Raw genomic sequence first — 55,228 nt, 5'->3', positions numbered from 1 at the left:
CCAATCAGCGACCACCCCTAAAAAGGTGGCGTGGTGAGGAATCCCCCGCGCTCTTTAGCCGGGGGAGGATGTCAAACAGATTGAATCGTACAAACATACGAACCTAAAAAAAGAGGGGAGAGTGTCTTTTTCTCTTCCCCCTGGCTTATTCTGTTGTTCGGCTTTTCCGCTTTCTTTCAACTTCTTGAGCAACATTTGCCGCTGCTTCTTCAGTTGTCTGGCTCTGGCGGAACCACCTTTGCCTTTATCATTTCGCCCTTGACGGCGAGGAGACTCCCAACTCTTGAGTCGTTGTGTCATCTGTACCACCTCTGAATCTGAATGGGCGGAGAGAGACTCGAACTCTCACGACCAGAGGTCGCCACATTTTGAGTGTGGTGCGTCTACCAATTTCGCCATCCGCCCTTGGATGCAACCTTTTCATTATACCTGATAGATGTCGGTTGTAGCAAGGACTGATAAGCTTGAGAACTTGCCCATTTATCAATTTCCCGCGCCCGTAACACGGGGACGGGGTGACTCAACTGGGCAGTTTGAGCGGATTTGAGCAGTTCTCCCAATTCCGAATTGCTGATATCATCATAGGCTCTGGCTTGGGCGATAAAGGCATCGAGGTTCAGTTGGGGCGCCAGGGTGGGTGAACCGCCAGCGAGTTTCATCAGCACCGACATCACCACTCTGGGATTCTGAGTTGCCAGCAGCGCCGCGCGATCGCAGGAAAACTCAGCACACCTTAACCACTCCAGCATCTGTTCCTGAAGGCTTTGGGCAATCACAGCCCCCCAATTCGGCAGTAAAGACGCCGCTAAAATCATAATGTTGAGCGGTGTCAGATAAACCCCATGCTCGCACTTGAGATGTCCCAGTTCGTGAGCTATCACCGCCTGAATTTCTTCTGGGGTCAGCATATCGATTAAAGCGGTGTGCAGGACGATAAATGGCTGCTTACCCCGCATGGCAAAGGTATAAGCATTTGGCACGGGATGTTGCTGCACGTATAGTTGAGGGGGTTCTAAGTCCAGGGTTTTGCAGGCGTCTAGCAGCAACTGATGCAGGTGCGGTAGCTGATTTTCTCCCACCAAAACACTGGCAGCAATATTATTTAGGTAAAAGAATTGTTCCGCCAACGGTCCAAGGAGATTTCGCACCATCAAGTCGAGTCCGGGGAACTGCTTCAAGGCTTGGGTGGCTTGGAAATCAAGAGGATGACGGAACTGGTCTGCCTTTAGACCAACTAACGGCGTTTGGGTCATGGGTTATTGGTCGTGGGTCATGGATCTTATGTCTGAAGTCATTGGTTGCTCCAATGACTTCTAATCTCTAGTGTATCGAGAAGCTGAGCCTAAAACATCGGTTCAGTTGTCAAATCATCTTCGGAAATTACGACAAAACGGTCATCTAAGATACAAAACTCCCTCTGGTTTGACCAAATAAGTGATCGCTCCCCCAGCTTCCCTGATCTCAAGGTATCAGCCTTCAGATAGCCATTGTTTAACCCGCTTTAAACTGTCCCAGTCTGGCTTTCTATTCAATCCATCCTCAATACTCTCAAAGACATCCTGACGAACTTGAGAATCCGTCACCATCATCTGTTTAACGATGTCGATGTGTTGACGCACTCCCTTTTGACCCGTTTCCAACATCGCCACCGCTAGGTTTACTCGGGCTTGGGGTGCATTGGCATCAATTTTAGTCCCCTTGAGTGCTACTTTATATGCCCGTTCCCCTTGGTCATCCAGCAAATACAACCAAGCCAAACAACTCCAAGCGGCGGCGTTTTTCGGGAAGCGATCGCACAGTTGTTTAAATACAGGAATCAGGGAATCAGGTCCTTCACCCGCGTTGTAGCGTTCTAAGCCACTCTCAAACAGAGAATTAACAGTTTCGGTCATAGATTCAATTTCAGGTTTAGACCAACTTACGTTCTAACATTTGACAATCTCCGCCCTATAAGGACGGAGATTCTTCTTTCATAGACCCGACTTGCTTTGACAGGATTTCTCCAATCAAAGTAGAGGTCCAGTCTCCAGAAGCGTTCGGATTTAACATCACTGTTCCGACATGCCCTGCCGTACACCATCCTAATTTCAGAATATTAATGGCGGCGTTCCAATCTCGATCTAAAATACATCCACACCGACAAACATGAGTTCTAGTGGACAAAGACTTTTTAACTGTTGTGCCACAATCGGAACATTCCTGGGAAGTGTAGGCAGGATTAACCGCGATGGTTATCTTGCCAAATTTAATCCCAAAATATTCCAGCCATTTTCTGAATTGATACCAACCTGCATCATTGATCGATTTGGCTAAACAATGATTTTTAACTAAATTTTTAATCCTCAAATCTTCATAAGCGACCAAATCATTAGATTGGATTACGCAACGCGCCATTCTCTTGGCATGTTCTTCACGCTGCCTACTTATTTTGAGGTGCTTTCGCCCTAATCGATTGATGGCTTTCTTTCGGTTGGCGGAGCCAATTTCAGTGCGCGAAACTCGTCTTTGAAGGAAGCTCAGACATTTCTCGCCTTCTCGATAAAATCGGGGATTTGGCTCTTTGTGACCATTGCTATCAGTATAAAAATCTTTGAGTCCCACATCTAAGCCAATGGCTTTTCCTGTCGGCTGACTTTCTGCCTTGTTCTCGGCGTTGACTAAGAATTGAACATAGTAGCCATCTGCGCGACGGACTAACCGCACCCGTTTTATTGACCCAAGTTGATAGAAGTTTAAGTCCCACGTCCCTTTGAGCTTGAGCTTGCCAATTCCCTTTTTGTCCGTAAAGGTTATTTGTTTTCGAGTTTCAGAAAGCTTCCATCCGCTAGTTTTGTATTCAACTGAACGGCAGTTTTTCTTAAACTTTGGATAACCCTTCTTTCCCGGAATAGCTTTTTTGCAATTACTGTAAAACCGAGCAATTGACGAATACGCTTTTTCTACAGCCGTTTGACAAGCATGGGAATTTAAGTCCTTGACAAAGGAAAACTCAGCTCTTAGCGCCGTGTTATAGCGATACAAATCTTTTTGTCCAACATTTTCGTTATCTATCCAGTAACGAATGCATTTGTTGCGGACAAATTGAGCGGTTTGAATCGCTTCATCGATCGCTAAATATTGAGTTGTCTTTCCTTTAGCCTTGAACTCAAAGACCAACATTTGACGTGGAACAACTCGGCATCAACATGATAACACAGAAAAAGTCGTCCTGGAAGGACGAGGAGCCTGAACCCCTTATTTCCGGTCATTTTAAATGCAGTAGGGGTTTGGTTACCAAACCCCTACTCCCTTCCCTATTGCGCCGTTTTTAATTAAACGCCAAAGGATTTGCCACAGCCACAGGTTTGATTGGCGTTGGGGTTGGTGAATTGGAAACCGCCCCCAATCATGGCATTGCTGTAATCTAAGACCAGACCATACAGGTACAGGATGCTTTTGGGATCACATATTATTTTGAAGCCCTCGTAGTCAAACACTTCATCGTTATCCCGTACCTTACTAGGATCTTCAAAATCCATCATGTAAGACATCCCGGAACAGCCCCCCTGACGGACACCAACCCGCAAGTATAGGTCTTGTCCTTGTTGGTCTCGCAGCGCCACAATATGCTTGAGGGCTTGTTCGGTCAGTTGGATACCTCGTTGCGGTGTTGTTGCTTGTGTCATAAGTACGTTGTGACTCCTGGTTAGGTTAAAGTTGGATGATGAACTACTGATGTGCCACGCTTATGGACCCTTATGGATCAAGTTTATCGAGACTGACCCCAAGCGCGTGTATTTACCCGATAAAAATTTTCTTGGGAACTCCTTTGTCCAAACAATGAAGCGCAGCCTGGAAGGTATTGCGGTTTAATAGGAGTATCTATTATTAATCATGGCTGACCTGCCATGGTTTTTGCACTTATTGTCAAATACCCTATGTCTGCTCTCAATCGCAATACTCGTCGTCGGCTCAAACGGTTACCCCAAATACCCAGCGTCTGGGAAGGGGATCGCCGTTCTTTAGTGACTGTATCCGATCAGGGTGATTTTGATGCTGAGGGTAATAATGAGTGCATTCTTTGGGTGGATGGCTCAGAAGGAATTGTCCGGGCGATGGATATCATCTCGCTAGAAATGGGACCTGAAGCGATTGTTCGCACGCTATTGCGAGCCATGGAACATCCCCAAAGTCCGGCTCGACCCGCCCGCCCGTCTAAAATTGTGGTACGCGATCGCGAAGTTCAGTTTTTGTTGCGTGGGGTACTGCAAGAGTTGGAGATTGCCATTGATTATGTCCCCGATTTACCCCTGATTGATGAGTTGTTTCGCGGGTTTGAGGAAATTGCCCTCCAGCGCCAGCCCCATTTACCTCCTAAGTATGCGGATCTGTTGATTGCCAAGGCGTATGACTTATGGCAAGATGCGCCTTGGGATGTCCTGGCTGATCATCAAATCCTGAGTGTGGAATTAAATCGCTGGGATGTGGATGAGTTCTACGTCTCGGTCATGGGTATGCTGGGTGTGGAGTACGGAATTCTGCTCTATCGCTCCTTAGATTCGCTGCAACGGTTTCGGGAGTCGGTCGTCAATCAGGAATCTGTAGAGGCGATGGAAAAGGCATTTTTGGGACAAGATTGCTTGTTTATCACCTATGAAGCCGCGGATGAGGAATTTGAAGATGATGAGGATGGGGATTTAGCCGAGTTATCGGTTGAAGAGATTGTGCCGAGTTTTGGCGCGGTGCATCCATTAGAGGGAATGCGACCCTTTCTGGATGAGGAAGAAGCACTGGTTGTCTATATGGCGCTAGAAGCCCTGCATCGATTTTTCCAAGGCTCATCCGGAAAATTAGCGGCGGATGATTTTCCGGCGATGAACAAGCGCTACCGCATCCCTATCCCCGTAGATACGGAAGATACGGAGTCAAAAACAACGGTGTCTATTCAAGTGTCTACACGACCAGAGATCGCAGCTGAGTTGTGGGAGATGGCGATTGAGGATACGGATGACGAGGATTGGGATGAGGAGGAGGATGAGGAGGAACTCGAACTTCCTCTACGGGATGACTTAGTGCCAAAAGATTCCTATCTGAGTCTGGGGATGATGCCTTGGGAGAGTATAGCACTCCTACGGGAGGGTGTTGATTTCTATCAATCTCAAGACGCCCCGCCGATAGGAGAAGGGTTACCTGTGGTGTTAATTCAAACCACTCGCCCGAAAGCTAAAGTTTTAATCGAGCAAATTAAAACAGCCGGTGGACTTAAGGGGATTGGCTTTAACCCTGGAGAAGATCCCTTAGTCGGCGATCGCTACGATTTGGGCATTCTGCAAACAGGAGATAGTCATCTTTACCTATTTGGCGAGTTTCCCGAAGCTGATCCGGCTCATACGGCTAATCGTAAGCATTGGGAACAACGGTGTCTAAAAACGAAGGGCTACTGTGGGTTAATTATCGCCAGAGGACTCAAAGGTGCTTCCCGTGGTAATCCTCAACCCAAAGACATGGTGGCATTTTTTGAAGCGCGATCGCTCTCGGTCAAGGAGTTAGGATTAGGGATGTTGCAGCTTATGCCTGTGTTTGAATTCTAGATTCTGGGGAACAGGAAACAGGAAGTCTTGGTATGAAACACCTGTAGGGGCGACCCGCTTGCACCAATTAACAACTGTATCCACTCAATTTACCGGAAAAGCGATGGGTGAAGGCTCCCACGCTCTTTAGCTGGGAGATGAAACCGAGCGAACCGTCTAGGTAGCGAATAAATTCGCCAGTCAAATAATTCGGATAACGTTCTACTATTGTGGTAATGTAAATACAAGTCGCGGGAGGGCATTCCGAGACTATAAACGGACGTGGAGAGGGTGTAAGACCTCATTTGGAGGCAACCTTCAGCGAAGCGTCAACCCCAATCAGCGACCACCCCTAAAAAGGTGGCGTGGTGAGGAATCCCCCGCGCTCTTTAGCCGGGGGAGGATGTCAATCGGGTCGCCCTTTACTCAATCGCTTTTGGCTTATTCTAAATCATTGGTAGAAGCATCTAGCGTATCGCCTTGGGTTCCATTCGCTGTATTCTCGCTTGAAGTAATTTCTGACGTCACATCTGTTTCAGACAGATCTTCCGCGGGAACAGTTGTGGATTCATTCCGATAAATGCGAATTCGGTTCAGGCGAGGTCCTTCGGCTGAGATAACTTTTAACTCCAGATTCTCATAGTTTAAGATTTCCCCTTGAAGCGGAATTTTTTGGAACTGATATAATAAAAAACCTGCCAAGGTTTGATATTCATCGGTTACAGGTAAATTTAAATCCAAAAGTTCGTTAACTTCTTCTAAATCTATTTGGGCTTGAACTAAAAAGGTTTGTTCATCCACAATTCGGATCGGCACCTCTTCGGGACTTTCTGGTTCTGGGTTATCACCAATAATTTCCGCCACTAAATCCTTCAGCGTCACCAAGCCAGCCGTACCGCCAAACTCATCTACAACCATTACCATCGCCAAGTGCGATCGCTGCATTAAGGGTAGGAGTTCGCTCAAGGGAGTTAATTCCGGGACAAATCGAGCCGGACGAATCCAGGATTCAATGGGTGTATCTAAGGTTAATTTTCTCTCCGATAAGGGTTTAGCTAACTCTTTAAAATGGATAATCCCGCGAATATCATCCAGAGATTCCCCCGTTACCGGATAGCGAGAATGGTCAGTATTAGCAATTTCTTCTAACACCATTTGCACCGTTGCTGTACTGGGAATTGCGTCAATGCTGGTGCGTGGAACCATCACCTCCGTTGCCAAAACTTCGCCAAATTCAAAGACATTATTCAATAATTCTCGTTCTTCGGCTTCTAAACCTGTCGATTCCCGCTCGGTGGTAATAATTAACTGTAACTCTTCGGGGGTCACCTGATTATTCCACCATCCCCCCGTATATTGCACCCCTACCAGCCGCAATAAACAGCGTGTTGATTGGTTCAAAATCCAAATAAACGGATTGAAAAATCGGGCAATTACCAGACTCGGAGGACCCAAAAGCCGAGCCAACTGTTCAGAATACAGCAACGCCACAGATTTAGGACAGAGTTCGCCGAGAACAATTTGCAGATAAGCAATCAGGAAAAATCCCACCGGAATCGCCAGAGAATGAGCCATTCCTTGAAGCATCTCTGGGGGTAGGGGTAATTGAGTCAGCACCGCTGCGACGAAAACGGCGACGGTATTTTCTCCAATCCAACCCAAGGCTAAACTGGATAGAGTAATGCCTAGCTGAGTCGTTGAAAGGAGACGCTCAATACTCTGTTGTAGCGATTGAACTGTCTTGGCTTGCACATCCCCCGCATCAACCAATTGGTTAATCCGCGATCGCCGCACCGAAACCATCGAAAACTCAGCCGTGACAAAAAAGGCATTGATTGCAATCAAAAGCAGGACTAATAATAATCGCAACAGCATGTCCCGGCTGGTAAGGGGCGTAGAAGCACTCGCAGTGAGGAAAACCATTAACTGTGCAACCATAAGAACGGTAGCAGGTAACCCGCAAAAGCAGTTCTACTGCTTCCTGGAGAAGAGCTACAACGGGACTCCACAGATAGCCTTTCTCTAGGGGACTGTATTGATTGACAAATACCGTCTAACATAAAGGGAGCAATAGAACCGAAGGTAAGAAAAATATTATGCGCCAAACCTGCTCCGTTTCTGTTTACCTCGCGACAGGGATTTCGGACATTTTCAGCTTGAGCTTTTGATCAGGATAATCCGTGAGGGTTAATGACAGCGCTGTGGCGTCATCCAACAACGCTGTAGGAATACTCACCGTACCCGAAAATTCCTCGCCATTTGACGGCAATTCTCCCGGTAACCCTTCAGTAATCGCACTCAACGCTCGACCTTTGTCATCGGTAACATTTAAAAAACTATAAAGGAATCGAACCGGATTAGCGCCCTCATTCTTTAAGCTGACATCTAGCAACAATGAGCCTCCCTGAAGATTGGCGGAACGAACCTCCAAAGTGACCCCCCGATCCTGGCTTTTGAGGGGTAAATTTTGATTCGAGCCACTACTGGTAAACGACGTCTGTGTGTTGAATACATCCGATTCAGACGATGCTTCTTCAACTTCAGATTGCTGATTCTCTGCGGCTGACTCGTCTGGCTTCTGTGTATCACTCTGGCTCTTTGACTCAGAGTCGTTATTATCGGTATTGGAGTCTTTATCCTTGTCTTGGTCTTGGATATAGGCGTGAACGTTGACCAGGATATCCCGTTCATTCAAAAGCGTAACCTCTTTACCTCCAGGCTCAACCTCCTGGTTATTTGCCAGCTTCTTCGTCGGGCGAACATCGGGCTGAGTCACACCTTTGAGAGCTTCATGACCCAGGGAAAATCCCCACATCGCACTCACAAAGCCAGCACCTAACATCATTGCCAGCAGAATCAGAGTGAGTGCTACAGTCGAGTTGAATTTCATTAGTGATTCAAGTTATAGAAGAAAATTGACATCCTCACCGCCCTACAAGGGACGGTGATTCCCTACCAGTCGAACAGTGATAGCTGCACGTACTCAAGGGTGGGTTGACAGATCATCATGCACTGCCTCATAAGAGGTCTTACACGCGCTCCCTGTCCGTTTATAGTCGTGGGTATGCCCTACCCCGACTCTTTCTATATTCGTGGATGCATTATCATCCCTTTCGTGTTCTACGCCGCAGTTGACACAGACAATTGTCCTGATTGAAAGGTCTAGTTTGCCCCATCTATAGCCGCATTCAGAGCATACCTGGCTGGTAGGCTCCCATCGGCTAATCACCCGAAAATCCCGGTTGTGCTTATCGGCTTTAGCCTCACACAATGAGCGGAACTCACGCCATCCAGCCTGACTGATTGCCCGTGCCAGTTTGCGATTCTTCACCATGCCACCAACATTGAGATCCTCCAAGGCGATGATTTGGTTCTCATCTACCACCTTGGTGGACAGTTTATGTAAGAAATCCTTCCGTTTGTCCCGGATTTTAGCGTTGAGCTTGGCTACCTTTAACCGCATTCGTCCGCGACGCTTACTTCCTTTTTGGCGTTTAGCTAACCGTCGCTGGGCGCGTTTAAGCTTACGGATATCCCTTGAATAATCTGGGCTATCGATTTTCTCTGCGTTGCTACAGCAAGCAAAGGTTTTTAACCCTAAATCTATCCCGATGGACGGGTTCTTCGCCGGGTGTATTTTCGGTTCCACCTCAACCACAAAACTGAGGAAGTACCTGTCAGCACAATCCTTAATTACCGTTACTGAACTGGGTTCAGATGGCAGAGGACGTGACCATTTGGTTTTAACTTCCCCAATCTTGGCTAGGTAGACTTTAGCTGCCTTGAGCTTAAATCCCCCCCTAGTGAACCGTGCAGTTTGGCGATTAGTTTTCCGCTTAAACCGTGGTGGATTCACTTTCAAGCCCTTGCGCTCCCCCTGCCGGGATGAGAAAAAGTTCTTGAATGCTACTCCTAAGTCGGCAACCGATTGTTGGAGAGGGATAGCTGATACCTCACCTAGCCATTCCCGTTCTTCAGCTTTCTTAGCCTGAGTGATACAAATTTTCTGAAGCTCACTGTTCTTAGGTAGCTTCTCCGATTGCCGACACAACCCTAAGGCATCATTCCATACCACACGGACACACCCAAACAATCGGGCTAGCGATTTCCGTTGCCCTAGCGTGGGATAGATTCGGTACGAATGTCGTGCTTTCATGTGATTATGATAGCGTCTTGATATTGTCGTGCCCAGATGAAACAGATATTGATTAGATGCTCACTATGCGAAACTTGAACGACTTAAGCGTTATTGTGCCAAGACACAAAGGACACAAAACGACGTATTGAGAGAGCTTATCCGCAACCTGGCGACTACAGATAAAAAGCCGTCCTAAAAGGACAGGGCTTTAGACCCATTAATTCCGGTAAAACCGTCTGACCTCTGCTCTGGAGCCTTTTTGTACTAAAAGCATCCTTGTGCAATAGGCGGCGAGCATCAGGAATAGCTCAACGGTTGCGGCAAGATATCCAACTCCGATTACTATAATATAGAGTAAGGATCAATTAACCAGGGTTGGCCGAGCGGTTGAGGCAGCGAACTCATAATTCGCCCAAGGCAGGTTCAACTCCTGCACCCTGGATTTTGTTTTGACATCCTCGTCCGCTCAAGTGGCTGATGTCAAGCCGCTAACGTGGCAATGGAGCTTCAAAGAAAAACTCACTTCCTTCAATTCGCGGACCCACCTGGGGTCTAAAGCGATCAGAAACAGGCAATAACCGAACCGAGGTGTCGAAGGGATTTGGTAAATCCGGTGTGCGAATCACTGGATCACTGGCAAACTGTTGGTTTAATGCATCCTCGTAGAGAATATTAATCAATTCGGCATCTCGCTCCAGTTCCAAATCTGGAAACGCCGCACCCCCGATTCCACCCGGACCAATAATATAGTCAAGCTGACGCCGGAGACTGCGGTTTTCGTAAAACGTTCTTGATTCACTGAAAAACGCTCGCTCGAAGGTGTCTGGAATCCTTTCTAGGCGGACTGGCTCAAAGTTTTCTTGTGCCATAGCTGTGCTAGCCACTATCGTGGAAGCAGTAATAAGCAAACCCCTGAGCGATATCCTCAACCCCTTATGCATAATTCTTAGCCTCACTTTTCCTCAATAATATTCTCATATTTGAATTCAGTATAGTGGTGATTGGATTTTCACCATTTGACTATCATGGCTGACAACAGTAAACCATTGCTTTCTCTGGATACCTCAACCCAATTAACACAACAGCGTCAGTTGCTGCTCGATTTATTTTGTCAACTGGCTTATCAAGAGGGAGACTTTGTTCTCTCCTCGGGACAGCGCAGTTCCTATTACATTAATGGCAAACAGGTTACGCTGCATCCTCACGGAGGACTAGCGATCGCACAATTGCTACTTTCTCACCTTCCCCAGGATACCCAAGCCGTTGCGGGTTTAACTTTGGGCGCTGATCCGATTGTCAGCGCGGTGAGTGTGGTGTCTGCGATCGCAAATCGACCTATTCCTGCTTTAATTATCCGTAAAGAAGCAAAAGGACATGGTACAAAGGCATATATCGAAGGTCCTTCTTTACCAGCAGGAGCCAAGGTTGTGGTGTTGGAAGATGTGGTAACCACGGGAAAATCGGCAATGAAAGCCGTTGAACGGTTGCGAGAGGCGGGGTATCAAGTGGATCAGGTGCTGGCTTTGGTTGACCGCCAGCAAGGCGGTGCTGAGTTTTACCAGTCGGTTGGGTTAGGGTTTCAGGCGGTGTTTACGATTCAGGATATCCAACAACGCTATCAGCAGCGCCTACATCAGTAGAGGTTGCTGAATAAGTAATGCTGTGAGGGGGAAGCGGTGTAGAGACGTGCCATGGCACGTCTGGGAGCTGGGGAAGCGAGTAGAACAAATGACCAGACTTTTCACGGTATTTGGGGCAATGTGTGTAGGGGCGGGTTTCACTACTATCTTTTCGGTTGCATCCAGATGTGACTAAACCCGCCCAGACGCTTCAAAAGCGCGTCTCTACAATAGTTTCTAGACTTCCCGTGAAAAGTCAGAACAAATGACAAATGACAATCATCAAGCCAATCCCTGAGAGACAAAACCTGCCCAATAATAGGGATGAGAAAAAGGCTGTTTCTCCTGCGCCAACGACTGCAAACGCTGCTGTTGTACCTGAATCTTATCCGCTAAATCCTGCCACTTCTGGCACTCAGCCACATCACCCTTAACGTTGGCATCATTCCGCCGAGTCATCGCCTGATCATACTGCTGTTGTAACGACTTGTCAATCTCCCCTTGATAATTCCTGGCAAACTCCTCTCCGGTTAAATTCCGCAGTTTAATCTGCCCCTGCTGTAACGCCTGAGAACGGCTCATCCCCGCCTGACGAAAATTGTAGTAAAAAATCGCTAACAGGGCGCTGGCTAAGTCCTCTACCGACCACTGGGTACTCACCACACTCCTGGCTCCAGCACAGAGAAATCCTGTGGCTAAACTGAGTAAATCATCGGTAACTTTGTTAACACTAAAATTGACCTCACAGCAGCAGGCAAATACATCAGATAAATTGGGCATTCGCCAACCGGGGCTGATGAGTTGACTCAGGGTTAGAGAACCATCCCCTAATACTAAATAAGAGTCTAGGGGTTGTGTGGGATTCGATATGGCATGATGGCTAGAGTGGAGAATTTGCACCTGTGAGGCTAAGGTTTTGTATTCGGTTACTGTCGCCTTGCGCCCTTGCAGGCGTTTGTCAGCAGAAACGCCGTAGGATTGGGCAAGGGTTTCGCATTCGTAGCGGGTGAAAAGTAGGTCTTCTGTGGCATCTTCAACAATACCCATTGTCGGCTGATTTGGGATTGGCGGGCGTTGGTGGCAATAGTAGAGAATTTGGCAGCTTGGTACAATCCGAATTCGGAATAAATCGCCTAAATAGGTGGTGGGAGTTACGGTTACTTTGGGTTGAGATTTTTTGCCAATGACTAATCCCCGTGTTTCTCCATCTACCCGTGTTTTTCCCTCATTCCCTACGCTTGTAGAGACGTTCCGGTGGAACGTCTCTATCCCATAAATCGGCAACGCGGCAAAGGGCATTTGATGTAAAGCTAAATGAGGCACAATAATTAATTCCTCAATTCCGGTGAGATACTGAAAAATCAAATCCTTTAGCTGCAAACGCTGGGCGAGTTCTTGGAGAAACGTTTCTATGTTTTCTCCCCATTCTGCCTTTGCCCCAATATAGGGAATAAACCAGTTTTCAATTATCCAATCCTGGAATGTTTCAAATCCCTGTTCTCGACAGGTATAGACTTGCGGACTCTTATCCTTAAGCAGGATAAAAACATGAGTATCATCACCCGTAGTGTAGAAACTCAGCAAGGCAGTGGTATTATTTTCGATTAACTCCTGCATCTGGTCTAAATTCAGATGTTCTACCTGAATTTGTCCCGCCAATACTGGATCATAACGGCGCAGTTGTTTCCAAACCTGTTGTTTTTTTGCCTCTAATCTCTGAATTTCTGCTAGGTTTGCTGCTAATGCTTCCCCATCCGGCAATCGACGACTTTTCGTTAATGCTGGCGTCGCTTCTGTCTGAAAACTCAATCGTAGGCTATTAATCCGCTGGTGCAATTCTTCATAGTCAATTAACAATTCTTGGACTTCTGGCTTAATTTCTCCCCCTAGGTTAAGCACATCACTCGCCATCAATTCAACTAGGCGTTGACAACGGAAGCGTTCGGTATATTCTAAAGCCTTGCCAATTTCACCAATATTTAGATAAGCTTGTACTATCTTATTGTAGACATAAATTGAATCCGCGAGTATCTCTTGGCGGCGTTCTTCATCAATCACCCAGTTACGACTTTGTTCGACAGCTTTGATGGCTAGTTGATAACTTTGAATCGCCAATTTTAAATTGTGATTATCCCAAGCAAGGTTGCCTAAATTTTTGCTCGTTTTGAAGCAATATATTGGGAAATTATCAGGGCTAAGGACAAGTAAAGCGTTGTGATAATGTGTGATCGCGGCTTCTAAATTCTCTGCCCTATCCCCGTGTATCCTATAGCTGTAAGCAGCCGCCAGATTGTTTTGAGTCATTGCCCATTTTTCAGGAAAGTCTGGCTGGGTATAGACAAATAAAGCGTTATTGCAATGTGCGATCGCGTTTTCTAAATTCTCTGCCCTATTCCCGCATATTCTATTGCTGTAGGCAAGAGCAAGATTGTTTTGAGTCATTGCCCAATCTTGGGGAAAGTCTGACTGGATATAGACAAGTAAAGCGTTATTAAAATGTGCGATCGCCGCTTCTAGATTCTGTGCCCTATTCCCGCGTATTCTCTCACGATAGGCATTCCCCAGATTGTTTTGAGTTATTGCCCATTGTTGGGGAAAGTCTGACTGGGTAAGGGCAAGTAAAGCGTTATGATAATGTGTGATCGCCGCTTCTAGATTCTGTGCCCTATTCCCGCGTATTCTCTCACGATAGGCATTCCCCAGATTGTTTTGAGTAGCTGACCAATCTTGGGGAAAGTCTGACTGGGTAAAAACGATAGCAACGGCTTGATATCCAGTAATAGCAATTTCTTTATTGCTAGCGATATTCCCTAAATAAAAATATTGAATTAAATTGCTGAAACAAAAAATATTTGCAGCTATACTTATAGCTGATTTTGTTTCAGTTTCAGTTAAAGTTTTATTTGTCCACGCTGTTAATATTTGGGCAAAGTTATTATCCAGCTTATCCAGATTTTTTTGTAGCAGAGGGTAGATTGACTGAGGACGATTATCAGTTGCCACTGCTTGCAATACAAACTTCAATAAATCTAGATAGTCTTGGGGGTTTACTGAGGTTGAGGGAATTCTCAGCCTTTCCGCTAATTTTAGTAACCAATTCGCGGCATTCTCATTTCCCGCCTCTGCCATTTGCGCCGCAACTGCTTTCATTACCTGCACAAACTCCTGATCCACTAATTCGGCGTTCGCCTGCAATAAGGAGAACTCTTCCCCATTGGGACAAGTTAACAGGGATTGAATCAGATTAATATAGGCAGTCATTCGTTGTTCGTCCATTGATATTTATCCTCGGTATTCAAAACGTTTACATAAACAAAAGATTGAACAGAAACGATTAAGTTTAGCCGTCTATCTACACCTCCACCACCTCAAACGCCTGATAAAATCCCCGCCAATTTTCCTCTGCTTCCAAATTAACCCACAATTGATGCAACCGTTCAGTATCCCAAATCGGTGCAGGTTCCTCCTCATTCGGTTTTAACCAGGGAAACTCTAACCAGCGATTCACCACAATCCCTAGAAACTCTTCTTTGCCTAGACTATCAAACTTAATTTTATCTTGTTCACATATTGCCCCAAGCTGAGGCATAAGTATTGTTTCTCCCGTGAGGCGATTCCTTGGCGCAAACGCGGCTGATGGACACATTATATACTGACTCTCACTGCCGCGATTCAGTAATAATAAATGTCCCGAATTACACTCTAAATCAATATGCATCATCGAGGGAATATTCACCCCAATCACAGGTTGTTCTCGCGTCTTACCCAGAGGAACCACTAATTTTTTATCCCCCGGATTAACCGGAGTAAATCGAATCCAATCTGCTGGAGAATCCGCCTGCTTTACCAACTCCTGCCAAATCCAATCCAATTGCCATCGAGGAAACTTATCCTCCCACAACCACTGATAAACCACCTCCCACGCGCCTTTTTTACCCCGTTGTCGCTGAATTAACGGCGCTGTATTCACGCCATCTTTTGCCATTTCTTCACCAAATACCTCCACCAGCCGCCGAATTACATTTTGTACAGTTGTATTAATTGAGGTTTGACAATTAACCCCCAGTAATGGTTCTGTCTGACTCATTTCTTCGGCGATTTCTACATGAGACGGCTGAGACTCCCGCCGCTGAAACCGCAGCGGAAAGAAGATGCGTTCTCTGAGATTTTTATCGGTAATATCTCGTGGAAATAACTGCTGGTTGATATCGTCCAGAAACTTTTGATTGTAATTCATACGGTTAACCCTAGGTTTTTGACATTTTCACCCTCATCCCCTAACCCGCTTTTATCCCCTTCCCGTTTCCCTTCAAAGCCTAACTTTTTAGGGGAAGTCTAGAAACTTGAATCGGGGCGGGTTTAGTCACATCTGGATGCAACCAAAAAGATAGTAGTGAAACCCGCCCCTACACAATCTCTCTCTCAAAACCAGATTCCCTTGAACAAAGCAAAGGATCAAAACTTACCTCCCTTCCTTGTGTCACATACCGTGAAAAGTTAGCTGCTTAATCCCTTTTTGTTCCCCTCTTTCTCCCCTCTTGCTCCCCTCTCCCACGCTTGGGAGAGGGGCTGGGGGTGAGGGCTGGCTAAGCTGGGGGTGAGGGAGATTGTGGCTTAAGTTGACCTAGATAGCAAGCCTTGCGCCCCTACATTTAACGTAGCAAAACCGATGTCAATTGTCATTAGAAATACCCTAAGAAATAAAACCTACTATTTACAGCTATTTCCAATTATTTTCCTCTATTTATAATCTGTTTCGAGCCATTTGTAGATAATTATCGTTAATTTACCACAATCCCAATCAATCGAATTACTTTTTCTAACTACCTACTTCCTGTTTTCAATCTATTTATTCCATCGCCAGACTAGACCTCATAAGCCTAAATTTAACGAGGTCAAGCCATGAAATCTCCAACATCCAAAACCTGGAAAAATAAACTCTGGCTATTAGCCGAATTCCTAATTCCTAATCTCATCGGCTGGTTGTTCAAATCCAACCTAGAACCGTGCGTCAGTCTTTGCTTCCTACTGTGGAATTGGCTAATGGATGAACAGACGCAATCCGATGAACACCAACGCCGCAAATCCTGGCTCATGTTCTTAATTCTTTCTGGTATGGCGTTAGCGATATCATTCAGTTTTCCTGCTTCCTCTGTAGATTGTGAGACATCCATTAACCCTCAAATTGGTCACGATTTATAGTAGAAGGCAGAAGGTAGAAGGGAATAGGAGTGCGAGCGGTTCGCCTACTTCTTACTGTTGCACAATTTTCGGCTTTTCACCCATTAACCAATAGGTTTTCATTTTACCCTTGCCTTTAACCCGGATAAATCCCCGTTCGACTAACTCAAACTTGTCTCGCAAGCGCTGATACGTTATCTCAGTCACCTGAATTTTGTCGGGTTGACCGCGAGATTCCATGCGACTAGCGATATTCACTGCGTCACCCCAAATGTCATAGCTAAACTTAGTCGTACCAATAACGCCAGCAATAACGACTCCGGTGTTAATCCCAATCCGCAAACGAAAATTCTTACCCGTTGAGGTATTGATTTGTTCAAGGCTCTGTTGCATATCCAGTGCCATTTGCGCGATCGCATCGACATGGTTGCTCTGAGGGGTAGGTAGTCCGCCAACTACCATATAAGCATCACCAATGGTCTTAATTTTTTCCAAACCATGCTTTTGGGCTAATCGATCAAATGTAGAAACGATCATGTTGAGCAAGCTAACCAGTTCTTGGGGAGAAATCTGCCCCGCTAGTTGAGTGAATTTCACTAAGTCGGCAAATAAAATGGTCACATCTTCATGTTTCTGGGCGATTAATCCTGGCTCATGTTGCAACTGCTTGGCAATAGTTTGGGGCAAAATATTGAGTAACAAGTTCTCAACTTTTTGCTTTTCCCGTTTTAAAGCCGCATCGGTTTGCTTGCGTTGGGTAATGTCATGAAAGAAAACTGAGAGTCCTTCATAGGAGGGAAAAGCTCGCACTTCAAACCAGCATCTGATGGGTGGGTAGAAGGCTTCAAAGGTGACAGGACTCTGTTGATCCATCGCTTTGTGATATTGCTGATCAAATTTTGAACCCACCGCATCGGGAAAAGTATCCCAGAGATTTTGGCGCAGTAATTCTTCAGGTTGGCGCTGTAAAATTTGAGCGCCGACTTTGTTGATATAGGTAAATCGCCATTGTCTATCCAAGGCAAAAAACCCATCGGTCATGCTTTCGAGGAGTTCGACGACTTGCTGATCTGATACTCGCTGCTTGGCTTCGACTTCCTGGCGCCTAGCAACTTGGCGATTTAACCGGGTTAAATTCAATCGTAGTTCCATTTGGTTAATCACCTGACGGCTTAAAGCTTGGAGGGCGGTGATCTGTTGCGGTGTGAGATCGTGAGGAATCTGGTCAATCACACAGAGGGTTCCCAGGGGAAAACCATCCTTTGTTACTAAAGGAGCACCAGCATAAAATCGAATATTCGGATCAGACGTTACCAGAGGGTTCCCGGCAAACCGCTCGTCTTCTAAGGCATTGGGTACAACCATGATATCTTCGGGATTCAGAATAGCATGAGCGCAAAATGCCTGTTCTCTGGGTGTTTGTGTCGCATCGATGCCAACTTTTGACTTAAACCACTGGCGATTTTGATCAATCAGGCTAATCAGGGCGATGGGAGTCCCACAGATGTGTGAGGCTAACATCGTCATGTCATCAAAGTCTTGTTCGGGTAGTGTATCAAGGATGTTGTACCCCCGCAGAGCTTTGAGCCGTTCTGCTTCGTTGGCGGGTAAGGGTGCAGCTTGCATCGGGGGTGGGGTAGAGGAACGCCGACGCGATCGCAGCGACATTATCGTGTTATATAAACCTTTACCAAGTTTTGCCAGCCATCTGATGAGACTGACAATTCCTCTAAGCAGATTTTTTTTTAATCGTTTACTTTGACGATTCGGCTTAAACAAGGGTTAACCGTTTTGAAACACTGCACAATGTATCTAAATGGTAGCCACACCACTTGAAGGATGAACATTAATGACTTGCTGGTAACTATTTTGACTGAAACCGTGAAAACTTGCATAAGCCCTAAGCATCAATTCCGACTCATAAAAAACAAAAAAAGGTGGGTATTACCCACCTTCTTGTTCTATGTGTTATAATCTAAAGTTAGCTTTGCTTAACAGGTTCCTTGGCTAAGAACTTCTCCAATTCTGTCAACGCATCCGCATCAACCTTGGTCTGCATTGGGCAGAACTTGGGTCCACACATTGAGCAGAATTCAGCCGTTTTATAGATATCTGCGGGCAAAGTTTCGTCGTGATATTCTTTTGCACGATCGGGGTCAAGTGATAACTCAAACTGGCGATTCCAGTCGAAGTTATAACGGGCGCGGGAGAGTTCATCGTCTCTGTCTCGTGCGCCAGGGCGATGGCGTCCAATATCAGCAGCATGGGCAGCGATTTTATAGGCAATTAAGCCATTTCGCACATCTTCAGCATCCGGTAGTCCTAAGTGTTCTTTCGGCGTCACATAGCACAGCATGGCTGTCCCATACCAACCCGCCATTGCTGCCCCGATCGCGGACGTGATATGGTCATAACCAGGGGCAATATCAGTCACCAAGGGTCCGAGCACATAGAAGGGTGCTTCAGAACACTCTTCCATCTGCTTTTTGACATTAAACTCAATTTGATCCATCGGCACATGACCCGGACCTTCCACCATCACTTGCACATCATGTTCCCAAGCGCGGCGAGTCAGTTGTCCCAGGGTTTTCAGTTCTGCCAATTGCGCTTCGTCAGAGGCATCATGAGTACAGCCGGGACGTAGGGAATCGCCTAAACTGAAGGAAACATCGTACTTCTTGAAAATCTCGATAATATCGTCGAAGTGAGTGTACAGAGGATTCTGCTTATGGTGGTGCAGCATCCACTTCGCCAGGATACCGCCACCGCGAGAAACAATACCGGTTAGGCGATTTCTCACCAAGGGTAGATGTTCAATCAGAAGTCCCGCGTGAATGGTTTGGTAATCAACTCCCTGCTGGGCATGTTTCTCAATAATCTGGAGAAAGTCATCCGGGGTCAGGTTTTCTATCGTACCGTGAACGCTTTCCAGGGCTTGGTACACTGGTACTGTGCCAATGGGTACAGGGGAAGCGTTGATAATCGCCGTGCGGATTTCATCTAGGTTCCCACCCCCCGTGGATAAATCCATCACAGTATCGGCGCCATATTTAACCGCTAGGTTCAATTTAGCGACTTCTTCGTCAATATTGGAAGAATTGGGAGACGCACCAATATTGGCATTGACTTTACACTTAGACGCGATGCCGATACACATCGGTTCTAAGTTGGTATGGTTAGTATTGGCAGGAATAATCATTCGTCCCCGCGCCACCTCATCCCGAATCAGTTCTGGGGAGAGGTTTTCCCGCCCTGCGACATAATGCATTTCCTCGGTAATCACACCTTGGCGGGCGTAGTGCATTTGTGTAACATTACCCTGTCCCTGCCGCTTAGCGACCCATTCTGATCTCATATTAGATTCCTTTTAATAAACCGCTTCCCTCCGCTGGTCTTAACCAGTCTCAGGTTCTCAGGGTGTAATCTCAGCCTGGTTGCTCAGGCACCCCTAGCTATTAGTTGTTCATCGTACCACTAGGCTTGGGTGAGGGGAGCAAGCTTTATAAAAGTTTACATTTGTAGCTAGTTGGCACACCTAAATAGGGGCTGCTGAATAAGTTTTGTGGTGATACCAAATCCGGGTTAGCTACCCCCGTTATAACCCAGTCCGCGCAGGCGGACTTTGTTTGTGTAGCTGTGACTTCTAGTCGCCTCTTCTTGCTTATTTTATTTAGGACAAGTGCTCAAACAAATGTGGGCAAATCATCTCAAGTCACTGTATCCCCAGCGTAGTTTTAAGGTTTCTTGTGATAGAGATGAATACACCGTGGTTGTCACCTTCCATCAGATGTTATATCGGAATAACAATCAATATTCTCCTAGGAAATCGCCCATTCTTGCCAACAACTCGTAGGGGCGAAGCATTCTTGCCAACAACTCGTAGGGGCGAAGCATTCTTGCCAACAACTTAGTACGAAGCCCATAAGCTGATTCAAGAATGCTTCGCCCAGAACCCAACCCCAAAGTGACAAAGATGGATCAGATTCTGTTAGCGTCGGAAGCATGTCAAGGAAAGCACACAATATTCAAGCTAACCCGATAAGTTAGGTTTCGTTCCAAAAGCCCAACCTACTTGCATTAACATGCAGCCGTGAGCGTCTCGCCCACAATGCTCCCCTCACAATGCGAGATCAGATGGCGAGCAAGATGCTCGCACTAAAGTTAGGCGTCACTTTCGATGTAGATAAACAGAAGTCCCATCACCACCGCAGGCATGAGCCAACAGACGACAGGAATCAGAATCCAGGGTAAAAACGAAGCTGCATAAGAACCGGTCATGTCAAATTGTCCTATCTAAATTTACAAGAGTCCCAAACAAATATTACTCAATTCGTGAACCATAGGGGTTAGTTATTAACCAAACCCCGGAAAATGGCATCCACCGTCTCAAAATTCTCAAGTAAGAAATAGGCAACGAAAGCGCCACCCATACCTCCAACAAAGAATCCACCCGCAAATTCACTCCAACCTTCAGAGGTTTTGAGCCGTTCTGTACTCGGAGGGCTTTCGGCGGCGTCTTTGAGCGACACTAATCCCCAAGCTGCCATTCCGGCGGTTCCCAGAAGAACTAACACCAAGGCGCCGACTAAGCCGCCCAGGTACCTGGCAGGTTCATAATCCCGTAACGGTCCAAATACAACCCACGGACCAAGCAGGAAGTAACCATGAGCCATGCCAATTTCCAAACCGCGTAGAAACGGGGATAGCCCTTTGCGGTAAGCTGGCAGGTTGCCAATAAACGCTCTGGTAAACGCCGAATCGCTGATAGGAGTCGATAAATGACCCACAAAAGGGTCACCCCCATAAGGTTTTACCATTTCCATATCTCTTGCATCTGCCATTTAGATGTTGCCTCTCACTCTGAATGTTTACAAAAATACCTGACTTAACATTGTACGCAGGGAGGGGTAATCCCATGGCAGAATATGGGAAGACCTTTAAAAAACTTCATCAAATTAGTTATAGGTTAAGGATATAGCACCGCCGTGTCTCCATGGAGTAATCGGCATGAATCATCATCTACGCCCACAGACCAAAACCCCTGACTTCTTGGAGAAATCAGGGATATGACCTGCACAAATGCGGCTCGATGTCAAGACATGAGCTAAAAGTCGGTCGTTCACTATTATTGTAGTATTTTGAAAAAAATAGTAATCTCAAGAGTCAGTAAATGAGACAAATCTTCAATCAACTATACAAAAACCTGAAACGTCTAATACTACCGCTATTGCTGGGCGTTTTAGTCAGCGGATTGGTAGCTACACCTGCCAACGCTATAGGCGTCTACCAAATGCCCAAGGTCAACGCGGGTGAACCAACCTGGGTGATTGATCAAGCCGACGTACTCAGCCGCCTGAGTGAAGGCAAGTTGAGCAAAAGCTTGGAAGACTTAGCCCAGAAAACCGACAAGGAAGTCAGATTTGTGACCATTCGCCGTTTAGACTACGGTGAAACCGCAGACAGCTTTGCCCAAGCCCTATTTGAAAAATGGTATCCGACACCGGAAGCACAAGCCAATCAAACGTTGCTGCTGATTGATACCCTGACCAATAATACTGCCATTGTCACCGGGGAAGCAGTCAAGTCAATTATGCCCGACGACATCGCCGAAAGTGTCGCCTCAGAAACAATGACAGTCCCCTTACGGGATGGTAACAAGTACAATAAGTCTTTTTTAGAGGCTAGCGATCGCTTAGTTGCTGTTCTATCGGGTCAACCTGATCCCGGTCCTCCGGTTGTCGAAGAAACGGTTCAGGTTGAAGGCACATTTACCAGTGCTGAAGAAACTGACACCAAAAACTCGACCATCTGGGTTGTTGTCTTATTGGTTGTCGCTACAGTAGTACCGATGGCAACCTACTTCTTTTATCAGGGCTTCTCTGGCTAAGTTGGTCATTTGTCATTTGTCATTTGCCACTGTTCCCTGTGAGGCGCTAATCTTGGACATACTCCTGTCCAGTAATTAAAGCATACTCAGCCCGCATAAACTCCCGTCCTAAATAAGCCCCATGATCTAACATTGTGACTGGACAGGGCTGGGTTTGCTCAAAAATAGTCACACAAATTTCCTTGGCGGTTCTACCTGTAAATAAGGTAGTATGAGTCCGTTCCACCTTCCCCCGTGCGGGAATCGGTTTACCTGTTTCTGGGTCAACGGCTAAACCGCGATCATCGATCACATTGGTGAAATGTTTGGCACAAATTAACCCCCCATCCCGGTCAAGGTAGATAATAAAATATCCACCAGGATCAAGTTCAATTTCCCGCTTAGACAGTTTGTCATCAATAGTACGCAGGTCTTCTGCTGTTTGGTTCATCTTTTCTTAACTCAATGTTTCCCTTCTTGAATAGTACCGTGCTTGGACACTTTAAAGCAGGCAGAGGGTAGGAGGCAGAAGACTCAAATGGACAATTGGGACGAAAATTCAGACTCCTGCCAATTATGCTGAGGTTAGTTAGGAAACAAAGAGACTTTCATAAGTGATCATTGCCCGACAAAATCAATCCTGAACCAAAAATTCAATGTCTCGTTTAGTAAATGGTAAGTCGTTATTAATCGCATCGATTTCTTCTTGTTCCATTTCATTCACCTCACCAATATAGTGGCGCAAAATTTGCATCAGGCGTTGATTATAAAATCGGTGCAGACTGTGATTCGGTGTAGCCGGAAATCCTCGCCGTCTCTTGTGGCGTCCCCCTGCGCCCGGATCAAACATATTAATCCCATTCGCGATCGCCCATTCTATGGGGGTGTAATAGCAAGCATCGAAATGTAGGCAATCATATTCCTCAAAACAGCCCCAATAACGCCCATACAACTGATCGCCCTTATGAATACAAAACGACATTCCCACCGGATGTCGGTCATCATCATCTCGATAAGCCGCCACCAATACCACGCGATGACGATAGTCGGGATACAACTGTTCAAAAAATTTGCGCGTCAGATACTTACTACCCCAAAAAAACTTATCGCAGGTGCTGCTATAGAAGTTATGAATCAGGGGAAATAATGATTTTGGAATATCATCCCCGACTAAAGGAATCAAACGCAGTCCGGCTTGGGTAACCGCTTTACGTTCCCGCTTAATATTACGCCGCTGATTGGCGTTAAAGATACTCAGATAATCATCAAAACTACTAAACCCTTTATTCTGCCAAATATAACTGTGATGCAACCAGCTAGTAAAACCATGGCGTTCCATCACCTGTCGCCATTCAGAGTCAACAAAGAGAAAATGACAGCCGCTAATCCGGTTATTCCCGCAAAAGTGGTCAATAGCACTGATCATAATCTCAGTGAGTTCATCTTCATCTTCTCCAGGTGCGATTAAAAATCGGTAACCGCCTGCTGGGGTAAACGGCGTCATTCCCAATAGCTTTGGATAGTAGCGAACGCCTAAGCGATTGGATAGATCTGCCCATTGGTGATCAAAGACAAATTCTCCATAGCTATGACCTTTAATGTAGAAGGGCGCAGCGGCAATAAGCTGTCGGTTTAGCCATACCGTTAAGTGATTGGGCAACCATCCCGTTTTAGACGTCGCACTTCCCGATGTTTCTAAATTATTCAACCAATCCCATTCTAGAAACGGTGTTTTCAGGGGTTGGGCAAGGGCATCCCAAGCCGCTTGGGGAATATCAGCGATCCGGTTAACCCAGGTAACGGAATAGTCAGTCTGCGGTTGGTAAACCATTGGGAAAATCTATAATTAGGTCTAGGTTGGCAGGGGTTAAAATGAACGGTGAAGATCGTCATTTGTCATTTGTCATTGGCAAGGGTTGGAGGGGTTATTTACATAAGTTAACATAGTAGAGTTTATTTTGACCCTTCACTTCGCTGATAGGGCATGGTGAATTTGTAGGGGCGGGTTTAGGGACTAATCTTGACTGTTGTTCCCAGCTTGGCGACAAAACCTGCCCTTTATTTAAGAGAGTAGAGACGTTGCCTGCAACGTCTCTACTACTCCCCCATCTCATCCCCTCAACAGGCGATAGTGCACAAATAACTCTTGCTCAATCCTCTCAACCGCCAAAAGTTCTAAACGCCTTGCCAATTGCTCCGAAAATCCAGACCCCTCCACTGGCGTTGGGGCAGCTGCACCTCCTAAAATCAGGGGGCAAACTGTGAACCAGAGTTCATCGATTACATCAGCAGCGAGTAGAGACGCCATTAATTCACCCCCCCCTAAGACGGCAAGCCTTTGGATTCCCAATTGGTTTAGCTGTTGATAAGCGTCATGCCAATTCATCCCATCACTAGAGGTGTTCACAACCAAAATTCGCTCAAAATAATCTGACTCATCCTGCCATGATGTAGCACCGGCTGGTGTCGTCAACAGCCAACGTGGCACGTTTTGGCGAAAAAAGCGTAATTGCGGATCGAATTGAGCTAGACGGGAGCAAACAATCTGCACAGGTTGGATGGGTAAGCCCCGTTGTTGACGCTGTTGCCGTAAGTGGGGATTTGAGACAATCCGAGTAGTCCCATAAGCCCGGAGAGTCCCTGCACCGAACAAAACACCATCCGCTAATGCCACCTGGTTTTCCAGATGGGCTTGATCCGCAGGCGATGAGAATCGAGCAGGCGATCGCGTCATATCCGCAATCTTACCATCAGCACTCATTGCTAAAACAACGGTAGTATGGGGTCGATTGATGGCAGATGTTTCCGGCATAGTTGTCTGGGGCAAAAAACAACAATGGTGACTATTTTGGCGCAATTGACCCAACTATTGTCTGAATATCTGCAACTAAATCAGAACAATCGAAAGAAGTTTTGAATAGTTCTAGGATAGATATAAGGGGTTTTCATGGAGACTCGGTGACTCGTAAACTGTATTAAAGATTACTTTTTCTTTTGCGTTTTCTTCTTATCACACCAGCACATCTTATGGCTAAGCCAGGTCAATCCTCCTTTCGTCGTGTTCTGCTGTCACGCCTGTTGTTACTCAGCGTACCAGTGTTGCTCTTGGGAGTTTATGTGACCTACACAAAAGCACGCTCAACGCTTCTCGACACAGCACGTCAAAATTTAACCGAAAGTGCTGTGAGAAAAGGGGACAGCATTCAAGAGGCGATTTCAGCGTTAAAAGCCAACCTGCTGACCGCTAGCCAAGCCATAGTCCTTCAATCTCAGTCATCGACAGCCTATCAACAATTTGTCAATCAACTGGCGCAACAACTACCAACCCCGATCAATTGCGTGCAGTTGAGTGATATCCAGACTCAAGATATCGTTAGCAGTACCTGTGACGAACCGTTACTCGTCACTCAGCCAGTGGTATCGCAATGGTCTAGACAGCAAGGTGAGGTCTCTTCAGATCCGTCTCAAATTAAGGTAACAGTGCTACTTCCCCCAGCACCCTCAACCCCCCCCAAAAAGCAAGCCGAAGCCATCTCAGCCAAAACTCAACTCCCCATTCTGTTGAGTGCGCCCGTTTATAACTCCGATGGTCAACTTCAATATGCTTTGAGTATTCGCTCAACCTTACTCCAGTCCAAATATATCCAGCCCGGTTCACTGTCTGGCGAACCCGTGGTAATTACGCAATCAGGTAAGATTCTGGTGCATCCCATCCCCAAGCAAGTGGGACGCAATATCAACGAACAACTCGATTCTCCAAGATTTCAAAGTCTGGTCGAAGACGCGATCGCAGGTCGTGAGTCCTTTATCCATCTTGCCTTGGAAAAGGACGCTCAGGAATTCCTCGCTGGCTACACCGCGATTAAAAGTCCGATTAGCGACCAATCCGACCAACAATGGATTATTCTCGCCGTTACTCCCTTAAAGAGTGCGTTGGTCGGTCTTCAGGATATCCGCCAAGTTCTGTTTATCCTCACCTGTGGCTTAATTGCTGCCAGTATTTTAGCCACGATTTATATTGCCCGCGATTTAGCCCGTCCCTTAGAAAAGCTCAGAGATTGCGCCCTCCATGAATCCCAGCTTCACTCTAACTATCGCATTCCTCATACCTTCAAAATTCGAGAAATTAACCAATTAGCCGAAGCCCTTGATGCCATGTTTGAGCGCCTCAAACATTGGGCGGAAGAACTTGAAGCCGCCTGGAAAGAAGCCCAAGCCGCCAACCAGCTTAAGAATGAGTTTCTTGCCACGACATCCCACGAACTGAGAACTCCCCTCAATGGTATTATTGGTTCCCTGCGACTGGTCAAAGATGGTTTCTGTGATGACCGCGAGGAAGAACTAGACTTTTTACAACGAGCCGATGATGCTGCCATTCACCTGTTGAAAATTATCAACGATATTTTGGATTTGGCAAAGCTTGAGTCGGGTAAACTATCGGTTGAAATTGAACTTATCGATCTGCGTCAACTACTTGATGAAGTGATTCACTTGCAGGCAGTACCGATTCAAGTGAAGGGTATCGATTTCCATACAAAAGACTTACATGAAAAACTTCCAGTCCGCGCCGATCCCGCTAAACTTAAGCAAGTCCTGATCAATGTTATTGGTAATTCCGAAAAATTTACCGATTCGGGCAGCATTACAGTCAGTACGCGGATTGAACCAGCCAGTGAAAAGACCCAGCCATTAGTAAGTGCTGATGATTCTACCTCTATTGCTCGCGTCTCCAATACTCCCAGCAATGGGCAAGTCACTAAAGCTCAGGGAACTGGAGAGTTGCTTTCCCAAGTTGTTGTAACGGTTAAAGATACGGGAATTGGCATTGATCCCGTGCAACAGTCTAAACTTTTTCGTCCCTTTGTCATGGTAGATGGGTCAACCACACGCAAGTACGGTGGTACAGGTCTCGGTCTGGCTATTTCCCGCAACTTGATCGAATTGATGGGGGGGACAATTACTCTGTTTAGTGCTGGAGAAGGTCAGGGAACGACGGTAAATATTAGCTTACCCCTTGTCCAAACAACAGGAAAGGAGACAGAAGCTAAACGGGATAATGAGCAACCCGCACAGCTATCAACAGACTTGTCTAAACCTCAGGAGTCAATTGGCGAGATTAACGGAAAAGTTACAACCGATTAATTTATCAACTTAGGATTACCTACGGGATTGACAGCGCCGGAAGAACTATCCCATGTCTCATATTGAAAGGAAACATTTCAAATGATTGCTCAACCCCAACCTCAATTAATGACTCCTCAGGAGTATCTGGAATGGGAAGAACAACAGCCCATAAAGTACGACTATATTAATGGGGAAGTTTTTGCGATGACAGGGGGAACCCTTCCCCATAACTCCATTGCCGTCAATCTGACATCTGCACTCAAAAATCACCTGCGGGGTAAAGGCTGTAAAGTCTTTATGGCAGATGCCAAAGTAGGAGTTTCGCTTCAGGGACCTTTTCACTATCCAGATGTGATGGTTAGTTGCGATCTGCGAGATCAAAGAGCGCGTAAAATTATCTATCATCCCTGTTTACTGGTAGAAGTCCTGTCTCCAGGTACAGAAGCTTTTGATCGCGGCAATAAATTTAAGCATTATCGTCGGATTGATACCTTAAAAGAATATGTTCTGATTGAGCCAGACAAAATGAACGTGGAATCCTATCGGCTCAATGAGAAAGGAAAATGGGAACTCACGTCTTATTCATTTGAAGAAACAACGGCTAACGGCACAGAACTAGAGGTGTATTTAACTAGCGTTGATTTCCGATGTCCTATTTCTTTGCTGTATGAAGATGTTGTCTTTCCTGAAGATAATCCAGAAGAAACTTAAGCTACCTTGCTTGAGCGCGATGGGATGTCAAGTTGACCGCTCAGATAGCCGGGGAACCTTAATCGGCTCTCCCCCCTGTTGGAGAGACTGGGATAGACAACTGAGGATATTGACCAATTGAGCCGCCACCCAGCCTGAAGACTCTGAGACAGGTTGATTACCGCGTACACTCTGCAAAAAGCGATCGCACACCACCGCCAAAGGTTCGCTCCCCTTGATTTCTATGACTTCACGCCGTAAACCCGCAGGCGTAAAAACATCTCCACTTTGCTCAAAATACCCATGCTGAAGCGTCAGAGGCGTATCATTTTGCATCTCATCAAAAATCAACGTTCCTTGACTCCCCACTACCCCCAAACGCCGTTGTTTATCCGGGTTGAGCCAACATAAGTGAATATATGCCTGAAAACCCGTCTGGTACGTCAAAATAATGTAAACAAAATCTGCTAAATCTTGCTCACTAAGAAGGGCAGGTTTAGTTACGTTAGAGGTTTGCAGCGAAACTTTATCAGTCAAAGGAGCCCCTACAGCCGTGTCCCTTGCTCCTTCTTGACGTTGTAACCACACTCGTCCCGTGGCTTGAACTTGCACAGGTTGCTCACCTAACCAGGTATTGAAGATCGCGATATCATGAATCGCTAAATCCCACAGCGCGTCTACATCCTGACGCACCGGTCCTAGATTAGTCCGAGCAGCATAGCCATAGCGCAATTCTCCTAAACACCCCGATTGCACCACCGCTTTGCCCTGCTCAACAGCCGGATGAAATAAATAGGTATGATCCACCATCAATTGGCGCTGCTGTTGACGGGCTAAATCAGACAACTGTTGGCATTCAGCCGCATCGAGGGTCAAGGGCTTTTCTGCAAGGACATGGAAACCTTGCTGTAGGGCGTCTTGAATCAGGGAATAATGAGTCACAGCCGGAGTCGCGATCACAACCGCATCACACTCTATTTGGGAACGTATCGACTGCCAATTGTCTGTTAGAACCACATTGTCATTCAGTTTCAACCGTTCTTTAAGCTGAGTTAAGCGTTCCTCAGAGGAATCAACTACTGCTACCAGTTGGGCATCCGGATGTGACGCGAAATTCCGCACCAAATGTGTACCCCATCGTCCTGCTCCCAATACGGCAATTTTAATCTTCATAGAAATTTTGAGTTTTGAGTTTTTCGGGGTGGGTTTCACTATGAGCGTTTTTTCACCCTGATGTCACGATGACTAATGACTAATGACTAATGACTAATGACTTTAGCAAAAGCATCTTTAGCGGCGGCTTGTTCTGCCGCTTTTTTAGAGCGCCCTTTTCCTTCACCCAATTGCTGACCTTGAAACCAAACTTGGGCAGTAAAACGATTCTCATTTACCTCAACGGTATTGGTTTCGGTAAGGCGATATTCGGGTAAACGTTTATAGTGAGCTTGAGTCCATTCTTGGAGAGCATCTTTATAGTTTTGGCGGGCGGGATCTTTAAGAATTTCTTCAGTTAATCGCTGAAAATGAGGATCAAGCCAAGGGCGAATTAATTCTAAGGTGTGGGTACTTAAATAGAGTGCGCCTAACATCGCTTCAAAGGCATCAGCCCGTCGTGAAGTCTCACCCATTTTATCAGCCGCCGCGCTGGGAGCTAGGAGCAAGTATCGCTCCAGTCCGTACTCTTGAGCCAATTGAGCCAAGACGCGATCGCTCACTAACACGGAACGAATTGCCGCAAAGTCACCGACTTTAGCGTTGGGATAGGTTTCAAATAATAACTCTGAGGCAGCAATTCGCACCACAGCATCCCCGACAAATTCCAACTGATCATAGTTCACATCGGCGGACATACTGGGGTGAGTCAGCGCCAAGTCGATTAGATACCATTGAACAGGTGCATTGTCAAGTAATCCGAGCTTTTGCACTAATTTTTGCAGTTGTTTGTGTCGTCTGGGGTCAATGGTCATAATTCATTTATGACTTGTGTTCAAGGGCGGGTTTAGTTAAGTTATTGGTTTTTGTCAAACGTTATCAGTGAAAAGAGCCCCTACAATAGACTGATGACTAGAAGGGAGAGAGTCGGACGTAAGCCGGGTTCTGTTCTCCTAGCTAACTACTAGGAGGGTGGTTATCTATCTGGGACGTCTGTTACCAGACGCCTCTAGCGGCTCTTTAAGCAGGAACTGGTAAAAGACCAACCGTAGTTCCTAACGACCTTGCACCCAACCGGGGTTTACCGAGCCAGCACCTCTCGATGCTGCTGGTGCGCTCTTACCGCACCTTTGCACCCTTACCAATTTGTCAATTGTCCTTTGTCTTATGTGCTTTTTTATAGACATTAAGACTAGTGACTCATGACAAATTGGCGGTATGTTTCTGTGGCACTATCCTCACGGTTACCCGCACTGGGCGTTACCCAGCAAGTTTGGTCTTTCGGGAGCCCGGACTTTCCTCAGATTCACCGTTAGGGTGAATCCGCAACCACCTGCGCCGACTCTCTCCTTATTCTCTATTTTAACCGCTGTGGGCTATTTATTGAAGCAGATAACCGTAATTATTTGGGTTGCAAGGCGAGGGCTAGTGCTTTTTGCCAAGACAGATTTTTGGCAATGAACTGACAGCGTAGGTTGCAGGAACGTCCACCTACATTTGCCTCCGATATTTTCAAGAATAAGCGCAAGTAAAAATAGTCGGTTTTGTCAGCTGCTGCTTGCAGCTTTTTGGGATCAAAAAGGGGGGAACCGATCTTTTCATCGCTGATCTCTTCTTTTAGAGTTTGACCGGGAAGAATCGTACTTGGTGACTGAGCGGCTGCCTCATTTTTGCCGGGAATCACGCGAATAGCTCGTCGTATCCGTTTATCAAAATCACTAATAAAGCACTGTTTCCAATCAATTTCAACGAAAACATCTTTAGATTTATTTTCAATACTCATGCATAATCGGTGCAGTTCATCCAATTCGTATTTCTCAGCGAATGAAAATTTTACGTTCAGAATATCCTGTAGCTTGTTGGCGGATAATTCCTTATTGAGATAGGCGGAATCAGTTTCAAAGTTTACGAGCTTATCTAGGGATTGAAAGGCTCGGTTAAAAACTAAGGCGACTACAATAAAATAAATTGTTAATACCAATACATTTCTGGCAACTTCGGTAGCTAAATCCATAAAATTATAACCCCTAATCAATACACAACAGGCAAGCAACTCGTGAAAAGTTATTAGTCAACAGTTAACGGATGACACTAATCAGGCTTGGTTAATCGAGAATCCTTGAACCAGCCGCGACGCCAAAAAAAGAAGCAGAGAGACGCCGCGATTGTGATCATTACTCCCCAACAGACAAAGTATCCCCAACGCCAGGTTAATTCTGGCATATATTGGAAGTTCATCCCATAAACCCCAGCGATAAAGGTGATTGGAATGAAAACCGTTGACATTACGGTCAATACTTTCATCACCTCATTCATTTTATTGCTAACTGAGGACAAGTAAACATCCATCAAACCTGAAGCTAATTCCCGATAGGTTTCCACCATATCCAAAACCTGAATTGTATGGTCATAACAGTCCCGGAGATAAATACGAACATCTGAACTAATCAAATCACTACCGTCGCGAATTAGTGAATTAATCGCACTGCGTTGGGGCCAAATCGAACGGCGTAACGCCAGTAATTCCCGACGAACCTGGTAAATTTTCTCCAGAGTTTGATGACTAGGGTTGAGAATCACTTCATCCTCTAAAGCCTCAATGCGTTCCCCATAGTCTTCTAGTACGGGAAAAAACCCATCAATGATCGCATCTAAGAGCGCATAAGCCAGATAATCCGCACCCGCTTGACGTATTTTACCCTTATTTGCCCGAATGCGATCGCGTACTGGTTCAAAACAATCCCGTTCTGGTTCCTCCTGAAATGTCAGCAAATAGGATTTCCCTAAGATAAAACTCACTTGCTCAATCCAGAACCCATCTTCTGTGGGTTTAGGCATGACCATCTGGGATATAATCAGTAACTGGTCGTTGTAATCCTCCAATTTTGGGCGTTGAGGAACATTAACAACATCCTCCAATAGCAGGGGATGTAACCCAAAAATTTGTCCCACACTTAATAAAATATCTTCACTGCCTAACCCCTGAATATCAAGCCAAGATACAGAGTCACTTGTCAGGTAAGGTATACAGGCGTCTGGGGTTAAATTGGTGACGCGATTGGCGTGGCTTTCGTTGTAGTCAATCAGAACGATGAATGATGGACAAGCATCTTCATCAATGCTTAAGGTTCCCGGTAGACTCCCTGGCTTATCATAGAAATACTCAAATAGATCTTCGTCGTCATCGTCATCATCTGATTTTGTGGCTAACCTGCCCCCTGGGAAACGTCGTTGTGTCATTTAGCGCTCCTTTTTATACTTAGGATAAGGATTATTCCGTGACTTGGCACAAAGATTTAGTTTAATCCATTCAACTTCTTGTTTTAATCCATCAGTATCCATCCAACCTACATATCCAGCAAATTTACAGTTATCTTTATCATCATAAACATAAATATAATGAACTTTAACCGGATTGACAACGAGGTATAGGATTCCACTCTTATCTGGAAAATTGAGCGACTGTAAAGTTCTATTGGTCGGACTATCTTTGGTAAAATCCAACATCTTCTTAGTCATGCCGCGAACTTTATCTAAACGATTAATCACATCTCGGATAATTCCTTGACTTCCCAGCATATTAGACGTAACTATATTAGCAGTTTGGGAACAATGCCAATAAGAACCATGAGCATCAGCGACACCTAATGCAAGTGCTGCTTCAAATTGACCAACAGCACGGGCAGCTTTTTCAGCTAGATTGGCATCAGTCGAGATATATTCATCTCGAAAAAAGATGTTATCAGAGAGTTGGAGATTTAAGCTTGACCGCAGCGGATAAGCAACCAAATCTGAGGAATGAATGATATTCCGCCATCTTAGCGGTTGGTTTTGATAACGATTGGCAAATTGTTTAAGTTTGTCTGGACTAACCTCTAACATCATATTCAGGAATAAAATGGGTGATCCCATTGTTGTTATGCTCTTAAGATGCACTTTTCTGATGTTTCCAGACTCGCTCAAGCCATGAATCACGGCTCGAATATCATGAGCTGGGTCTTCAGTGCTGAATCTATCGGAAAATAAGATATCCCATAGGATAACACTTCCCAGCGAGTGGGTAATGATATGGAGTTCTGTTTCTTGGGGATTCTTAGTCAGGAAATCGGATAGCTGTTGGGCAATCAGCTTTCTGATAGCAGCACCGCGTTCAGGATTTAGGTAACTTAAAAAATCTCCGCCGAACTCTGATAGGAATCCTTCCCGAAATTCTCGATAACGGAAAATATCATCTGGGCTAGTTTGGGGATATTCTCTCTTAAGTTCCTGCAAGTCTTGATGAATACAGTTCCATATCTTGCCAACATCCTTTAGGACATTTGCCCAAAAACAAGAATAAAAATGGGGACGAGATTCTCCTAGTTGATCAAACTCTTCCTGAATGAGACGTTGTAGTGGCTCGGCATATCTGACGTTGGATGTGGCAACACCATGAATAAAAAATACGAGCATAGTTTAATCCTTCTCTGCCATCGTCTCATCCAGTGTTACTCAAAAAATAGGCGATCGGCAAATTTAATAATAGGAGCCAAGAGAGTTCTTGGTGAATATCATGACCAAACGTCAAGTTGAGATTTTTACGGCTGACTGTTCTCTGTGCAATGAAACAGTTAAGTTGGTGCAAGAACTGACTTGTCCCAGTTGTGAGGTATCGATCTATGACCTACGAGAGAGTACCTCAACAGAGAAAGCCCAGCAGTATGGAGTCAATGCAGTTCCCGCGCGCGATCGCTATCAACGGAACACTTGTCCTCAGGGGCAAGCCTAATCGAGAAAAACTCCAAGCGGCTGGCATTGGTCAGCCCCTGTAGAAAGAGGCTTTTGAAGCATCTTCACTCTTAAAACATAGAAATTGACCACCAGATTCAAACACAAAAAATGACAACTAAGACGCAATCTGTAGAATCAAAAATTCACGATTCCCCAAACTGGTACAAACGTCTGTTTGCTTGGCTGATGGCTCACGGTACTGCCAAGTACGAAGCCCAAATGACTGACCAGAAGCAAGCCTTATTTGCTGACTTGCATGGTAATGTTTTAGAAATTGGTCCTGGTACGGGTCCTAACTTACCCTATTATCCGTCCGACATCCATTGGATTGGGATTGAACCGAACCCATTTATGCATTCCTATCTGAGACGAGAAGCAGAACGCCTTGGCTTAGACATTGACCTTCGCCGTGGAACCGCTGAACGATTGGATGTCGAGGATAACAGTATAGATGCTGTTGTCAGCACCCTTGTCCTGTGTTCAGTGGATAGTCTCGCCGCGACGTTACAGGAAGTCTTACGGGTTCTCAAGCCTGGTGGACGCTTCTTTTTCCTCGAACATGTGGCTGCGCCAGAGGGTACGAGGTTGCGGCGGGTACAATATTGGGTGAAACCCTTATGGAAAATTCTGGGTGATGGTTGCCGTCCCGATCGCGAAACCTGGGTAGCATTGGAGAATGCGGGGTTTGAGCGAGTGGATTACCAGCATTTTCGAGCAGACATTCCTGGGATTGTTAGCCCACAGATTATTGGTGTAGCAACCAAGAAAGACAACTAGGATCACAGCAGATGGTTGGAGTAGACATTTCCAATCATTAATCAAAAAGCAGCCTGTCCAACTAGACAAGCTGCTTCAGTCATGAACTATAGGAGATGGGTGAGGACTACATCATACCCATGCCGCCCATGCCGCCCATGCCACCCATGCCGCCCATGCCGCCCATGCCGCCCATGCCGCCCATGTCAGGCGCTGCGGACTTCGGCTCAGGTTTCTCGACAACCAGGGCTTCGGTGGTTAAAACCATCCCGGCAATGGAACCGGCATTCTGAAGTGCTGAACGCACAACTTTAGCGGGATCGAGAATACCCGCAGCAATTAAGTCTTCCAACTTGCCCGTTGCCGCATTGTAACCGATATTGCCTTGGCTCTCTCGGACTTTCTCGACAATCACCGCACCTTCAACCCCAGCATTATCTGCCATCTGACGCAGGGGGGCTTCTAAGGTTTTGGCAACAATATCCGCACCGATTTGTTCTTCAGCATCCAGGCTAGCTTTGATGGCATCAACCTTAGAAATTAAGCGAATCAACGTGGTTGCACCACCAGGAACAATCCCTTCATCGATCGCGGCTTTGGTGGCATTCAGGGCGTCTTCAATCCGCAGTTTGCGATCTTTGAGTTCTGTTTCTGTGGCGGCACCCACTTTAATCACTGCCACACCACCTGCAAGTTTAGCAATCCGCTCTTGCAGTTTCTCTTTATCGTAGTCAGAATCGGTTTCGTCAAGCTGTTTGCGGATTTGAGTAATGCGCTTTTCCACTTCTGACTTGGTGTCACCACTGGCGACAATGGTGGTTGAGTCTTTGTCAATGGTGATTTTCCGCGCCGTTCCCAGCATATCAGTAGAAGCGGTATCTAAGGTGAGACCGATTTCTTCGGAAATGAGCTGACCCCCAGTCAGAACGGCAATATCTTGCAGCATCTGCTTGCGGCGATCGCCAAATCCTGGCGATTTGACGGCGGCGACGTTGAGAACCCCCCGTGCTTTGTTTACCACCAGGGTGGCTAAGGCTTCCCCTTCGACATCTTCAGCGATAATCAGTAAGGGTTTGCTGGCACGGGCAACTTTTTCCAGGATGGGAACTAATTCTTGGATGTTATTAATTTTTTTATCAGTAATCAGGAGATAGGAATCTTCAAATTCCACCGTCATCCGTTCCTGATCACTGACAAAGTAGGGCGACAGATAACCCCGGTCAATTTGCATCCCTTCCACGACTTCAAGTTCAGTGGAGAGCGATTTTGACTCTTCTACGGTAATTACTCCATCCTTGGTTACCTTGTCCATCGCCTCGGCAATCATTTGCCCGACTTCCTCGTCGTTCCCGGCGGAGACGGTGGCGACTTGCGCGATCGCATCGCCAACGACGGGTTGAGCCATGGACTGAATTTCTTTAACCAGATGATTAATGGTTTTCTCAATCCCTCGACGTACAGCCACTGGATTGGCACCAGCTGCAACGTTTTTGAGTCCTTGCCGAATCATCTCCTGTGCCAGAACGGTAGCGGTTGTGGTACCATCGCCGGCAATTTCTTTGGTCTTGGATGCGACTTCTCGAATCAGTCGCGCACCCGTATTTTCTAAGGGGTCTTCCAGTTCAATTTCTTGGGCGACGGTGATACCATCATTAACAATCTGGGGAGCGCCAAAGGACTTCTCTAGCAGCACATTCCGCCCTTTGGGTCCAAGGGTAATCCGGACTGCATCTGCTAGAGCATTGACTCCCCGTTCTAAAGCTCGCCGTGATTCTTCGTTAAACGAAACGATTTTTGCCATAGGGTTCCCAATACTTACTCGTTACTCCATTAGCAAATTTAGCACTCTTGTTACGCGAGTGCTAATTCTGGTGCGGTTCGGTTATTACGGTAGAAGGCAGGAAGCAGGAGGTAGGAGGGTAAGAGGTGGTGTGGAGTCAGCGCTGAAACTCAGTCCCCGTTAGGATAGAGAGAGTCGAGTTGCTTTTTAATTGTTATGACAGAAACCAAACCTCTTGACGAAATTATTCAACGACTGGATGCCCTTTCTCTAGAGCAGTTGTTAGAGGCTAGGACAAAAATCGATAGTTTGATTCAATCCAAATATACCTTAATGAAATCAAAAGATTTATTGAATACCGAGAATATTCGTAAGGATAATATTCCAGTATCTCTTTATCGAGATGTTTGTCGAGATATTTTGGCAAAACTTGAAAAAATAACTGATTCAGCCTATACAATCTCGAAAATATCGAACGATCCAAGTGTTAATTATAGTCTGAGTTTCATTGACCAATCTTCACTCCCAGAAACGGAAGATAATTCCCTAAAGGATGTCATCGAACTGGTCAATGGCTGGATGGCTGATGAGTCGGGATACGATGAAGAAACCTATCCTCAAATTGAGGCGGGTCTAAATCATAATCGGTTATCCTTGTAAAACTCAGATGACTAGAGCTGTATTGTTAGATACTCATCCATTGAGTCAGGTTGTACATCCGAGGATAAAACCAAATGTCATCAATTGGTTGCAATCTTTACAAAATCAGGAAACAGCTTTACGGGTTCCAGAAATAGCCGACTATGAACTTAGACGCGAATTATTAAGGTCTGGAAAACGAAAGAGTATTGATCGTCTCAATCAGATCAGCAAACCTCCCCGCTTTATCCCCCTGACTTCTTTAACAATGCGAAAAGCCTCAGAATTATGGGCGTGGGTACGAAACCAAGGTCAACCTACTGCAAGTAATGATAGCTTAGATGGCGATGTCATCCTTGTCGCCCAAGCAATCTTTCAGTTAGACAATTTTGATGAAGTGGTAATTGTCACAACAAACATTAAACACATATCGCGCTTTCAAGGTGAAGGGATAAGTGTTTGGGATTGGGAGCAAGCGCTCCAAGACTTAAGCTGAAGTTTATCAATTCGTCATTCGTCCTTTATCGGTGGGGAGGGCGGGTTTTTTTTGTTCCGTTATTGGTGAAGATGGCGGTTTTTTTTGTTCCGTTATCGGTGACTAGCTGAATTGATTCCCTAAACCCGCCCCTACAATTGTCCCTAAACTCGCCCTACAATTGACTTATTACCTATTCATTTAACCATTGTAAAAGGTCAGATTCACTGATTTGATTAATCCCTAATTCTTGGGCTTTTTCTAATTTAGATCCGGCATCTTCACCAAGGAGCAAATAGTCCGTTTTAGAACTCACTGAACTGGTTACTTTCCCGCCAGCTTTTTGAATTAATTCTTTTGCCTCATCTCGCTTCAACGTGGGTAATGTCCCGGTAATCACAAAGATTTTCCCCTGCAACGGTTGAGATGTGGCTTCTGTAGACACGGATTTTAGTTCACCCGTCAGTTGCAAATTTGCCTCTCGCAGTCGATTGATTAAGGTCTGATTACTGGGAACTTGAAACCAATCATAAACCGATTGGGCAATTTCCGATCCAATTCCATAGACGCTTTCAATATCAGTAATACGGGCTGCGGCTAATTGGTCTACACTAGGAAACTGTTGCGCTAAAATTTGAGCATTCACAGTACCCACATAGCGAATCCCTAAACCATACAAAACTCTTGACCAAGGTTGAGTTTTGGACTGTTCAATTTGGTGAATCAATTTCTGAGCGGATTTTTCACCCATTCGTTCTAAAGAGGTTAACTGATCTAAAGTAAGTTGATAAAGATCCCCAACGGAATGGACTAAACCGGAATCAACAAGCTGATTCACCAGCTTTTCTCCTAACCCGTTGATATCCAATGCACTACGACTTGCCCAGTGGTTGAGTGAACCTTTGACAATCGCGGGACAAGACGCATTAATACAGCGGGTTACCGCCTCCCCTGGGGGACGCACGACGGGTTGATGGCACACCGGACAATCAGTAGGCATTTGTACGGGTTTAGCATCGGGTGGACGTAATTCTGGAAGCACCCGCACGACTTCGGGGATAATTTCCCCGGCTTTGCGAACAATGACGGTATCACCGATATGAAGATTTAATTCCTTGATGCGATCGCGGTTATGTAAAGTAGCGCGTGAAACCGTTGTCCCGGCTAGCTGTACGGGTTTGAGTTCCGCCACTGGAGTTAACGCCCCAGTTCGTCCCACCTGAACTGTAACATTTTGCACCAGTGTGGGGGATTCTTCGGCGGGATACTTGAGTGCGATCGCCCATCGGGGAAACTTTTGGGTAAAGCCTAATTGTTCTTGTAGCGAAAACGAATTCAGCTTAACCACAACCCCATCAGTCATGTAGGGTAAACCACGCCGTTGACTATCCCAATATTGATAATACTCCTCCACCTCTGCTAGAGACGCGCAACGTTTCCGATGGGGATTCACCCGGAATCCCAAATCACGCAGAAATTCCAAAGCTTCCCATTGGGAGTTCAGCGTTGGCACTGTTTCCAGTTCCTCTGATCCGGGAAGATGTAAGGTATAGGCAAAGAAATCCAACTGTCTGCGATCGACTATTTTTGGATCTAATTGCCGCAAAGTACCCGCCGCCGCATTCCGAGGATTGGCAAATAACGCTTCCCCTGCGGCTTCTCGTTCCCGATTAATCCCTTCAAACACATCCAAGGGCAAAAATGCCTCGCCTCGCACTTCTACAATTGGCGGCGGTGTTTCCGTACTTAACCGTAAAGGAATCGAGCGAATCGTGCGAATATTCTGGGTAATATCTTCCCCCGTGACACCATCGCCCCGTGTAACTCCCCGCACCAATATACCGTCTTTGTACGTGAGTGCGATCGCGGAACCGTCTATCTTCAGTTCACAGATGTATGCAAACTCCTTGATATCCGGCGCATAACGTTGCCACCGTTCTTGCCACTTCGCCAACTCCTCTAAATTAAACGCATTCTCTAAACTATAGAGGGGGATATTATGGCGAACCGAGGAAAATTCTGATGCAGGTTTCTCTCCCACGCGCTGAGTCGGACTATCCGGCGTAACTAATTCAGGATACTGGGTTTCTAGGTCTTGCAGTTCCCGATAGAGTTGGTCATAGACGGTATCCTCCATCATGGGATTGTCGAGGACATAGTAGGCATAACTCGCTTGTTGCAGGAGGTTTCGCAGTTCTTGAACCCGCTGCTTGACATGGGTCATTTGTCTTTCGTCCTTCGTCATTTGTCCTTCGTCCTTCGTCATTCTATAAAATCTTATTCCCAATACTTCCAATCCCTCTGCGTCCCTCTGCGCTTTCCCTCTGCGTCCCTCTGCGTTAAAAAACCACATAAACTTGGGCGTTTACCCGCACTGAACAGCATCCAAAAATACTCAATTCATTTAACTAATCTTTAATAAAATTCAGCGGTTATACTCGGTAAATAAGCGACTTGTATAATCATTAAACAGAATACCGGAACTCTCAATGTGGAAATCATCTGTCGAGTCACTAAACGCGGGTCGGATTCAGAAGATTTCTCTTCTGTCCAATAGTAACCCAATTCTCTACTCAGAAATCATCCAGCTATGGCAGCATAATCAAGCTTTTCGGGCATTCTTCATCTCCCTACTCGCCGATGCTCCATTTTCCGCCTTTTTCTGGGAAACACCGGCTATCAGCGACGCGACTGTAAACCAGGTATTCGAGTTTGTTCTAGTTGATAGTCCATACCTGGCAAATGTACAAGCTGATCCCAGTGATTTTGCCCGCCATTTTGCCGCCGCAGGAGAGAACGAGTCAATTATTACTTTTCCGAATCTGGGAAACGATGCGTTGCTGGTTGTTCCTTGTCCACAAGCCTCTACCTCTCCATACTGCCATCTGGCGGCTTTTATGCGTGAGGCACCCGAACATCAGCAGCACGCCTTGTGGCAAAATGTGGGGTCAGCGTTAGAACAACGGCTTGATGAGCATCCCACCTGGTTAAGCACCTCTGGTTTAGGGGTGTATTGGTTGCATATCCGGCTAGATTCACGACCGAAGTACTACACTTACCAACCATACAAAGTTATTTAAACTTTACCCTGACATAAGACACTGAAATTGAGTAGATTCTCTGTTACCTGTGATTAAGACATGACTCAAACTAAAATTGATTTCCCCCCTGCCTTTCCTGACCATACCCAACTACCCGAATCTGATGGTACGTTTGTGAAGAATTTCCAAGAACATCCTCAAAGCCTAATTTTGACCGATTCCATTGGTCTAGTTTTGCAGCAACTCCATCCCGATGGTGACTATGCTATTGGGCAAGACTGCGGTATCTACTGGCGCGAAACCGAACCCCCAGAAAAAGGTGCAGAGGCTCCCGATTGGTTCTATGTTCCCAATGTTCCCCCATTACTGAATGGTGAAATCCGTCGTTCTTATGTTCTCTGGCGGGAATTAATGGCACCAATGATTGCCTTAGAATTTGCCAGTGGCAATGGAGACGAGGAACGAGATGCTACACCCTTATCAGTTTCCGCTGAAGGAGAAACCACTAAACCCGGTAAATTCTGGGTGTATGAACGGATTATCCGCATTCCCTACTATGGCATTTTTGAAGTCAAAAATAGAAAACTTGAGGTTTATAATTGGCTAAATTTTTCTTATCAAAAACTCCAACCGAATGAACGGGGTCACTATCCGATTACGCCCTTAGGAGTAGAACTGGGACTTTGGCACGGGACTTATCAAAATCAAACTCAATATTGGCTGCGTTGGTGGGATAGTGAAGGCAATCTTTTGTTAATTGGTGAAGAACGCGCCGAACAAGAACGTCAACGCGCCGAACAAGAACACCAACGTGCCGAACAAGAACGCCAACGTGCCGAACAAGAACGCCAACGCGCCGAACAAGAACGCCAACGCGCCGAACAAGAACGCCAACGCGCCGAACAAGCCGAGCAAAAAGCAGCAAGATTGGCAGAACGATTAAGAGCCATGGGCATTGACCCGGATTCAGAATAGATAGAGTAGAGATGTCGTGGCGTGGCACACCTAAATTGATAGATTAATGAACTGTAGGGGCGCACGCAGCGTGCGCCCTTTTCGATACCGCATCAGACGGGAAATTACGATAAAGCATTTTTGCTGTCGTGACGTACAGCGTTTTGGTGGGGGCGCTTCCGGTTGTAGAATAATAGGGTAAAATTCCCGCCCAACCAATTGAGTCTTCAGAAAATACAGGAGGAATGAACCGCAGATGCAGGAACACCAGGGTCATCCGAGCATCCTATCTCAAGACTGGTCATGGTCCTTTTGGTTTCCTGTACCCCTGTATCCTTATGGCAAACGACGAACTATCCGTGTGGAAGTGGTGAAGAATAGGATTTGGACGTTTGACCAGATTCAGGGCATTCTCTATGTGGTTGTACCCATTCGCATGACGGTGATTAAGCTGGATGCTGGGGGTTTGTTGGTCTATGCGCCTGTTGCACCAACTCCGGAATGTATCCGGCTGGTTCAGGAATTGGTGGCAGAGCATGGTGATGTTAAATATATCATTCTGCCCACGGTTTCGGGTATTGAGCATAAGGTTTTTGTGGGTCCGTTTGCCCGGAAGTTTCCCCAAGCCCAGGTTTTTGTTGCGCCGCACCAGTGGAGTTATCCTCTGAATTTGCCCCTGAGTTGGCTGGGTTTTCCGAGTAAGCGTACCCATGTTTTACCCGCAGATAGTCGCCAAACTCCTTTTGCGGATGAATTTGATTATGCCTTACTCGGTCCTGTGGATTTGGGATTGGGACTCTTTGCCGAAGTGGGATTTGTGTACAAGCGATCGCGCACGCTACTGGTGACGGATACTGTAGTTAGTGTACCCGAAGATCCCCCTGCGATCGCGCAACTTGATCCCTATCCCTTATTATTCCACGCCAGAGATCATGCCTTAGATATCGTTATCGATAATCCGATGACTCGCCGCAAGGGATGGCAACGCATCTCACTGTTTGCATTTTACTTCCGCCCCAGCGCCTTGGACACAATACCCTTCACTCAGGCATTACGGGAGGCGAGAAAGGCACCGGATTGGTCAAAGCAAGCCTATTTCGGTTTATTTCCCTTCAAATGGAAACCCGGTTGGCAGAAATCCTTTGACGCCTTGCGGGGAAATGGGCGTCCCTTTGTCGCGCCAATTCTACAAACTCTGATTCTCAACCGCGCCCCCAAAGAAACTTTGAACTGGGTGGATAAGGTAGCCAGTTGGGATTTTGAACGGATTATTTCCTGCCATTTTGAGGGTTCAATTGCGGCAAATTCGGATCAGTTTCGTCAAGCGTTTGGGTTCCTGGAACCGGATTTAAAGGTTAGTGAAAATGGCGGGAATCAAGACAATCATCCGTTACCAGATAATGATTTTGAACTTTTAAGGCAAATCGAAGCAACGTTAAAGCGACGGGGTATTTTACCACCCGTTTCCTAGATACGATGAAGCTCATGATGTCTACAGTCATAAATTGAGTCCAGTTGATCCTCTTTTGGGGGAAATAATGTGGGTTCACAATCGCTGTCAAGTTGACGAATATCAATAACACAATTCCTTTGACCAGTCTTGATGCCCTCGTCCTGAATGACATTGAAACTGGGAACCAACCCAAGTAATCTGCCAACCATTCTGTTGCCATTTTAGTTCAATACGGGTACGTTTACTGCGAACAGAATCATCGGCTAGTCCGATGGTGGTATACTCAACAATTGTCGGATCTTCGGTTCGGTTTAGGGCATAGTTGATCATGATATCCTCTTGCTGTCTTCCTTCAAGAGATTCGGGACGACTGAGGAGTTGTCCCGCTAGCGATCGCGGATTCATATCGTTAATATTATTACGCTGGATAAAGTCAGCAACGTTGGTTTCCTGATATTGCGATCGCCGATCCACGACTTGCGATCGCGCCATAAGGCTATAAGTGGTTTGTGTGGCAACTATTGCCATTAGAATGGCAACTTGTTTTAACATATTCGATTCAATCGTTTCTCGTTGTTTAGCCGTTAAGCACAATTCATATCTTTCTTGAAGCATCAGTTTTCTAAATAAATTTTTTAACGAATTTAATGTGATTTTTTTGTCTACAAGAATTGAAAAATCAGTAATCGATATTACACGAGTATGTTTTTATTGTAGCCAAATTTATTGTGAGTCCACTTAAAATTTTATTCCTCATATTCTACCCAACTATTCGGTGTTTCTGAGACAGCAACTTTGAGTTGTACGCCTTCGGGAATGCGTTTTTTGGTTTCGTCATAAATGTATTGAGCGATCATTTCTGCGGTGGTTTCATATCCCTCTGGTAATATTTCATTAAGAATTCCGTGATCTAACCCGCCCCTACACATAAATAAAAATTAGGTTTCCCGAAGGTTGTGAAGGCTCAGAACTTAAAATTAAACACTCAAAAATTAACACTATTTCAGATCTCACTGCTGATTTGATATAACAACATGGGTTCGTCAATTCCTCTTAAGAGGCGATGTTCACTGTTAGTAATTTGTAATTGCAAATGATTTTTGACCGCTTCATACACTATCCAGGAAATACAAATTCCACCTGGTTTTGCCTGAGATTGTAAACGGGCGGCAATATTGACGCCATCTCCCTGTACATCGGTTCCGTTGAAAAAGACATCGGCTAAGTGAATGCCAATGCGATGCTGTAATACCTCTTGGGTAGGTAATCCTCTGGCGGCGAGGGAGAGGGTTTTTTGAATAGTTTGGGAACAATCAACGGCTTTAACGGCGGAGACAAAGTACATGAGTAATCCATCGCCCATGGATTTGAGAACCTCTCCTTCAAATTGGTGGCATAATTTGGTCATCAGTTTGAGATCACGATGAATGGCGGCTAGGGTGGGTTGCTGGTTTTCATGCTGCTTTTGGGTAGAGTCTTTGATATCGGTAAAGACAATAGCGGCTAGGACATTATCCCCCAGAGAATGGGGAATGATTCTGCCTCTGTATTCTTTTGTGTCTTGACTTTGAAGTTTTTCGAGATGCAGTCGTTCGCGAAAATACTGGCGGTATAAATCGTTGCGAATACTCACCTGATTTCCCAGCAGATAGACTAATCCCATACTATTGAGTTTAAACGCGATCGCGCCTTTTAGCTGCACCGGGCGATTGGCTTCTAGAACTTGGGTTAGGGCGTCGGCTAAGTCGGGATGTTTCTCTAAATGCCAGCGATGTAAGCGCAAATGATCTGCATAGATTCCGGTTTCAGTAGGGGCGTCTTCTAGAAGTTTACTTAAGGTAATATCCTGACGGGCAATTTTATACAATGCTAATCGGATGAGATGGGGATGTCCGCCTACCATTGCCATCAGTTGTTTGACATCATTCCAAGTGAAGTCTAAACTATGTCGCTGGGCTAAATCTTCCACCTGATGGGCGTCAAATTCGGATAATTCAATCGGTAATCCGACATTAAAGGGGGATTGGTCATTACTTAGGGGAATATAAACTTCTGTCCCATGGACAATAATCAGGCGAAAGTTTTTCCAAATTTCATGTTGTTTTGCCTTTTCATGCCAAGCCCGAAGTAAGCCGAAAAAGTCATCGGCGACATGTTCGTGAGGGAAAATTCGGTCTACGGCATCGAGTCCTAAAACCAGGGGAGTTCTGAGTGTGGGTAATAGATACTTTTCAAAATAATTGGTACAGTTTTTTTTACTGCCCAGAAACTTACTCCAACGGTTTTCTAACTGAATGGGTAGGTGTAAGTCATCGGTAACGGTAGCACAAAACCATTGCAGGAATTGATTTAAATCCGCAAAGACTTCCCGTTCAGCTAATTCAAAGTTTAAGGCGACAGACCGACATCCTTGTCGTTCGGCGTGATACAGTAATCGCACCATTAGGGAGGTTTTACCCATTTGTCGTGGCGCTTTTATCCGAATCAAACTTCCTGGCTTACTGATTTCTTCATAGGCGCGAGATTCATCCCCTGGACGTTCGACATAGCAGGGTGAGGCTAAATCAAGCTGTCCTCCGGGTAATTCCCAGATGGGGGATGGGAATGTGGTTGTACTCAGGGGGAGAGGTGGTGGGGGGGTCAGAGTATTGGACTTGTCGGTATCTGCGTCTGGTAATCCTTCGAGGATTAAACGTAAACTTTTTATTGTAACTCGTTTCCCGGTGACTTCAGATAACTGTTTCCATAACTTGGGCGCTAAATCTCGCTGGACGGTATTCTGGCTATAGCCCATGACTTGAATGGTTTTGAGTTTTTTGCCGGCTAAGGCTTGACTCAGGATAGTCTTTTGGGCATCGTTAAGTACGCTTCCTGTCTTCTGGGCAATCCAGTGATCTGCCAATTCGAGCAGTTTTATGACATCTACATCTGCCATCTGGCATTCCAATTCCTACCTCTGATGACTACGCTAGCATAAAACTGAATTTTCTGAATTTTCTGAATTTTTTGAATAATCTGAAGGTTAGGTTCAGTGAAAGTTCTGAATTTTTTGACTAAAAGTGCTGAATAAGAAAGCGAATCAATTTATGCTGATTTTTTTACCATTAAAGCATAAACTGTGGCGTTGCTGTCTTACAAGTAATATTAAGTCCGGTTGAATAGATAGCAAGAGGAGGCGATTGAAATCGCTGCTACACAAACAAAGTCCGCCTGCGCGGACTGGGTTATAACGGGGGTAGCTAACCCGGATTTGGTATTAGTCAGGGGGGACGGCGATAGCTAGGGGGGTTTATCCGTGGAGTGATTGATGGGATTCCTCAATGCCAAAGTGTTACAAGAAATTAGAACTCTCCTTCAAAGTTATACTCGATCCAAAATAGAGACGAATGGGAGAGTCATGCTGGATTGGTTTGCGGCTTGGGGTGTCTATTCTGTTACTGGCTTTGTGTTTCGGGAGGTGTTAACGCCTCTGGCGAAGGGAACGCTGGAAGATTACACTAAAGATTTTCTTAAGGATTGTATTCGGGATTTTTCTGGGTGTTTTGAGGACGATACGCTGAACACGGTTGTCGGGAAAGCCTTGAAAGAGTTTCTGGTGTTGGTTCAGCAGGAGTTAGAAGATGCTGAGGTGTCAGAGGTGGAGGTGGAGGAGTATTCTCCAGGGTTAACTAAGTTTATTCACAATTCATCGGTGAAGGGGATTCTGGGGAGTGGGTTTCAGGATGAGTGTTCGAGTTTGGATACGCAGGGGTTGGGGAATCTATGGTATCAGCTTAACCTGCGATCGCTCCCTGAAAATTTTGATTGGGAACAGGTGGGGAAGCGGTATCTCAGAAAAGTCAAGGCGTTAATCCGGGAATCGCCTGAGTTGCGGGAGATTTTGGATTCCCAGAAGTTGGACGCGATCGCACGCTATACTCAGGAGTCTGCGGGGATTATACCAGAGTTTGATTTGCGCCGCTATCAGGAGGGTTTACGAGAATCCTATGGCAATCTCCGATTAGATAGTTTGGATACCACAGGCTGTGCTTATAATGCCCTGAAGTTATGGCGAATATTTATAGCACAAAACGTGCGAAAAGTCCATGAAGTTTTGCCGCAAGTGTATGAATTGCCCAAGGAATATCAGCTGCGATCGCGGGAGACGGATCAATTAGATCCCGATTTTCAGTTCGGGGAATTAGACCGCTATCAACGGGTCTATTCAGAAGCGCCGATACAGTCGGTTTTGGATGTTATTAATGATAAACGAAATTATCCCTATCTGGTGATTTTAGGTGATCCGGGTTCGGGGAAGTCTACGTTATTACAATATCTGGCATTAATGTATGCCCAGTCGCCCCTACAGAATGCGATTTCTCTAGCGATTCCGGTATTAATTGAATTACGCACCTATATGCGGAATCGGGATTTAGGACAATGCCAGAATTTCTTAGAGTTTTTGCATCAAAGTAGTGGGGCGATTTGCCATCTGAATCAGCATCAACTCCAGGAACAGTTAAAAGCGGGGAATGTGTTGATGTTGTTTGATGGCTTGGATGAGGTATTTGATCCGGGAAAACGAGAGGATGTGATTACTGATATTCATCGCTTCACCAATGAGTATCCAGATGTGCAGGTGATTGTCACCTCTCGCGTGATTGGGTATAAGCCGCAGCGATTACGGGATGTTGGACTTTAGACTAATGTCACATGCTAATTCTGAACCGATAGCAGGGTAACCAAACCCAGTTCAACAGTTGCTAACGCTAAATCATTCTGTATGTTATAGGTTATAATGGAGTTCTGTGTACAGCTAAAAAAGAATATGTTTGAGTGTGTCATTGAACTCGTAATACCACTAAAACTTGTGGATGCAACAGAAGACGAAAAATACACAACGCAACGCATTGCTACATACGGCTTTGACCCTGGATTACAGGTCAGTGATCAAGTTTGGATTAATGATGAAAAACGAACTTATGGCACATCGCAAGATGAGAATATCCATTTTCTAGCAGCAGTCACAAAGCGTCAAAAGGAAGTGATTCCGGGTCGAAAGTCTCGATCTGAGCAAGACCTCTTCAGACTCGTGATAACCCTTGAAGCGGCTGACAAAGACCACATAGCTAGAATTGCTGAGATTATGAGAAGGCTTAATCCAGGTGAATTTCAAGACTGACCTTGGCAATGATTACAACAGGATTTAAACAACCAAATTAAAACCTATGGAAAATACTCACTATTACTCTATACGCACAGAAAAAAATACAGACTTCAAGTTTGAGCTACCAATGCTTATTTGGTCGTTTCGTGAAGTTTATGTAGAAAAATTCTTAAAAAAAGAGTGATCCGATAAAATTGAGAGGACGGGTGTTGTTGATTTATACAGCAGGTCGCCCCTACAATAGGTTATATTATTTCGGGTAAAATTCGCCCTGATTTATACATCAAAAAAGACAGGTAAAGGTGGCGAATATTCCCATTTTTGCGATACCATAAAATTTGCTAGTCATTCTTTTTTATAGGCGTTTCTACCTGCATCGGCGGAATCTCATCTGCTGTTAAGGTGACGATTTTTCCATCCCGCCAAATGCTAATCGATTGACCGAGCCTGCGGTGTCTTTCAATGGCTTGGGCAACGGCGGATTTGACTCCAGCATCAATTTTCTCTGATAATGAACTAGGTTCACTCATATTAACCTCCTAGAATTTGGTTAAGAATGTCTTGATCATAGATAACGGGTTCCTGGTTAATGCCGCATTCAGCAATTAACTGAGGGACTTCACTAGAGTTATTATAAATCCTCCAGGTATCACACAAAGGTAAAAACAACTCAACCAAGTTTTTTCGTCCTCTTTCATAGCGTCGGCGAATTACATCTTTCGGAATAGAATGTCCTCCACTCTCCACCCGCCGCCGCACTCTTGCGATGGCTAATTCTGGGGATTTTAACCAGAAATAAATGAGATTAATGGTATAGCCTTTAGTTTTACAGTTTCTTAGAAATGAAGCATAGGTACGTGAAGCGAGAGTTGTTTCAAAGGCGAAGTTAGCGCCAGAATCTGATAAAATGCGTAAACGCTCTACCATTAAGCGTCCAGCTTGGATGGCAACTGATTCGGGATTGAGAGGGGAGAGTCCAGTTGCAATGGCATCGGCATTAACATATTCAAAAACGTCTAAAAAGTTGGGTAATACGATTAAAGCCGTTGTGGTTTTTCCTGAGCCGTTGGCACCACTAATCATATAAAGTTCAGGCATTAGATTGAGTTTGTAGTAATGGTTTTATCCTGTAGCTAAATCAGGGCACGATAATATCGTGTCCCTACCGAATCAATGATTTCTAATCGGTGGTAGGGGCATGGCATTGCCATGCCCTATCTATTATCTCTGGCTTATCTCATTAGTCCGCGTAGGCGGACGAAAGTTTGTATAGCCGCGATTTTAATCGCCAGGGCTTAAGTTGAGACTTCTGCATAAGTTCCAGTCGCTTAGAGTTAGATCCGACTGAACAACCCTTGATTCTCGCCAATCAATCTTAAACTATGGAGGTACAACCCTTGAGACGATATCCTCGCCCACGTAGCCCCTGATACACGAGTGATGAGCAACGAATTGAGCGCCGTAAGAATCCCTACTAATACAGCCTCCCGATATTGGAGTGCGATCGCGATTGATGCAGCCGGGAGACGCCAAGTCCGGGAAATTACCACAGCTAAGGCATTTTTCCTGGAATCATTCCCTGATTTTACCCCAGATACTCAGGTATCAGATACCCAGGTTCAGCGTCAACTCTGGTACTGGATGCATGAAGCTGGGGGAGCTGGGGGAGCAGGGGAAGCCGGGGGAGCTGGGGGAGCTGGGGGAGCAGAGGGAGCAGAGGGAGCTGGGGGAGCAGAGGGAGCCGGGGAAGCAGGGGGAGCAGGGGGAGCTGATCAGAGTAGTATGGCTCAACTTTGCCTCAAATGCTTTATGTCTGGACAAATTGACTACGTTTGTCGGGGGTTAGCTAGTCGGTTTGGTGCGGAACATGGCTTTACCAGTACCGATTTATTACCCTTTGTCTTAGACGAAGACATCGGTAAACCCCACCGCCATTCTCCCACCTACCAATCCTTCCTGGATGAAATCTTACAGAGTTTTGACCCCGAACAAAGCAGCCTCGCCACTTGGACAACTCGTCGAGTGAAACACCATAAACCCCTAAATCAGTTTCTACTTGAACATGGGATTTATCTAGTTAGTGATTGGGCAATCCTAAACGATACCAAACCCAAACAACTACACCGTATTTTCGCCGAGTTTCACCAGTTAACCCCACCGGAAATTCAACGCGCCCAACAGCTTCTCGATGCTTATCACGCCGTCTACCGCAGCCAACGCCTAAAACAACGTCTCGCTGGAGTTAAAGGAAAATGTCACCCCCCCACCCCCGAACAATTACAGCAAATGGCGCAATGTCTCTCCCTTCCCCTACGCCCCGAAACCCTCCTCAGCCAACTGCAACTCATCGCCTCTCGACTGCGTGACTACCGAATTTATGTACGCGGTGGGATGTTAAAAAGCCAATCTTTGGATGCAACCCCGAATGAACCTATAGATATTCCCTATTCTGAACCCACACCCGATGAACAAAGCGAATTTTTAACCGCCTATCGCCAACAATTTCTTCAGGGTTTAGATACAGCCATCGCCCAAATAACTCGCGATCGCACGACGAAATTACAGCGCCGAGATTCCCAGAAAGCCCAACAGTTTCTCACGGCGTTGCATCTGTTTCACTGTCAAGGACAATCCATGTCCGATATTGCCCGAAACTTTAACTATAAAGGACAATTTCAAGTTAGCCGTCTACTGAAACTGAAAGCCTTTCGCGCCGATATTCAACGGGAGTTACTGGTTTATTTAAGCGATCGCATCCTGGAGGAAGCCCAACGCTATACCACTATCCAACGCCTGCAAACCATTCATCAACAGATTCAAGACGCGATCGCGCAACAAGTAACCCAGGTGATCGAAGACGCGGCGACAGAAGCTAGTACCGCCACCCATGAACGCCATCATAAGACCCACAGTCTCTTTACCCAAAGACTCTGCCTTTATCTGGATAACAGGAGTAATGTATCATGACTTTCTACTCAACGACTCAACCGGGGCTTGATGGTGACGCTTTCGCCATTGAAACCATCCAACTTTCTGACGATGCGATTAATCAAGCCATTCACCTCGCCCAACCCATTGCCAACGAACAACGCCAATGGCAAACTTATCTTAATGCTTTAGCTTTATTTGGTTTCGAGGAATGGTTAGCCGAACGCAGTTGTGAGTTAACGGTAAATCGCGATCGCACGTCCCTGTTCGATCCGGCTACAGCAAATCTCATTGAAGCCGTTTGCCATCTTAATGTAAATGGGTTTAACCTCTGTCTGATTGCCCAAGGTAGCCTCATCGATGATCAGGTATCCTTACCCAGAACCGTTGTCGATATCCCCGAATTTATCCCCCATTTCTACGTCGTCGTAGACGTACAAGAGGAAGAAGAAACAGCCGTGGTTAAAGGGTTTCTCTCCTATCCCCAGCTAATCGAACAACGGGATACTCTGGGGTTAGCGGTTGAGGATGATTGGACTTATTCATTCCCCCTCAATGCCTTTGATTGCGACCCGAATCATCTATTATTAGAATTACGCTGTTTAAACCCCAGAGCCATTCCCCTCCCCCCAATACCCAATGATCGCCGCCTGCAACTTGCCCATAAGCGATCGCAACTCGAAACCAAACTCCCCCAATTCCAGTCTCCGGCGTTCCAACTGTGGCAGATTTTAACCTGGGAACAAGCTACCCTAGTGCTAACCCGTTCTGAGTTACGCACCTGGCTGTATCAATTGCAAACAGATCCCCAAAGCCAATCTATCCTACAGAACTACCTATCTGATTTACTCAGCCGATTAACCCGAAACGTGATCAATGTGGGACGCTGGTTACAGGATGAATTAGACGAACTCGCCCAAGAACTCTCCTGGCAACTCCTGCCTAGTTTAACCCCAGCTAGCGCCATGCGATCGCCTACCGCCGAATTGGATGCGATCGTGCAACAACTGGAGTATAATAATCTCCAGATTCCGCCTCAAGCTAAGGGGGCGTATCATAATCTCCAGGTAGCAGACACACCCCTACGCTTGTATGCGATAACGTGGCCCCTATTATCTGGAACAGTCCCCGAATGGGCGTTACTGCTCATTTTAGGCACACAGTCCCCAACGGGTTTCCCAGAAGGTTTAACATTACGGATTAGTGACCAAACAGCGATTTTAGTCGAACAAGAGTTAGATGCAAGTAGTTCCTATTTCTTTACCAGTGTAGTGGGAACGAGGCAAGAGACATTTAGCGTCACGATTCGTTTAGGATCGGATATTGAACACACCCTGCCTGCCTTTGGTTTCAATCTCTAGGATTAGGCATAATGGAATAGGTCAAGCCCTGAAGCATCCGCCCGAAGTTCAAACTCGCGGCTAAGAGCTACTGTTAAAATGGACTAAAACTCTTATGTAGTCGTCTAAAGGCGACTTGAGCTTAGGGTTACTTAGATTTTAAGCCAAGGCGATTGTTAAATTTTGCCTTCTGCTTCTGTCATCTGCCTTGTTCTGGTGTCATCTGCTCGATCTCGTAGACTATTGTTTTAGCCCCATGTATTTGTCCTTACCCCAACGACTTAACTCACTCAGCTTGGCGACAGCGACGCTGCTGTTGACATTCCTATCGCCGATTTCCCTATCTCCTTCTATGTCTGTGTCTCTATCGACGCAGGTACAAGCACAAACCCCTCAAGATCAGGTTAATGAAGCCGAACAGTTGCTAAAGGAAGGACGTGATCTGTATCAGCAGGGTCAAGCGCAGGCGGCGTTAAATCGACTGCAACAGGCGTCAGCGTTATTTGAGACAGTCAAAGCCCCCCAGGGAAAAGTGATGACTCTGACGCAAATGGGTCGAGTGTATGACAGTCTCAACCAGTACGAGAACTCCTTAGAGGCTTATCAGCAGGCGTTAGAGATTGCCCAAGAAATTAACGATCGCCAGGAGGAAGCCATCATCCTCGATTATATGGGACTCGCCTATAACAATCTACAGCAGTACAATGATGCGATCGCTCATCATCAGAAATCACTGAAACTCTTCCAAGACATCGGCAATCGCCGCAGTGAAGGCATTGTTTTGGGCAATATTGGCATCGCCTATCTGGCACAAGATCAAGATGCACAAGCCTTACCCTTTCTCCGAGATGCTTTAGTCATTTATCGTGAAGTTGAGGATAAACCGGGAGAGGGCATCATCCTGGATTACTTAGGATTAGCCTACGGTAAGATGAATCAGTATGCCGAGGCGTTAGAGTCTCACCAGCAAGGATTAGCGATTTTTGAAGAACTAAACATTCCGCGATCGCAAGCCATAACCTTGTACAATATTGGTACAGTTTATAGCCAGCAGGGACAAGTGAAAATGGCGCAAGAGTCTTATCAAAAAGCCTTAGCCATTTTTGAACAAGTCGATGATTCAGAAGGGATTAGAGCCACCCGTTATCAAATGGAAACACTTGAACAATAACTCGTCAATTCCCCAATCAGGAATGATCAATGACCAATGGCAACGAACCCATCTCCAAAACCGAAGCCAAGCAACTCCTGGAACGTTTAATTTTTAGCGATGAACGTCCTCAAGACTGGGTACAGGATGTTTGGGGATTGAGTCCAACCTTAGGAGAAAGTGGTGCAAAATTGCTAGAGGTATTTGAAGCGTTGATTGAATGTTGTCCTGACGATAAATTGGAAAATTTAATCCAAATTTACTATCAAGACAAGTTTTAAAGGAAACACCCGATTCAATTAACGCCTACTTCTCGAAAGCAGTCTTGACACATCAGCATGCATCAGGGCAATATTTGGGTCACGTTGAATCGCTTGATAGTAACGTTGCTCTCGATTTGTCCCCGCTTCATCAGGAGAAACCAGAGAACGGGCTTCGTCTAACAGTTCATTTGCCTGATGCAACGTTATCGGCTCTTTTGCACTCAACGCTTCATCAATCTGGACAATAAATTGAGAGAAAGGGCGTAGCCAACTAAACCATTCATCTTGGACAACCAATTGAAAAAACTCTCCTTTTGAACGAATACGCCCATGAAACCGTTCATACATATCGCGTTCCGAGTCGAGAAGTGCTTTATGCAGTTGCAGCAGCGCCCCACGCACATCGCGCAGGCGTTGAAATGGTAGGTTTGCGGGAGGATAGGTAAAAGACATGAACCAGAATTGCGATCGCTACTTTCTTTATCTTAGAGTGAAATTAACCCTGTGTAGCGTGTCATTCGCTTCCGCGTGAAGTTAAATCCCGATAATACCTTAACCCTACAGTGGGAATAATTCGTCTTTTATCATCTATCCCTATCAACGAACCCTCTATTACGTCTACAAAAACCCAGCGAATCCAGCCGTTCAAGCTTTCTTGGGTTATGCGAATTCACCCCAAGGTAAGCAACTGATATCAGCAGGAAATTGAGTGGGAGCATGAAGCGTGAACGCAGAAAATGTTTAAACTAGAAGCTAACAAAAAATGGGGCGGTAGCCCACCCCACAGATATCAATGATTGCTCACTGAACGTTTAAGCCGGATCAGAAACAGTTAAATCCGTTGCCACAATCCCAGGAAAGGTTTTGTTAATGTTTTGATCAACATTACGATAGCCGACAGAGCCATCGGACTTACGGAAGTAAATTCCCCCTTCTGATTGAGGATCACCGATTAACTGCACCCGATTGTCCAGATCGTTATAAACATCCCAACGGGTGTAAGGATCCGGTGCCCAACGCGCCCAACGTCCATCCGTGGTAATTGCCCACAGTCGCCCATTTTTACCTACAGCAATCTGTTTAGCGGTAATACCAGGAAAGGTTTTATTAATGTTTTGATCAACATTACGATAGCCAACAGAGCCATCGGACTTACGGAAGTAAATTCCCCCTTCTGATTGAGGATCACCGATTAACTGCACCCGATTGTCCAG

At 45.8% G+C, this 55,228-nt stretch carries 49 protein-coding genes, 2 tRNA genes, 1 other RNA gene, 3 pseudogenes and 1 riboswitch; of the genes and pseudogenes, 21 read left to right on the top strand and 34 right to left on the bottom strand.

Features of this window, described 5'->3' with window-relative positions:
* Positions 1-54 precede the first annotated feature (54 nt).
* From ACLGGO_RS19155 to ACLGGO_RS19130, 6 genes are all read right to left on the bottom strand, one after another.
* Entirely contained in the window at positions 55-300 is a 246-nt protein-coding gene (locus ACLGGO_RS19155) for a hypothetical protein (RefSeq protein WP_446420506.1), read from the bottom strand.
* A 22-nt stretch (positions 301-322) separates the two neighbouring features.
* Positions 323-405 (bottom strand) — tRNA-Leu (locus tag ACLGGO_RS19150).
* The gene (locus ACLGGO_RS19145; protein WP_446336707.1) at positions 384-1,253 is read right to left on the bottom strand and encodes a M48 family metallopeptidase; all 870 of its coding nucleotides are present in this window, start codon (positions 1,251-1,253) and stop codon (positions 384-386) included. Before ACLGGO_RS19145 ends, ACLGGO_RS19150 begins: the two co-directional genes overlap by 22 nt.
* 216 nt (positions 1,254-1,469) lie before the next feature.
* Positions 1,470-1,892: a tetratricopeptide repeat protein gene (locus ACLGGO_RS19140; protein WP_446420505.1), complete on the bottom strand. Its 423-nt coding sequence runs from the start codon at positions 1,890-1,892 to the stop codon at positions 1,470-1,472.
* 55 nt (positions 1,893-1,947) lie between these two features.
* Positions 1,948-3,159, bottom strand: coding sequence for an RNA-guided endonuclease InsQ/TnpB family protein (locus tag ACLGGO_RS19135; RefSeq protein ID WP_446420504.1), 1,212 nt, complete (start codon positions 3,157-3,159; stop codon positions 1,948-1,950).
* 152 nt (positions 3,160-3,311) lie between these two features.
* Complete coding sequence (locus tag ACLGGO_RS19130) at positions 3,312-3,665, bottom strand: HesB/IscA family protein (RefSeq protein WP_446336705.1); 354 nt, start codon at positions 3,663-3,665, stop codon at positions 3,312-3,314.
* 252 nt (positions 3,666-3,917) lie between these two features.
* Here ACLGGO_RS19130 and ACLGGO_RS19125 point away from each other — a divergent pair, with 252 nt between their 5' ends.
* Positions 3,918-5,570, top strand: coding sequence for a DUF6930 domain-containing protein (locus ACLGGO_RS19125; RefSeq protein ID WP_446420503.1), 1,653 nt, complete (start codon positions 3,918-3,920; stop codon positions 5,568-5,570).
* Between the two features lie 420 nt (positions 5,571-5,990).
* Here ACLGGO_RS19125 and ACLGGO_RS19120 read toward each other — a convergent pair whose 3' ends face one another.
* The 3 genes from ACLGGO_RS19120 to ACLGGO_RS19110 all read right to left on the bottom strand — a co-directional run bounded on the left by ACLGGO_RS19120 (position 5,991) and on the right by ACLGGO_RS19110 (position 9,705).
* Positions 5,991-7,487: a hemolysin family protein gene (locus tag ACLGGO_RS19120; protein WP_446420502.1), complete on the bottom strand. Its 1,497-nt coding sequence runs from the start codon at positions 7,485-7,487 to the stop codon at positions 5,991-5,993.
* A 184-nt stretch (positions 7,488-7,671) separates the two neighbouring features.
* Positions 7,672-8,439 (bottom strand): hypothetical protein, encoded by a 768-nt coding sequence (locus tag ACLGGO_RS19115; protein WP_446336702.1) that lies wholly within the window; start codon positions 8,437-8,439, stop codon positions 7,672-7,674.
* A 93-nt stretch (positions 8,440-8,532) separates the two neighbouring features.
* Positions 8,533-9,705 (bottom strand): RNA-guided endonuclease InsQ/TnpB family protein, encoded by a 1,173-nt coding sequence (locus ACLGGO_RS19110; RefSeq protein WP_446420501.1) that lies wholly within the window; start codon positions 9,703-9,705, stop codon positions 8,533-8,535.
* Positions 9,706-10,056: 351 nt separating this feature from the next.
* Between ACLGGO_RS19110 and ACLGGO_RS19105 the strand changes: the two genes are divergently transcribed.
* Positions 10,057-10,129: transfer RNA gene (locus ACLGGO_RS19105), tRNA-Ile, on the top strand.
* 46 nt (positions 10,130-10,175) lie between these two features.
* Here ACLGGO_RS19105 and ACLGGO_RS19100 read toward each other — a convergent pair.
* Positions 10,176-10,571, bottom strand: coding sequence for a hypothetical protein (locus ACLGGO_RS19100; protein WP_446420500.1), 396 nt, complete (start codon positions 10,569-10,571; stop codon positions 10,176-10,178).
* Between the two features lie 141 nt (positions 10,572-10,712).
* On the opposite strand from ACLGGO_RS19100, the gene pyrE reads away from it, so the two are divergent.
* Positions 10,713-11,327: an orotate phosphoribosyltransferase gene (gene pyrE, locus ACLGGO_RS19095; protein WP_446420499.1), complete on the top strand. Its 615-nt coding sequence runs from the start codon at positions 10,713-10,715 to the stop codon at positions 11,325-11,327.
* 261 nt (positions 11,328-11,588) lie between these two features.
* Here pyrE and ACLGGO_RS19090 read toward each other — a convergent pair whose 3' ends face one another.
* Positions 11,589-14,582: a CHAT domain-containing protein gene (locus ACLGGO_RS19090; RefSeq protein ID WP_446420498.1), complete on the bottom strand. Its 2,994-nt coding sequence runs from the start codon at positions 14,580-14,582 to the stop codon at positions 11,589-11,591.
* A 76-nt stretch (positions 14,583-14,658) separates the two neighbouring features.
* Positions 14,659-15,543, bottom strand: a complete 885-nt coding sequence (locus ACLGGO_RS19085; RefSeq protein WP_446420497.1) for a hypothetical protein — start codon at positions 15,541-15,543, stop codon at positions 14,659-14,661.
* A gap of 665 nt (positions 15,544-16,208) precedes the next feature.
* On the opposite strand from ACLGGO_RS19085, the gene ACLGGO_RS19080 reads away from it, so the two are divergent.
* Positions 16,209-16,508 (top strand): hypothetical protein, encoded by a 300-nt coding sequence (locus ACLGGO_RS19080; RefSeq protein WP_446420496.1) that lies wholly within the window; start codon positions 16,209-16,211, stop codon positions 16,506-16,508.
* A 51-nt stretch (positions 16,509-16,559) separates the two neighbouring features.
* Here the strand turns inward: ACLGGO_RS19080 and ACLGGO_RS19075 are convergent, their stop codons facing one another.
* The 4 genes from ACLGGO_RS19075 to ACLGGO_RS19060 form a co-directional block, all read right to left on the bottom strand.
* Positions 16,560-18,266: an adenylate/guanylate cyclase domain-containing protein gene (locus tag ACLGGO_RS19075; protein WP_446420495.1), complete on the bottom strand. Its 1,707-nt coding sequence runs from the start codon at positions 18,264-18,266 to the stop codon at positions 16,560-16,562.
* Between the two features lie 202 nt (positions 18,267-18,468).
* Positions 18,469-19,842, bottom strand: coding sequence for a phosphomethylpyrimidine synthase ThiC (gene thiC, locus ACLGGO_RS19070; protein ID WP_446334013.1), 1,374 nt, complete (start codon positions 19,840-19,842; stop codon positions 18,469-18,471).
* Between the two features lie 8 nt (positions 19,843-19,850).
* Positions 19,851-19,947: riboswitch (TPP riboswitch) on the bottom strand.
* Positions 19,948-20,648: 701 nt separating this feature from the next.
* The gene (locus ACLGGO_RS19065) at positions 20,649-20,765 is read right to left on the bottom strand and encodes a photosystem I reaction center subunit VIII (protein WP_446334143.1); all 117 of its coding nucleotides are present in this window, start codon (positions 20,763-20,765) and stop codon (positions 20,649-20,651) included.
* A 68-nt stretch (positions 20,766-20,833) separates the two neighbouring features.
* On the bottom strand, positions 20,834-21,328 hold the full coding sequence (locus tag ACLGGO_RS19060; RefSeq protein WP_446420494.1) for a photosystem I reaction center protein subunit XI: 495 nt from the start codon (positions 21,326-21,328) through the stop codon (positions 20,834-20,836).
* Between the two features lie 329 nt (positions 21,329-21,657).
* Between ACLGGO_RS19060 and psb32 the strand changes: the two genes are divergently transcribed.
* Positions 21,658-22,374: a photosystem II repair protein Psb32 gene (psb32, locus tag ACLGGO_RS19055; protein ID WP_446334141.1), complete on the top strand. Its 717-nt coding sequence runs from the start codon at positions 21,658-21,660 to the stop codon at positions 22,372-22,374.
* A 46-nt stretch (positions 22,375-22,420) separates the two neighbouring features.
* On the opposite strand, the gene ACLGGO_RS19050 is transcribed toward psb32, so the two are convergent.
* From ACLGGO_RS19050 to ACLGGO_RS19040, 3 genes are all read right to left on the bottom strand, one after another.
* A complete protein-coding gene (locus ACLGGO_RS19050) occupies positions 22,421-22,804 on the bottom strand; it encodes a DUF4346 domain-containing protein (RefSeq protein ID WP_446334140.1) in 384 nt (127 codons plus the stop codon).
* A 183-nt stretch (positions 22,805-22,987) separates the two neighbouring features.
* Entirely contained in the window at positions 22,988-24,184 is a 1,197-nt protein-coding gene (locus ACLGGO_RS19045) for a GNAT family N-acetyltransferase (protein ID WP_446334139.1), read from the bottom strand.
* Between the two features lie 279 nt (positions 24,185-24,463).
* Positions 24,464-25,165 carry a RibD family protein gene (locus ACLGGO_RS19040; protein ID WP_446420493.1) on the bottom strand — a complete coding sequence of 234 codons (702 nt, stop codon included), beginning with the start codon at positions 25,163-25,165 and terminating at the stop codon, positions 24,464-24,466.
* 215 nt (positions 25,166-25,380) lie between these two features.
* Here ACLGGO_RS19040 and ACLGGO_RS19035 point away from each other — a divergent pair, with 215 nt between their 5' ends.
* Both ACLGGO_RS19035 and ACLGGO_RS19030 read left to right on the top strand, forming a co-directional pair.
* Positions 25,381-27,495, top strand: a complete 2,115-nt coding sequence (locus ACLGGO_RS19035; protein ID WP_446420492.1) for an ATP-binding protein — start codon at positions 25,381-25,383, stop codon at positions 27,493-27,495.
* An 81-nt stretch (positions 27,496-27,576) separates the two neighbouring features.
* Positions 27,577-28,188, top strand: coding sequence for a Uma2 family endonuclease (locus tag ACLGGO_RS19030; RefSeq protein WP_446420491.1), 612 nt, complete (start codon positions 27,577-27,579; stop codon positions 28,186-28,188).
* A 27-nt stretch (positions 28,189-28,215) separates the two neighbouring features.
* Here the strand turns inward: ACLGGO_RS19030 and ACLGGO_RS19025 are convergent, their stop codons facing one another.
* The 6 genes from ACLGGO_RS19025 to ACLGGO_RS19000 all read right to left on the bottom strand — a co-directional run bounded on the left by ACLGGO_RS19025 (position 28,216) and on the right by ACLGGO_RS19000 (position 33,771).
* Positions 28,216-29,340, bottom strand: a complete 1,125-nt coding sequence (locus tag ACLGGO_RS19025; RefSeq protein ID WP_446420490.1) for a Gfo/Idh/MocA family protein — start codon at positions 29,338-29,340, stop codon at positions 28,216-28,218.
* A gap of 86 nt (positions 29,341-29,426) precedes the next feature.
* Positions 29,427-30,134, bottom strand: coding sequence for a ribonuclease III (rnc, locus tag ACLGGO_RS19020; protein WP_446420489.1), 708 nt, complete (start codon positions 30,132-30,134; stop codon positions 29,427-29,429).
* Between the two features lie 103 nt (positions 30,135-30,237).
* Positions 30,238-30,666: RNase P RNA component class A (rnpB, locus tag ACLGGO_RS19015), an RNA gene on the bottom strand.
* A gap of 55 nt (positions 30,667-30,721) precedes the next feature.
* The gene (locus tag ACLGGO_RS19010; protein WP_446420488.1) at positions 30,722-31,333 is read right to left on the bottom strand and encodes a hypothetical protein; all 612 of its coding nucleotides are present in this window, start codon (positions 31,331-31,333) and stop codon (positions 30,722-30,724) included.
* A 77-nt stretch (positions 31,334-31,410) separates the two neighbouring features.
* Positions 31,411-32,559, bottom strand: coding sequence for a magnesium/cobalt transporter CorA (gene corA, locus ACLGGO_RS19005; RefSeq protein WP_446334130.1), 1,149 nt, complete (start codon positions 32,557-32,559; stop codon positions 31,411-31,413).
* Positions 32,560-33,771, bottom strand: coding sequence for a hypothetical protein (locus ACLGGO_RS19000; protein WP_446420487.1), 1,212 nt, complete (start codon positions 33,769-33,771; stop codon positions 32,560-32,562). It abuts the gene before it with no gap.
* 100 nt (positions 33,772-33,871) lie between these two features.
* On the opposite strand from ACLGGO_RS19000, the pseudogene ACLGGO_RS18995 reads away from it, so the two are divergent.
* Positions 33,872-34,130 (top strand): annotated as a pseudogene (locus tag ACLGGO_RS18995) (thioredoxin family protein).
* Positions 34,131-34,197: 67 nt separating this feature from the next.
* Entirely contained in the window at positions 34,198-34,866 is a 669-nt protein-coding gene (locus ACLGGO_RS18990) for a class I SAM-dependent methyltransferase (RefSeq protein ID WP_446420486.1), read from the top strand.
* Positions 34,867-34,972: 106 nt separating this feature from the next.
* Here the strand turns inward: ACLGGO_RS18990 and groL are convergent, their stop codons facing one another.
* Entirely contained in the window at positions 34,973-36,646 is a 1,674-nt protein-coding gene (gene groL, locus ACLGGO_RS18985) for a chaperonin GroEL (protein WP_446420485.1), read from the bottom strand.
* Between the two features lie 195 nt (positions 36,647-36,841).
* Here groL and ACLGGO_RS18980 point away from each other — a divergent pair, with 195 nt between their 5' ends.
* Together ACLGGO_RS18980 and ACLGGO_RS18975 are read left to right on the top strand one after the other, a co-directional pair.
* Positions 36,842-37,285 carry a hypothetical protein gene (locus tag ACLGGO_RS18980; protein WP_446420484.1) on the top strand — a complete coding sequence of 148 codons (444 nt, stop codon included), beginning with the start codon at positions 36,842-36,844 and terminating at the stop codon, positions 37,283-37,285.
* A 7-nt stretch (positions 37,286-37,292) separates the two neighbouring features.
* A complete protein-coding gene (locus ACLGGO_RS18975; protein WP_446420483.1) occupies positions 37,293-37,760 on the top strand; it encodes a hypothetical protein in 468 nt (155 codons plus the stop codon).
* Between the two features lie 172 nt (positions 37,761-37,932).
* On the opposite strand, the gene ligA is transcribed toward ACLGGO_RS18975, so the two are convergent.
* Positions 37,933-39,984 carry an NAD-dependent DNA ligase LigA gene (gene ligA / locus ACLGGO_RS18970; protein ID WP_446420482.1) on the bottom strand — a complete coding sequence of 684 codons (2,052 nt, stop codon included), beginning with the start codon at positions 39,982-39,984 and terminating at the stop codon, positions 37,933-37,935.
* A 244-nt stretch (positions 39,985-40,228) separates the two neighbouring features.
* On the opposite strand from ligA, the gene ACLGGO_RS18965 reads away from it, so the two are divergent.
* The 3 genes from ACLGGO_RS18965 to ACLGGO_RS18955 all read left to right on the top strand — a co-directional run bounded on the left by ACLGGO_RS18965 (position 40,229) and on the right by ACLGGO_RS18955 (position 43,205).
* The gene (locus tag ACLGGO_RS18965; protein WP_446334123.1) at positions 40,229-40,819 is read left to right on the top strand and encodes a DUF6940 family protein; all 591 of its coding nucleotides are present in this window, start codon (positions 40,229-40,231) and stop codon (positions 40,817-40,819) included.
* A gap of 60 nt (positions 40,820-40,879) precedes the next feature.
* Complete coding sequence (locus tag ACLGGO_RS18960) at positions 40,880-41,755, top strand: Uma2 family endonuclease (RefSeq protein WP_446420481.1); 876 nt, start codon at positions 40,880-40,882, stop codon at positions 41,753-41,755.
* 235 nt (positions 41,756-41,990) lie between these two features.
* Complete coding sequence (locus tag ACLGGO_RS18955; protein ID WP_446420480.1) at positions 41,991-43,205, top strand: DUF4336 domain-containing protein; 1,215 nt, start codon at positions 41,991-41,993, stop codon at positions 43,203-43,205.
* 102 nt (positions 43,206-43,307) lie between these two features.
* Here ACLGGO_RS18955 and ACLGGO_RS18950 read toward each other — a convergent pair whose 3' ends face one another.
* From ACLGGO_RS18950 to ACLGGO_RS18940, 3 genes and pseudogenes are all read right to left on the bottom strand, one after another.
* The gene (locus ACLGGO_RS18950; RefSeq protein ID WP_446420479.1) at positions 43,308-43,802 is read right to left on the bottom strand and encodes a hypothetical protein; all 495 of its coding nucleotides are present in this window, start codon (positions 43,800-43,802) and stop codon (positions 43,308-43,310) included.
* A 131-nt stretch (positions 43,803-43,933) separates the two neighbouring features.
* Positions 43,934-44,110: pseudogene (locus ACLGGO_RS18945) on the bottom strand (6-pyruvoyl trahydropterin synthase family protein); the annotation flags it as partial.
* A gap of 80 nt (positions 44,111-44,190) precedes the next feature.
* Positions 44,191-46,122: an AAA-like domain-containing protein gene (locus ACLGGO_RS18940; protein WP_446420478.1), complete on the bottom strand. Its 1,932-nt coding sequence runs from the start codon at positions 46,120-46,122 to the stop codon at positions 44,191-44,193.
* A gap of 462 nt (positions 46,123-46,584) precedes the next feature.
* Here ACLGGO_RS18940 and ACLGGO_RS18935 point away from each other — a divergent pair, with 462 nt between their 5' ends.
* Positions 46,585-47,868: an NACHT domain-containing protein gene (locus tag ACLGGO_RS18935; protein WP_446420477.1), complete on the top strand. Its 1,284-nt coding sequence runs from the start codon at positions 46,585-46,587 to the stop codon at positions 47,866-47,868.
* Positions 47,869-48,036: 168 nt separating this feature from the next.
* Positions 48,037-48,348: a hypothetical protein gene (locus tag ACLGGO_RS18930; protein WP_446420476.1), complete on the top strand. Its 312-nt coding sequence runs from the start codon at positions 48,037-48,039 to the stop codon at positions 48,346-48,348.
* 326 nt (positions 48,349-48,674) lie between these two features.
* Here ACLGGO_RS18930 and ACLGGO_RS18925 read toward each other — a convergent pair whose 3' ends face one another.
* Both ACLGGO_RS18925 and ACLGGO_RS18920 read right to left on the bottom strand, forming a co-directional pair.
* Complete coding sequence (locus ACLGGO_RS18925; RefSeq protein WP_446420475.1) at positions 48,675-48,863, bottom strand: hypothetical protein; 189 nt, start codon at positions 48,861-48,863, stop codon at positions 48,675-48,677.
* A 1-nt stretch (position 48,864) separates the two neighbouring features.
* Positions 48,865-49,431 carry a zeta toxin family protein gene (locus ACLGGO_RS18920; RefSeq protein WP_446334115.1) on the bottom strand — a complete coding sequence of 189 codons (567 nt, stop codon included), beginning with the start codon at positions 49,429-49,431 and terminating at the stop codon, positions 48,865-48,867.
* A gap of 342 nt (positions 49,432-49,773) precedes the next feature.
* Here ACLGGO_RS18920 and ACLGGO_RS18915 point away from each other — a divergent pair, with 342 nt between their 5' ends.
* From ACLGGO_RS18915 to ACLGGO_RS18900, 4 genes are all read left to right on the top strand, one after another.
* Positions 49,774-51,300, top strand: a complete 1,527-nt coding sequence (locus ACLGGO_RS18915) for a hypothetical protein (protein WP_446420474.1) — start codon at positions 49,774-49,776, stop codon at positions 51,298-51,300.
* On the top strand, positions 51,297-52,622 hold the full coding sequence (locus tag ACLGGO_RS18910) for a DUF1822 family protein (protein WP_446420473.1): 1,326 nt from the start codon (positions 51,297-51,299) through the stop codon (positions 52,620-52,622). Before ACLGGO_RS18915 ends, ACLGGO_RS18910 begins: the two co-directional genes overlap by 4 nt.
* A 235-nt stretch (positions 52,623-52,857) precedes the next feature.
* Positions 52,858-53,772 carry a tetratricopeptide repeat protein gene (locus tag ACLGGO_RS18905; RefSeq protein WP_446420472.1) on the top strand — a complete coding sequence of 305 codons (915 nt, stop codon included), beginning with the start codon at positions 52,858-52,860 and terminating at the stop codon, positions 53,770-53,772.
* A 29-nt stretch (positions 53,773-53,801) separates the two neighbouring features.
* Positions 53,802-54,032 (top strand): hypothetical protein, encoded by a 231-nt coding sequence (locus ACLGGO_RS18900; protein WP_446334111.1) that lies wholly within the window; start codon positions 53,802-53,804, stop codon positions 54,030-54,032.
* An 18-nt stretch (positions 54,033-54,050) separates the two neighbouring features.
* Here ACLGGO_RS18900 and ACLGGO_RS18895 read toward each other — a convergent pair whose 3' ends face one another.
* The gene (locus ACLGGO_RS18895; protein WP_446420471.1) at positions 54,051-54,467 is read right to left on the bottom strand and encodes a hypothetical protein; all 417 of its coding nucleotides are present in this window, start codon (positions 54,465-54,467) and stop codon (positions 54,051-54,053) included.
* Between the two features lie 136 nt (positions 54,468-54,603).
* Between ACLGGO_RS18895 and ACLGGO_RS18890 the strand changes: the two are divergent.
* Positions 54,604-54,723 (top strand): annotated as a pseudogene (locus tag ACLGGO_RS18890) (phosphate ABC transporter substrate-binding protein); the annotation flags it as partial.
* A 103-nt stretch (positions 54,724-54,826) separates the two neighbouring features.
* Here ACLGGO_RS18890 and ACLGGO_RS18885 read toward each other — a convergent pair.
* On the bottom strand, positions 54,827-55,228 hold a 402-nt coding region (locus ACLGGO_RS18885; protein ID WP_446420470.1), incomplete at its 5' end, for a hypothetical protein.

It is taken from the genome of Coleofasciculus sp. (assembly GCF_046565525.1).
Classification (GTDB): domain Bacteria; phylum Cyanobacteriota; class Cyanobacteriia; order Cyanobacteriales; family Coleofasciculaceae; genus Coleofasciculus.
This window is presented reverse-complemented; position numbering and strand designations above follow the sequence as displayed.

What these genes read in the sequence shown, in the direction of transcription:
- ACLGGO_RS19040 (WP_446420493.1), bottom strand. Translation starts at nt 25,165, where the DNA reads ATGCCGGAAACATCTGCCATCAATCGACCCCATACTACCGTTGTTTTA.
- ACLGGO_RS19065 (WP_446334143.1), bottom strand. Translation starts at nt 20,765, where the DNA reads ATGACCGGTTCTTATGCAGCTTCGTTTTTACCCTGGATTCTGATTCCT.
- ACLGGO_RS19125 (WP_446420503.1), top strand. Translation starts at nt 3,918, where the DNA reads ATGTCTGCTCTCAATCGCAATACTCGTCGTCGGCTCAAACGGTTACCC.
- psb32 (WP_446334141.1), top strand. Translation starts at nt 21,658, where the DNA reads ATGAGACAAATCTTCAATCAACTATACAAAAACCTGAAACGTCTAATA.
- ACLGGO_RS18980 (WP_446420484.1), top strand. Translation starts at nt 36,842, where the DNA reads ATGACAGAAACCAAACCTCTTGACGAAATTATTCAACGACTGGATGCC.
- ACLGGO_RS19145 (WP_446336707.1), bottom strand. Translation starts at nt 1,253, where the DNA reads ATGACCCAAACGCCGTTAGTTGGTCTAAAGGCAGACCAGTTCCGTCAT.
- ACLGGO_RS19155 (WP_446420506.1), bottom strand. Translation starts at nt 300, where the DNA reads ATGACACAACGACTCAAGAGTTGGGAGTCTCCTCGCCGTCAAGGGCGA.
- ACLGGO_RS19035 (WP_446420492.1), top strand. Translation starts at nt 25,381, where the DNA reads ATGGCTAAGCCAGGTCAATCCTCCTTTCGTCGTGTTCTGCTGTCACGC.
- groL (WP_446420485.1), bottom strand. Translation starts at nt 36,646, where the DNA reads ATGGCAAAAATCGTTTCGTTTAACGAAGAATCACGGCGAGCTTTAGAA.
- ACLGGO_RS19090 (WP_446420498.1), bottom strand. Translation starts at nt 14,582, where the DNA reads ATGGACGAACAACGAATGACTGCCTATATTAATCTGATTCAATCCCTG.
- ACLGGO_RS18990 (WP_446420486.1), top strand. Translation starts at nt 34,198, where the DNA reads ATGACAACTAAGACGCAATCTGTAGAATCAAAAATTCACGATTCCCCA.
- ACLGGO_RS19140 (WP_446420505.1), bottom strand. Translation starts at nt 1,892, where the DNA reads ATGACCGAAACTGTTAATTCTCTGTTTGAGAGTGGCTTAGAACGCTAC.
- ACLGGO_RS18905 (WP_446420472.1), top strand. Translation starts at nt 52,858, where the DNA reads ATGTATTTGTCCTTACCCCAACGACTTAACTCACTCAGCTTGGCGACA.
- ACLGGO_RS19135 (WP_446420504.1), bottom strand. Translation starts at nt 3,159, where the DNA reads ATGTTGGTCTTTGAGTTCAAGGCTAAAGGAAAGACAACTCAATATTTA.
- ACLGGO_RS18920 (WP_446334115.1), bottom strand. Translation starts at nt 49,431, where the DNA reads ATGCCTGAACTTTATATGATTAGTGGTGCCAACGGCTCAGGAAAAACC.
- ACLGGO_RS19120 (WP_446420502.1), bottom strand. Translation starts at nt 7,487, where the DNA reads ATGGTTGCACAGTTAATGGTTTTCCTCACTGCGAGTGCTTCTACGCCC.
- ACLGGO_RS19110 (WP_446420501.1), bottom strand. Translation starts at nt 9,705, where the DNA reads ATGAAAGCACGACATTCGTACCGAATCTATCCCACGCTAGGGCAACGG.
- ACLGGO_RS19000 (WP_446420487.1), bottom strand. Translation starts at nt 33,771, where the DNA reads ATGCTCGTATTTTTTATTCATGGTGTTGCCACATCCAACGTCAGATAT.
- rnc (WP_446420489.1), bottom strand. Translation starts at nt 30,134, where the DNA reads ATGACCATTGACCCCAGACGACACAAACAACTGCAAAAATTAGTGCAA.
- ACLGGO_RS18895 (WP_446420471.1), bottom strand. Translation starts at nt 54,467, where the DNA reads ATGTCTTTTACCTATCCTCCCGCAAACCTACCATTTCAACGCCTGCGC.
- ACLGGO_RS19085 (WP_446420497.1), bottom strand. Translation starts at nt 15,543, where the DNA reads ATGAATTACAATCAAAAGTTTCTGGACGATATCAACCAGCAGTTATTT.
- ACLGGO_RS19045 (WP_446334139.1), bottom strand. Translation starts at nt 24,184, where the DNA reads ATGGTTTACCAACCGCAGACTGACTATTCCGTTACCTGGGTTAACCGG.
- ACLGGO_RS19060 (WP_446420494.1), bottom strand. Translation starts at nt 21,328, where the DNA reads ATGGCAGATGCAAGAGATATGGAAATGGTAAAACCTTATGGGGGTGAC.
- ACLGGO_RS19030 (WP_446420491.1), top strand. Translation starts at nt 27,577, where the DNA reads ATGATTGCTCAACCCCAACCTCAATTAATGACTCCTCAGGAGTATCTG.
- ACLGGO_RS18900 (WP_446334111.1), top strand. Translation starts at nt 53,802, where the DNA reads ATGACCAATGGCAACGAACCCATCTCCAAAACCGAAGCCAAGCAACTC.
- thiC (WP_446334013.1), bottom strand. Translation starts at nt 19,842, where the DNA reads ATGAGATCAGAATGGGTCGCTAAGCGGCAGGGACAGGGTAATGTTACA.
- ACLGGO_RS19130 (WP_446336705.1), bottom strand. Translation starts at nt 3,665, where the DNA reads ATGACACAAGCAACAACACCGCAACGAGGTATCCAACTGACCGAACAA.
- corA (WP_446334130.1), bottom strand. Translation starts at nt 32,559, where the DNA reads ATGACACAACGACGTTTCCCAGGGGGCAGGTTAGCCACAAAATCAGAT.
- ACLGGO_RS19010 (WP_446420488.1), bottom strand. Translation starts at nt 31,333, where the DNA reads ATGGATTTAGCTACCGAAGTTGCCAGAAATGTATTGGTATTAACAATT.
- ACLGGO_RS19050 (WP_446334140.1), bottom strand. Translation starts at nt 22,804, where the DNA reads ATGAACCAAACAGCAGAAGACCTGCGTACTATTGATGACAAACTGTCT.
- ACLGGO_RS19080 (WP_446420496.1), top strand. Translation starts at nt 16,209, where the DNA reads ATGAAATCTCCAACATCCAAAACCTGGAAAAATAAACTCTGGCTATTA.
- ACLGGO_RS18950 (WP_446420479.1), bottom strand. Translation starts at nt 43,802, where the DNA reads ATGCTTCAAGAAAGATATGAATTGTGCTTAACGGCTAAACAACGAGAA.
- ACLGGO_RS18940 (WP_446420478.1), bottom strand. Translation starts at nt 46,122, where the DNA reads ATGGCAGATGTAGATGTCATAAAACTGCTCGAATTGGCAGATCACTGG.
- ACLGGO_RS18955 (WP_446420480.1), top strand. Translation starts at nt 41,991, where the DNA reads ATGCAGGAACACCAGGGTCATCCGAGCATCCTATCTCAAGACTGGTCA.
- ACLGGO_RS18960 (WP_446420481.1), top strand. Translation starts at nt 40,880, where the DNA reads ATGACTCAAACTAAAATTGATTTCCCCCCTGCCTTTCCTGACCATACC.
- ACLGGO_RS18910 (WP_446420473.1), top strand. Translation starts at nt 51,297, where the DNA reads ATGACTTTCTACTCAACGACTCAACCGGGGCTTGATGGTGACGCTTTC.
- ACLGGO_RS18935 (WP_446420477.1), top strand. Translation starts at nt 46,585, where the DNA reads ATGCTGGATTGGTTTGCGGCTTGGGGTGTCTATTCTGTTACTGGCTTT.
- ACLGGO_RS18965 (WP_446334123.1), top strand. Translation starts at nt 40,229, where the DNA reads ATGTGGAAATCATCTGTCGAGTCACTAAACGCGGGTCGGATTCAGAAG.
- ACLGGO_RS19025 (WP_446420490.1), bottom strand. Translation starts at nt 29,340, where the DNA reads ATGAAGATTAAAATTGCCGTATTGGGAGCAGGACGATGGGGTACACAT.
- ACLGGO_RS18925 (WP_446420475.1), bottom strand. Translation starts at nt 48,863, where the DNA reads ATGAGTGAACCTAGTTCATTATCAGAGAAAATTGATGCTGGAGTCAAA.
- pyrE (WP_446420499.1), top strand. Translation starts at nt 10,713, where the DNA reads ATGGCTGACAACAGTAAACCATTGCTTTCTCTGGATACCTCAACCCAA.
- ligA (WP_446420482.1), bottom strand. Translation starts at nt 39,984, where the DNA reads ATGACGAAGGACGAAAGACAAATGACCCATGTCAAGCAGCGGGTTCAA.
- ACLGGO_RS18975 (WP_446420483.1), top strand. Translation starts at nt 37,293, where the DNA reads ATGACTAGAGCTGTATTGTTAGATACTCATCCATTGAGTCAGGTTGTA.
- ACLGGO_RS18915 (WP_446420474.1), top strand. Translation starts at nt 49,774, where the DNA reads ATGAGCAACGAATTGAGCGCCGTAAGAATCCCTACTAATACAGCCTCC.
- ACLGGO_RS19115 (WP_446336702.1), bottom strand. Translation starts at nt 8,439, where the DNA reads ATGAAATTCAACTCGACTGTAGCACTCACTCTGATTCTGCTGGCAATG.